59 protein-coding genes (2 of these 59 only partly in view) are annotated in these 56,878 nt (G+C 51.9%); 19 read left to right on the forward strand and 40 right to left on the reverse strand.

Going from position 1 to position 56,878, the window contains the following annotated elements; all coding sequences use genetic code 11:
* The 6 genes from FHT67_RS17745 to FHT67_RS17770 all read right to left on the reverse strand — a co-directional run.
* Positions 1 to 40, reverse strand: partial view of an ABC transporter permease gene (locus tag FHT67_RS17745; RefSeq protein WP_132307854.1) — the 5' portion only. 932 nt of this gene lie to the left of the window's left edge; the window shows 40 of its 972 coding nt (coding positions 1-40); its start codon is at positions 38 to 40; the stop codon falls past the left edge of the window.
* On the reverse strand, positions 37 to 1,008 hold the full coding sequence (locus tag FHT67_RS17750) for an ABC transporter permease (RefSeq protein WP_132307856.1): 972 nt from the start codon (positions 1,006 to 1,008) through the stop codon (positions 37 to 39). Before FHT67_RS17750 ends, FHT67_RS17745 begins: the two co-directional genes overlap by 4 nt.
* Positions 1,009 to 1,219: 211 nt before the next feature.
* Positions 1,220 to 2,962 (reverse strand): ABC transporter substrate-binding protein, encoded by a 1,743-nt coding sequence (locus tag FHT67_RS17755; RefSeq protein ID WP_132307858.1) that lies wholly within the window; start codon positions 2,960 to 2,962, stop codon positions 1,220 to 1,222.
* Between the two features lie 361 nt (positions 2,963 to 3,323).
* Entirely contained in the window at positions 3,324 to 4,280 is a 957-nt protein-coding gene (dnaI, locus tag FHT67_RS17760; RefSeq protein ID WP_167200361.1) for a primosomal protein DnaI, read from the reverse strand.
* Positions 4,281 to 4,303: 23 nt separating this feature from the next.
* Positions 4,304 to 5,824, reverse strand: a complete 1,521-nt coding sequence (locus FHT67_RS17765) for a replication initiation and membrane attachment family protein (protein ID WP_167200364.1) — start codon at positions 5,822 to 5,824, stop codon at positions 4,304 to 4,306.
* A gap of 210 nt (positions 5,825 to 6,034) precedes the next feature.
* Positions 6,035 to 6,322: a YuiB family protein gene (locus tag FHT67_RS17770; protein ID WP_132307864.1), complete on the reverse strand. Its 288-nt coding sequence runs from the start codon at positions 6,320 to 6,322 to the stop codon at positions 6,035 to 6,037.
* 158 nt (positions 6,323 to 6,480) lie between these two features.
* Here FHT67_RS17770 and hemQ point away from each other — a divergent pair, with 158 nt between their 5' ends.
* Positions 6,481 to 7,227: a hydrogen peroxide-dependent heme synthase gene (hemQ, locus tag FHT67_RS17775; RefSeq protein WP_132307866.1), complete on the forward strand. Its 747-nt coding sequence runs from the start codon at positions 6,481 to 6,483 to the stop codon at positions 7,225 to 7,227.
* Positions 7,228 to 7,622: 395 nt separating this feature from the next.
* Here hemQ and FHT67_RS17780 read toward each other — a convergent pair whose 3' ends face one another.
* Together FHT67_RS17780 and FHT67_RS17785 are read right to left on the reverse strand one after the other, a co-directional pair.
* The gene (locus FHT67_RS17780; RefSeq protein WP_132307868.1) at positions 7,623 to 7,883 is read right to left on the reverse strand and encodes a hypothetical protein; all 261 of its coding nucleotides are present in this window, start codon (positions 7,881 to 7,883) and stop codon (positions 7,623 to 7,625) included.
* Entirely contained in the window at positions 7,883 to 9,076 is a 1,194-nt protein-coding gene (locus FHT67_RS17785) for an NAD(P)/FAD-dependent oxidoreductase (RefSeq protein ID WP_167200367.1), read from the reverse strand. The genes FHT67_RS17780 and FHT67_RS17785 overlap by 1 nt, the downstream gene beginning before the upstream one ends.
* Positions 9,077 to 9,432: 356 nt before the next feature.
* Here FHT67_RS17785 and FHT67_RS17790 point away from each other — a divergent pair, with 356 nt between their 5' ends.
* Together FHT67_RS17790 and FHT67_RS17795 are read left to right on the forward strand one after the other, a co-directional pair.
* Entirely contained in the window at positions 9,433 to 10,434 is a 1,002-nt protein-coding gene (locus FHT67_RS17790; protein WP_167200370.1) for an NAD(P)/FAD-dependent oxidoreductase, read from the forward strand.
* A gap of 140 nt (positions 10,435 to 10,574) precedes the next feature.
* Positions 10,575 to 10,835, forward strand: coding sequence for a hypothetical protein (locus tag FHT67_RS17795; RefSeq protein WP_167200373.1), 261 nt, complete (start codon positions 10,575 to 10,577; stop codon positions 10,833 to 10,835).
* Here FHT67_RS17795 and sda read toward each other — a convergent pair.
* The 3 genes from sda to FHT67_RS17810 all read right to left on the reverse strand — a co-directional run bounded on the left by sda (position 10,821) and on the right by FHT67_RS17810 (position 14,237).
* Positions 10,821 to 10,964: a sporulation histidine kinase inhibitor Sda gene (sda, locus tag FHT67_RS17800; protein ID WP_132307876.1), complete on the reverse strand. Its 144-nt coding sequence runs from the start codon at positions 10,962 to 10,964 to the stop codon at positions 10,821 to 10,823. The two genes, FHT67_RS17795 and sda, sit on opposite strands and share 15 nt — an antisense overlap.
* A 330-nt stretch (positions 10,965 to 11,294) precedes the next feature.
* Positions 11,295 to 11,966 carry a YheC/YheD family protein gene (locus tag FHT67_RS17805; protein WP_167200376.1) on the reverse strand — a complete coding sequence of 224 codons (672 nt, stop codon included), beginning with the start codon at positions 11,964 to 11,966 and terminating at the stop codon, positions 11,295 to 11,297.
* Positions 11,967 to 12,077: 111 nt separating this feature from the next.
* Entirely contained in the window at positions 12,078 to 14,237 is a 2,160-nt protein-coding gene (locus FHT67_RS17810) for a DNA topoisomerase III (RefSeq protein ID WP_167200379.1), read from the reverse strand.
* 170 nt (positions 14,238 to 14,407) lie between these two features.
* Between FHT67_RS17810 and FHT67_RS17815 the strand changes: the two genes are divergently transcribed.
* Positions 14,408 to 15,565, forward strand: a complete 1,158-nt coding sequence (locus tag FHT67_RS17815) for a metallophosphoesterase (protein WP_167200382.1) — start codon at positions 14,408 to 14,410, stop codon at positions 15,563 to 15,565.
* Positions 15,566 to 15,652: 87 nt separating this feature from the next.
* Positions 15,653 to 16,597: a hypothetical protein gene (locus tag FHT67_RS17820; protein ID WP_167200385.1), complete on the forward strand. Its 945-nt coding sequence runs from the start codon at positions 15,653 to 15,655 to the stop codon at positions 16,595 to 16,597.
* A 24-nt stretch (positions 16,598 to 16,621) separates the two neighbouring features.
* On the opposite strand, the gene FHT67_RS17825 is transcribed toward FHT67_RS17820, so the two are convergent.
* From FHT67_RS17825 to FHT67_RS17840, 4 genes are all read right to left on the reverse strand, one after another.
* On the reverse strand, positions 16,622 to 18,550 hold the full coding sequence (locus FHT67_RS17825) for an ABC transporter permease (RefSeq protein WP_167200388.1): 1,929 nt from the start codon (positions 18,548 to 18,550) through the stop codon (positions 16,622 to 16,624).
* Entirely contained in the window at positions 18,525 to 19,301 is a 777-nt protein-coding gene (locus FHT67_RS17830; RefSeq protein ID WP_167200391.1) for an ABC transporter ATP-binding protein, read from the reverse strand. The genes FHT67_RS17825 and FHT67_RS17830 overlap by 26 nt, the downstream gene beginning before the upstream one ends.
* A 145-nt stretch (positions 19,302 to 19,446) precedes the next feature.
* Positions 19,447 to 20,505 (reverse strand): sensor histidine kinase, encoded by a 1,059-nt coding sequence (locus tag FHT67_RS17835; protein WP_167200394.1) that lies wholly within the window; start codon positions 20,503 to 20,505, stop codon positions 19,447 to 19,449.
* Positions 20,502 to 21,224 carry a response regulator transcription factor gene (locus FHT67_RS17840; RefSeq protein ID WP_167200397.1) on the reverse strand — a complete coding sequence of 241 codons (723 nt, stop codon included), beginning with the start codon at positions 21,222 to 21,224 and terminating at the stop codon, positions 20,502 to 20,504. Before FHT67_RS17840 ends, FHT67_RS17835 begins: the two co-directional genes overlap by 4 nt.
* 248 nt (positions 21,225 to 21,472) lie before the next feature.
* Here FHT67_RS17840 and FHT67_RS17845 point away from each other — a divergent pair, with 248 nt between their 5' ends.
* From FHT67_RS17845 to pstA, 4 genes are all read left to right on the forward strand, one after another.
* On the forward strand, positions 21,473 to 22,804 hold the full coding sequence (locus tag FHT67_RS17845) for a TolB family protein (protein WP_132307894.1): 1,332 nt from the start codon (positions 21,473 to 21,475) through the stop codon (positions 22,802 to 22,804).
* Positions 22,805 to 22,883: 79 nt separating this feature from the next.
* Positions 22,884 to 23,750: a phosphate ABC transporter substrate-binding protein gene (locus FHT67_RS17850; RefSeq protein ID WP_132307896.1), complete on the forward strand. Its 867-nt coding sequence runs from the start codon at positions 22,884 to 22,886 to the stop codon at positions 23,748 to 23,750.
* Positions 23,751 to 23,837: 87 nt separating this feature from the next.
* Positions 23,838 to 24,788, forward strand: a complete 951-nt coding sequence (pstC, locus tag FHT67_RS17855; RefSeq protein WP_132307898.1) for a phosphate ABC transporter permease subunit PstC — start codon at positions 23,838 to 23,840, stop codon at positions 24,786 to 24,788.
* The gene (gene pstA, locus FHT67_RS17860) at positions 24,785 to 25,690 is read left to right on the forward strand and encodes a phosphate ABC transporter permease PstA (RefSeq protein ID WP_132307900.1); all 906 of its coding nucleotides are present in this window, start codon (positions 24,785 to 24,787) and stop codon (positions 25,688 to 25,690) included. Before pstC ends, pstA begins: the two co-directional genes overlap by 4 nt.
* Before the next feature lie 479 nt (positions 25,691 to 26,169).
* Here pstA and erpA read toward each other — a convergent pair whose 3' ends face one another.
* The gene (gene erpA / locus FHT67_RS17865) at positions 26,170 to 26,526 is read right to left on the reverse strand and encodes an iron-sulfur cluster insertion protein ErpA (protein WP_127495565.1); all 357 of its coding nucleotides are present in this window, start codon (positions 26,524 to 26,526) and stop codon (positions 26,170 to 26,172) included.
* A gap of 297 nt (positions 26,527 to 26,823) precedes the next feature.
* Between erpA and mqnE the strand changes: the two genes are divergently transcribed.
* Together mqnE and FHT67_RS17875 are read left to right on the forward strand one after the other, a co-directional pair.
* Positions 26,824 to 27,927: an aminofutalosine synthase MqnE gene (mqnE, locus tag FHT67_RS17870; RefSeq protein WP_167200400.1), complete on the forward strand. Its 1,104-nt coding sequence runs from the start codon at positions 26,824 to 26,826 to the stop codon at positions 27,925 to 27,927.
* 70 nt (positions 27,928 to 27,997) lie between these two features.
* Positions 27,998 to 29,065, forward strand: coding sequence for an NAD(P)/FAD-dependent oxidoreductase (locus tag FHT67_RS17875; RefSeq protein WP_132307904.1), 1,068 nt, complete (start codon positions 27,998 to 28,000; stop codon positions 29,063 to 29,065).
* Here the strand turns inward: FHT67_RS17875 and FHT67_RS17880 are convergent.
* Positions 29,062 to 29,298, reverse strand: a complete 237-nt coding sequence (locus tag FHT67_RS17880) for a YuzB family protein (RefSeq protein WP_208403340.1) — start codon at positions 29,296 to 29,298, stop codon at positions 29,062 to 29,064. The genes FHT67_RS17875 and FHT67_RS17880 overlap by 4 nt on opposite strands.
* Before the next feature lie 87 nt (positions 29,299 to 29,385).
* Here FHT67_RS17880 and FHT67_RS17885 point away from each other — a divergent pair, with 87 nt between their 5' ends.
* Positions 29,386 to 29,628, forward strand: coding sequence for a NifU family protein (locus FHT67_RS17885; protein WP_015846404.1), 243 nt, complete (start codon positions 29,386 to 29,388; stop codon positions 29,626 to 29,628).
* Between the two features lie 51 nt (positions 29,629 to 29,679).
* Here FHT67_RS17885 and FHT67_RS17890 read toward each other — a convergent pair whose 3' ends face one another.
* The 17 genes from FHT67_RS17890 to FHT67_RS17970 form a co-directional block, all read right to left on the reverse strand.
* The gene (locus FHT67_RS17890; RefSeq protein WP_243867325.1) at positions 29,680 to 30,450 is read right to left on the reverse strand and encodes an SDR family oxidoreductase; all 771 of its coding nucleotides are present in this window, start codon (positions 30,448 to 30,450) and stop codon (positions 29,680 to 29,682) included.
* 33 nt (positions 30,451 to 30,483) lie between these two features.
* Positions 30,484 to 31,191, reverse strand: coding sequence for a Cthe_2314 family HEPN domain-containing protein (locus tag FHT67_RS17895; protein WP_167200404.1), 708 nt, complete (start codon positions 31,189 to 31,191; stop codon positions 30,484 to 30,486).
* Between the two features lie 26 nt (positions 31,192 to 31,217).
* The gene (locus FHT67_RS17900) at positions 31,218 to 32,984 is read right to left on the reverse strand and encodes a UbiD family decarboxylase (protein WP_167200406.1); all 1,767 of its coding nucleotides are present in this window, start codon (positions 32,982 to 32,984) and stop codon (positions 31,218 to 31,220) included.
* Positions 32,981 to 33,913, reverse strand: a complete 933-nt coding sequence (locus tag FHT67_RS17905; RefSeq protein WP_132307914.1) for a COX15/CtaA family protein — start codon at positions 33,911 to 33,913, stop codon at positions 32,981 to 32,983. The genes FHT67_RS17900 and FHT67_RS17905 overlap by 4 nt, the downstream gene beginning before the upstream one ends.
* Before the next feature lie 172 nt (positions 33,914 to 34,085).
* Complete coding sequence (locus tag FHT67_RS17910; protein WP_132307916.1) at positions 34,086 to 34,436, reverse strand: thioredoxin family protein; 351 nt, start codon at positions 34,434 to 34,436, stop codon at positions 34,086 to 34,088.
* 31 nt (positions 34,437 to 34,467) lie between these two features.
* Positions 34,468 to 36,045, reverse strand: a complete 1,578-nt coding sequence (locus tag FHT67_RS17915; protein ID WP_167200409.1) for a copper amine oxidase N-terminal domain-containing protein — start codon at positions 36,043 to 36,045, stop codon at positions 34,468 to 34,470.
* A gap of 107 nt (positions 36,046 to 36,152) precedes the next feature.
* Positions 36,153 to 37,799, reverse strand: coding sequence for a putative polysaccharide biosynthesis protein (locus tag FHT67_RS17920; RefSeq protein ID WP_167200412.1), 1,647 nt, complete (start codon positions 37,797 to 37,799; stop codon positions 36,153 to 36,155).
* A gap of 39 nt (positions 37,800 to 37,838) precedes the next feature.
* Positions 37,839 to 38,564 carry a ThuA domain-containing protein gene (locus FHT67_RS17925; RefSeq protein WP_015846412.1) on the reverse strand — a complete coding sequence of 242 codons (726 nt, stop codon included), beginning with the start codon at positions 38,562 to 38,564 and terminating at the stop codon, positions 37,839 to 37,841.
* 13 nt (positions 38,565 to 38,577) lie between these two features.
* Positions 38,578 to 39,063 carry a DUF456 domain-containing protein gene (locus FHT67_RS17930; protein WP_132307922.1) on the reverse strand — a complete coding sequence of 162 codons (486 nt, stop codon included), beginning with the start codon at positions 39,061 to 39,063 and terminating at the stop codon, positions 38,578 to 38,580.
* 7 nt (positions 39,064 to 39,070) lie between these two features.
* Positions 39,071 to 39,823, reverse strand: coding sequence for a Cof-type HAD-IIB family hydrolase (locus FHT67_RS17935; protein ID WP_132307924.1), 753 nt, complete (start codon positions 39,821 to 39,823; stop codon positions 39,071 to 39,073).
* A 188-nt stretch (positions 39,824 to 40,011) separates the two neighbouring features.
* Entirely contained in the window at positions 40,012 to 40,884 is an 873-nt protein-coding gene (locus tag FHT67_RS17940; RefSeq protein ID WP_167200415.1) for a metal ABC transporter permease, read from the reverse strand.
* A complete protein-coding gene (locus tag FHT67_RS17945; protein WP_132307928.1) occupies positions 40,881 to 41,837 on the reverse strand; it encodes a metal ABC transporter permease in 957 nt (318 codons plus the stop codon). The genes FHT67_RS17940 and FHT67_RS17945 overlap by 4 nt, the downstream gene beginning before the upstream one ends.
* A gap of 10 nt (positions 41,838 to 41,847) precedes the next feature.
* Positions 41,848 to 42,660, reverse strand: coding sequence for a metal ABC transporter ATP-binding protein (locus FHT67_RS17950; protein WP_132307930.1), 813 nt, complete (start codon positions 42,658 to 42,660; stop codon positions 41,848 to 41,850).
* A gap of 23 nt (positions 42,661 to 42,683) precedes the next feature.
* The gene (locus FHT67_RS17955) at positions 42,684 to 43,649 is read right to left on the reverse strand and encodes a metal ABC transporter solute-binding protein, Zn/Mn family (protein WP_167200418.1); all 966 of its coding nucleotides are present in this window, start codon (positions 43,647 to 43,649) and stop codon (positions 42,684 to 42,686) included.
* A 202-nt stretch (positions 43,650 to 43,851) separates the two neighbouring features.
* Positions 43,852 to 45,903 carry a peptidoglycan D,D-transpeptidase FtsI family protein gene (locus FHT67_RS17960; RefSeq protein WP_167200421.1) on the reverse strand — a complete coding sequence of 684 codons (2,052 nt, stop codon included), beginning with the start codon at positions 45,901 to 45,903 and terminating at the stop codon, positions 43,852 to 43,854.
* Positions 45,904 to 45,930: 27 nt separating this feature from the next.
* Positions 45,931 to 47,079: a transglutaminase domain-containing protein gene (locus FHT67_RS17965; RefSeq protein ID WP_167200424.1), complete on the reverse strand. Its 1,149-nt coding sequence runs from the start codon at positions 47,077 to 47,079 to the stop codon at positions 45,931 to 45,933.
* 53 nt (positions 47,080 to 47,132) lie between these two features.
* A complete protein-coding gene (locus tag FHT67_RS17970) occupies positions 47,133 to 47,591 on the reverse strand; it encodes a hypothetical protein (protein ID WP_167200427.1) in 459 nt (152 codons plus the stop codon).
* Between the two features lie 242 nt (positions 47,592 to 47,833).
* Here FHT67_RS17970 and FHT67_RS17975 point away from each other — a divergent pair, with 242 nt between their 5' ends.
* From FHT67_RS17975 to FHT67_RS17985, 3 genes are all read left to right on the forward strand, one after another.
* Entirely contained in the window at positions 47,834 to 48,994 is a 1,161-nt protein-coding gene (locus FHT67_RS17975) for an MFS transporter (RefSeq protein WP_132307938.1), read from the forward strand.
* Positions 48,995 to 49,140: 146 nt separating this feature from the next.
* Positions 49,141 to 49,272 carry a dihydroorotate dehydrogenase gene (locus FHT67_RS17980; protein ID WP_132307940.1) on the forward strand — a complete coding sequence of 44 codons (132 nt, stop codon included), beginning with the start codon at positions 49,141 to 49,143 and terminating at the stop codon, positions 49,270 to 49,272.
* Between the two features lie 143 nt (positions 49,273 to 49,415).
* Positions 49,416 to 49,769: a toprim domain-containing protein gene (locus FHT67_RS17985; RefSeq protein ID WP_132307942.1), complete on the forward strand. Its 354-nt coding sequence runs from the start codon at positions 49,416 to 49,418 to the stop codon at positions 49,767 to 49,769.
* On the opposite strand, the gene FHT67_RS17990 is transcribed toward FHT67_RS17985, so the two are convergent.
* Genes FHT67_RS17990 through cyoE form a run of 3 tightly spaced genes read right to left on the reverse strand, consistent with a single transcriptional unit; the run spans position 49,747 to position 52,246 of the window.
* A complete protein-coding gene (locus FHT67_RS17990) occupies positions 49,747 to 50,685 on the reverse strand; it encodes an AEC family transporter (protein WP_132307944.1) in 939 nt (312 codons plus the stop codon). The two genes, FHT67_RS17985 and FHT67_RS17990, sit on opposite strands and share 23 nt — an antisense overlap.
* 3 nt (positions 50,686 to 50,688) lie before the next feature.
* Complete coding sequence (locus FHT67_RS17995; protein WP_132307946.1) at positions 50,689 to 51,318, reverse strand: SCO family protein; 630 nt, start codon at positions 51,316 to 51,318, stop codon at positions 50,689 to 50,691.
* A gap of 52 nt (positions 51,319 to 51,370) precedes the next feature.
* Positions 51,371 to 52,246 carry a heme o synthase gene (cyoE, locus tag FHT67_RS18000; RefSeq protein ID WP_279513583.1) on the reverse strand — a complete coding sequence of 292 codons (876 nt, stop codon included), beginning with the start codon at positions 52,244 to 52,246 and terminating at the stop codon, positions 51,371 to 51,373.
* Positions 52,247 to 52,767: 521 nt separating this feature from the next.
* On the opposite strand from cyoE, the gene gerQ reads away from it, so the two are divergent.
* On the forward strand, positions 52,768 to 53,247 hold the full coding sequence (gene gerQ / locus FHT67_RS18005) for a spore coat protein GerQ (protein WP_167200734.1): 480 nt from the start codon (positions 52,768 to 52,770) through the stop codon (positions 53,245 to 53,247).
* Positions 53,248 to 53,250: 3 nt separating this feature from the next.
* On the opposite strand, the gene FHT67_RS18010 is transcribed toward gerQ, so the two are convergent.
* A complete protein-coding gene (locus tag FHT67_RS18010) occupies positions 53,251 to 53,583 on the reverse strand; it encodes a hypothetical protein (RefSeq protein ID WP_347880103.1) in 333 nt (110 codons plus the stop codon).
* An 80-nt stretch (positions 53,584 to 53,663) separates the two neighbouring features.
* Between FHT67_RS18010 and FHT67_RS18015 the strand changes: the two genes are divergently transcribed.
* A complete protein-coding gene (locus tag FHT67_RS18015; RefSeq protein WP_132307952.1) occupies positions 53,664 to 54,650 on the forward strand; it encodes a metal-dependent hydrolase in 987 nt (328 codons plus the stop codon).
* A gap of 148 nt (positions 54,651 to 54,798) precedes the next feature.
* Here FHT67_RS18015 and FHT67_RS18020 read toward each other — a convergent pair whose 3' ends face one another.
* Positions 54,799 to 55,020, reverse strand: coding sequence for an alpha/beta-type small acid-soluble spore protein (locus FHT67_RS18020; protein WP_132307954.1), 222 nt, complete (start codon positions 55,018 to 55,020; stop codon positions 54,799 to 54,801).
* Positions 55,021 to 55,150: 130 nt separating this feature from the next.
* On the opposite strand from FHT67_RS18020, the gene FHT67_RS18025 reads away from it, so the two are divergent.
* On the forward strand, positions 55,151 to 55,333 hold the full coding sequence (locus tag FHT67_RS18025) for a DUF5325 family protein (RefSeq protein ID WP_132307956.1): 183 nt from the start codon (positions 55,151 to 55,153) through the stop codon (positions 55,331 to 55,333).
* 29 nt (positions 55,334 to 55,362) lie between these two features.
* Here FHT67_RS18025 and trpS read toward each other — a convergent pair whose 3' ends face one another.
* A complete protein-coding gene (gene trpS / locus FHT67_RS18030; protein WP_132307958.1) occupies positions 55,363 to 56,352 on the reverse strand; it encodes a tryptophan--tRNA ligase in 990 nt (329 codons plus the stop codon).
* A gap of 470 nt (positions 56,353 to 56,822) precedes the next feature.
* Between trpS and FHT67_RS18035 the strand changes: the two genes are divergently transcribed.
* Positions 56,823 to 56,878, forward strand: partial view of a permease gene (locus FHT67_RS18035; protein WP_167200430.1) — the start only. It continues 988 nt past the right edge of the window; the window shows 56 of its 1,044 coding nt (coding positions 1-56); its start codon is at positions 56,823 to 56,825; its stop codon lies off the right edge, out of view.

Genomic DNA, 56,878 nt, shown 5'->3' on the forward strand with positions numbered 1-56,878 from the left:
GCGGGATAACCGCGGAGGTTTGCATATTGGCTTCGCTCATGCCGACCTTCCCCCTCTCTTGCCAAGCTGCACGCGCGGATCAACGACGGCATACAACAAGTCGGCGAGCAAATTACCGAAAATGACAATAACAGCCGTCAAAAGAGTTATTGCCATAAGAACGGAGTATTCGCGCGCAACCGCCATCTGAACGAATAAACGGCCCATTCCCGGCCAATTGAAGACACTCTCGGTTATAGCTGCGCCGGCAACGAGCAGCGGCAGGTCAAGCGCAATAATCGTAATAATCGGAATAAGCGCATTGCGCAGAGCATGTTTGTAGATGACTTTCCCTTCCTGCACTCCTTTTGCCCGTGCCGTACGGATATAATCCTGGTTAAGCACTTCCATCATGCTGGAACGCGAATATTTCACGTAAGCAGCCAGAAAACCGAGAGTAAGAACAGTCACCGGCAAAACAAGATGCAGCATCAAGTCGCCAAATTGACCTTCTTTATCCATGGAATACATATCGGCCAGCGGCAGAAGGTCCAGCTTTATCGAGAAGATCTGCTGAAGAATGATCCCGAACCAAAAGGTCGGCATCGCAAATCCAATATACGAAATAAAGGAAGCCGTTTGATCGGAGAGGCTGTACTCCTTCGTGCTGTTGTAGATCCCCCATGGAATAGCAATGATCAGCGTCAGCAGCCAAGCGACACTCATCAGAATAAACGTGTTTTTAACGGTTGGCCAAATAATCTCGCCAATCGGCACATGATTCTTGAAGGTATAACCCAAGTCGCCCTGCAGCAAATTGCCTAACCAACTTAAATATTGCATGGGAAGAGGCTTATCAAGACCCATATTATGTGCCTGTATTTCCATGGCTTCCGGCGATAAGCCTGGCGCCAGCATGATTTGAAACGGTCCTCCCGGAGCGGCATGGATAAGCCCGAATGTCACGAGCGTAATCAGGAATAGCACCAAGACGGACTGAAGTGTTCGGCGAATAATAAACTCGGTCATTTGCCCATCCTCCTAAAAGAATTGCCACTGCTCTTGTGGCAATTCTACTTCGTAAGCATAAACCTAAGAATTGCCACTGCTCTAGTGACAATTCTACTTCGTAAGCATAAACCTAAGAATTGCCGCGTCTTTTGCGGAATCCTAAACAACATGGTTTACAAGGAAGAAGAGGGCCTAGCCCTCTTCTTCTGCAAACGATTGATTAAGCCGTTTATTCGGCCAGCCACCATTTGATCATGTGGTAGAAGTATCCGGTTTGCTGCGTTGGTACAGGCGCATCCTCTTCCGCGTATTTCACTTTAGGTCCGATGCCTTGAGGGTTACCGTATTGATACAGGAATACGTATGGCAGATCCGTCGAAATCTCAGTCGCAATTTGATTGTAAATTTCTTTCCGTTTGGCTTGATCGACAACGGAGTAGCCATCTACCCACAGCTTGTCGAGTTTATCGTTTTTGTACCAGCCGCTGTTTTGTCCTGCTGGCGGGAAGTATTTGGACGAGAAAATGCTCTCGCCGTCCGGATCCGGATTGCTAAGCGACCAGCCTAGAAGAATGGCAGGGTATTTGCCTGGCGTAATATTCTGGTCAATCCAGGTTGCGAAATCAATAGCCGTCGGTTTTACTTCAATGCCTACGTCCTTCAAGTTCTGTTGAATAATTTGAGCAACCGCCTCGCGGCGGCTGTTACCCGCGTTATATTGCAGCTCGAAGGAGAAACGGTGGCCGTCTTTCTCCAGAATGCCGTCTTTGCCGGCTACCCAACCGTCATCGGCCAGCAGCGCTTTTGCCTTCTCGGCATCGTAATTGTAGTTTACGGCTTTGTCGCCGGGATCCGACCAGGAGCCTGGGAGGAATGGCGCGTTCATCAGCGCCCCGGTGCCTTTCAGAACGTTATCAACCATGCCTTGGCGGTTCAGCGCGTAAGCAATGGCTTGACGGCTCTTCTGCGAAGAGAACGGAATGAATTTATCCGGGAAGTTGTTCGCGTCAAAGTTAAAGCTGATATATTCGTAGGTCGAGGTAGATCCTTTAATGACATTGATTTTGTCGTTTTTCTCAACCGCCTCAAGCTGCGTGATCGGAATGGCCAGCGTTGTATCCACATCGCCTTTGATCAGCGCTTGAACCTCCGTATTTTGGTCGGCGTAAATTTTGTAAACGACCTTTTGAATATTAGGTTTTACTTCGCCCCAATAATTCGGATCGGCTTCCAGGCTTACGTATTGGCCCGCTTTCCACTCCGACCATTTCCAAGGTCCGCTGGTAACCGTCTTGGCAGGGTCTTTGCCGTACGGATTCGCCTGCAAATCCTCAGGCTTCACGTCCTTGAGGATGTGGCTCGGCACCGGATTAAGCATGAGCGAATATTGGAATGGCGCGTAAACTTGCTTCAGCGTAATTTTGACGGTGTAGTCGTCGATTTTCTCGACGCTGCCAACCTTGTCAAACGTGCTGATGCCTGGCGCGCCGGCTTTTGGATTAATGATCGTATTAATAGTAAAGACCAAATCATCTGCGGTAATCGGTTGACCGTCACTCCATTTGGCCGTATTTTTCATTTTTACGGTATAGGTTTTGCTGTCCTCCGAAATTTGCGGAAGTTCAGCGGCGAGAGACCACGGCTGCACGACCAGGTTACCGTCACGGTCAAGATCGTACAATTGGGCGAATAACAAATATTGCATATCTCCGGAAGCCGTATCATTCACAAAAATCGGGTTTACCGACACAATGTCGGAGAATGTGCTTACCGTTAACGTACCGCCTACTTTAGGCGTATTGGGATCCTCTGAAGGTTCTGCGGAAGGAGAAGCCGATTCATCGGCCGTTGTTGCCGAAGGCGAAGGGGAATTGGAGCTGTTATTGGTATTCTTGTTGGAACAGCCTGCAATTAGGATTGCCAGAATACTTAATAGGAACAAAAACTTCATGGATTTCTTTCGGGTAATCATCCTATCTCCTCCTTTAATTTGAACGTAATCGAGTCTATGCTGTCTGTTTGACATCGCTGCCTTTCCATTTGTTCAAATCTTTTAATTTTTCTGATTATTTTGAACGTAAGTATTGCATTCTGTTTACATCGCCTACATAATTTACTAGTAAGGTCTATTAATGGCTCACTCTGAATTTCTGCTCACCGATTCCGACTTCCATAGATGTACATCTTGAACTTTATTTTTCCAAGTATGTAACATTCTCTCACCTCCCCTGAGGAGAGTATACTATAAGTTATTAACGCGGTAAATAGTTAAAGTATGTTCATAAAAAGAGGCTGCACATTTGAACAAATGTGCAGCCTCTTTTTCGTATCACTCATTTGCGTCCCCGCTTATTCTCGCCGGTGACCATAACAACCTGAACGTACGGCTTGATCCGGTTCATGAGGCGTTCCCCTTTATACTGCTCGTCGCCGTCCTTACTGGTAAAGCTGAAGTGCCTCTCCAAGGCATCCAGCTCATAGTTGGAAGTATATAAGGTAGGCTTCCGGTTCATCCGGTAATTCAGAATCGAACCCAGAACATGGTCCCGTACCCACGGATTCAGATTCTCGGCCCCGATATCGTCAAAAATAAGCAGATCGGTTTCCTTCATCATCTCTACCGTCTCGCGAAGCTTAGCCTGGTCATGCATCATCGATTTCAAATCTTCGACGAACTCCGGCATGTAGACGATAGCTCCCGAGTAACCCGTCTTCGCAAGCTCATGAAGCAGATAACACATGAGGAACGTCTTCCCCGTGCCGAACTTGCCGGCCAGGTACAACCCTTCCTTCTGCAGCCCCTCTTCCTTCGTCTTGTCGATATACGCCAGAATCTGATAGGCTGCCTCCGTTCGCTTCGGATCGTTGAACAATATTTCATCGGCCGAATAGCCGTTATTCAGCGCGGTCTCGTCCACATAGAAGCTGCGGATCCGGTTCTTGATCTGTTCTTCGCTGCGACGCGCGAGGAACTTCTTGCAGGATACCTTCCGGTCAATCAATTGAACCTGATCATTTACCGTCTCGCAAGAAAGCAATGTATAATGGCCTTCAAAGTCATTCGGGCAATTGTTTAGTCCCGGGCAGTTCGAACAATTCCGGAATTCTTTCACGTATTGATAGACCCGGTTCATATTCATCCGAATCGCGCGTTCATTCAGCTCAGGGTGCTTGACGAACAGACGCTCAACAAGAGGGTCCGCCATAAGCTCTCCTAGTTTTTGTTCCGCTTGATCGGTCATTGCCTTGCCGCCGGGCCATGCTTTTAACATTTCACCAAGCGATTCCATCCGTTTTCACCCCGCTTTATGGTTTAACCTTTGCCGTCCAGCTTTCTGGCCAGCCTGCGCATTTGCTCCAACTTCTCCGGCGAAATCGCCGTATCGCCCGCTCCTTCATCCTGTACAATCGGAATAGACGGCTTGCGGGACGTCCCCCCGCGCGGACTGTTGCGCGATGCCCCTCTCACGCCCGGAAGACCGGCTGCCGCTCTGGCATTCCGGCGTTCCTTGTCGGCCTCCACCTCAGTCTGCTCTCTAACGTAAAGAACAGCCTTCTCGAATGTATCCACCTGCTTCACCAGCATGTTGGACACAACGGCCTCCACGAATGTTTTCGTTACGCGCTGCGCATCGTTCATGCCTATCACGTAATGAATAAGTACGTTGATTACCGGTGCGGGAAGCTTGTAATTCAGATCGATCCGCTCAAAGGATCTTTCGATCCAGTCCGGTACGGCTCCGGGGAAAAACCGCTGCAAAAACCGCGTATGCGGTTCATTCCGCATGAGCATATTATATTGCTGCACGTCGCATCTGCCCGCCAATTGGCTTGGCACAAGCATGTAATACTCTTCCTGAACCCCAAACTCGACGAGCTCTTCCTCCGTCTCGTTAGGTTGAACGGCTGCTGCCTGTACGCGGGCAAGCGTTCTTTGCCGTTCGCCTTCGCGCTTCTTATCCTGCCGGTACAGCTGGTTCGCGCGCAGCTGAATCTCGTCAACGATCAGCTCGCCATTCGAAGCGAAAATGCCGTCTTCATCCAATAGCCGGCAAATATCCGCGACGGATAGATTGTATTTGTAAGCGACATAATTGACTTGCGCGAGCTGCTCGGAATTGCCGCGCATCCGCTCTACATAACTCCGGTTCGCCGAATTGCGCGGGAAACGAAGGATGATCTCCCCGTAAGGAATGCCTGCCGTCTCAAGCTGTGCCCGAGGCGCAGCCTGACGGGTTGGCGCCACTTCCGTTAAAGCCTGCTCGAGCTCCTGATCCACCGACTGCGTGTTCAGCTGGAACAGCTCATAGAAAGGCACCGAAATATTTTCTTTGGTCAGCTGCTTCTGCGACAGCTCGTCCGGTTCTTGCGCCCCAAACGATTCGCGAAGCGAAATAACCGCGTACTTGCCGATCTTGTCCGTTAGCAGCAGCGTCAAATGCTGATTGCGGAAAAACTCCCCGGGCGTCAGCGGCTGCGACAGCTCGTATTCGTAGATGACGTCTGCCTGATCCGGCAGCCCTATCCGCGAGGTCTGCAGCAGTCCAACCGCCTCCAGGCGCGATGCCTGCTCGATTAAATATTTTCTGCCGCGCTCGTTCATATCCAGTCCAAGTCCAAGGAACAGCTTGCGCTGCGGTTCAATGGCGGAATAACCGGACGTGCCTTCGGCAATGCCATGGTACAGCTGCTGGTATAACGCAATGGCAAAGGCGCCTATCATCGGCTGATAGATAAGCGACAACATTTTATAGTCCAAGCTGCTTAGCGAAAAATCTCGAAAAATGTAGTAACGGTGATGTTCTGTGTATTGCAGTAGATTACCGATGCGCAATTGCATCTCTCCATCTCATTGGTACTTTCTATTATTCTAACATAAAAAGAAGGGCCGGGGACGAATTCAAAACTAGAAATATGAGGTGCAAGGCGGAATAGGCGCCCCTTAACCTTGACGGAGCGCGGCTTAAGGGGACACTAAACCTTTTCTTAGAATTGAAAAACGGCTCCGCGATCCCCTTCGGAATAACGAAAGCCGTTAGATGATTTAGAACATTTTGTAACCGCCGCGGCGCAGCGCGCGAATGGCCCATCCGCTGATATAAGCACCGGCTAAGGCGCCGATAACCGGAATAACATCGACATATGTAAAATCCGTAAAATTCTTCGCAAACGACTCTGAATCATTCCATGTGTACCAGATGCCGAGCGGAAGCAAAACGATGATAAAGACATAAATAGGAAACCAGGTTGTTTTGAGAAGCATGTTAAGTATAAAGCCGATGCCGAACATCATGACCAGGAACAGCACGGTGGCTACAATTAATTGAAGCATGTCCTCTTCTCCTTATGGAAAGTCTCGCTTCTCAGTTTAAATAATGGAAATAAGGAAGTCAATCGGAGATGTCCATTTGTCACAAGTCCGCCATTTGCTCTAGCCGAATTATTTACGATACAATGTTAAAAGCAATGCGACGAGAGGAGAATTTACCCATGAGTGAAGTAGCCATTACGTTAGAAGGCTGGTACGCCCTGCATGATTTCCGTTCGATGGACTGGGCGGCATGGCGACTTGCAAGCGATAAAGAACGGAGTCAGGCGCTCGACGAGCTTCAATCCTTCCTGAAGGAATGGAGCAGCGTTGACGAGAACAAGCAAGGCAGCACGGCGGTTTATTCCATTGTTGGCCAAAAGGCCGATTTCGTGTTTATGCACCTGCGCGAAACGCTGGAAGAGCTGAACGATATCGAAACCGCTTTTAACAAAACGCTGTTCGCCGAGTTCACGCAGCCGGCTCATTCGTACGTGAGCGTTGTCGAGCTTAGCAACTACGTCAATTCGCCTGGCAGCGACCCGATGCAAAATCCGGAGGTTGTGGCACGCTTGAAGCCATCCCTTCCGAAAGCGAGACATATTTGCTTCTATCCGATGAACAAACGCCGTTCGGGCAACGACAACTGGTACATGCTGAGCATGGAGGACCGCCGCGGCATGATGCGCAGCCACGGCATGATCGGACGCAAGTATGCCGGCAAGGTTAAACAGATCATCACCGGCTCCGTCGGCTTCGATGATTGGGAATGGGGCGTTACGCTGTTTGCCGACGATGCGCTTCAGTTCAAAAAGCTCGTATACGAGATGCGCTTTGACGAAGTCAGCGCGCGTTACGGCGACTTTGGCGAGTTCTTCGTAGGGAATCTGCTGACGGACGAGAAGTTTAAGTCGATGCTGTCGCTGTAATAGGTTCAAGCGAGCCTACACAGTCAAATGTTCTTCCGATCGCTGTTGTTCCCGGATTCTTTGATTAAAGGGTTGATAGGTGGTTGGAATCCGTGAACAAAGGCGAGCACTCCGTTTCTCCAGAATCATTTGAGCTGCTACGGCATCGTTAACCTATTTTTTAGATCGATAACGCCACCGGATGATTCCGGTGGCGTTATTTAGGGTGGATAAACGAAACTTACGTAACGCTATTTGTTCCAAAATGGCGGTTTGGGGACTTCTAACAAACCCTGATATCGATAGCGAAGTCGCGGGTCGGATGAACTTCCGGGCACAAAAAAGCTTTCGCCGAGGCGCAATGTCATTAAGTTAGCTTAACTTAATGACATTGTCGCCGGAGCGAAAGCTTTTTATTAATCCTCGTCGTCCTCGTCCAATAGGCCGAGACGTTTTTGCTCGAGATAGAGCTCGGTCGCACGGTCGCGCTCGCGGCCTTTCTCTTTCAGCCGCTCGATCGCGGGCAGAATGAGAATATCCACTTCTTTTTGCACCGTGTACGACAGATCGTAACGCTGCTGGGACTCGAGGAACGAGCCGACCTCCATCAACGCATTGTAGCGGTCGAGCTCATCCCGGGTTAATAATCCGCGGACCTGCACGCTTGCGTGGCGCATTACAGGAACTTCCCTTTGCGCAGCACAAGCGGAATACCGCCGATAATGAACAGATAGCGCAGGTCGATCAACTTTTTCAGCCAAGCAGCCGTACGGCCCTTGTACTTTTTGCCGAATGCGATACCGATCGCTTCGCCTTTGCCCAGCGACGCTACCGTGCCTTTGTTGCTGAAGGCAAAGGCCTTCAAAGGCTGGTTGCGGATCGAAGCAATCAGGTTATGCGCGCATACGACGCCTTGCTGCATGGCGATTTGCGCGGTTGGAGGGTATGGGCGGCCCTCCGGATTAAACATGAGGGAGTTGTCGCCGACGATGTAGATGTTCTCATGGCCGGGAGCGCGCAGGTTTTCGTCCACTTTCACGCGTCCGCGCATCGTTTCAAAGCCTGCATCCTCAATCAGACGGTTGCCGCGGATACCGCCGGTCCAAATAACCGTCTGCGATTTGATTTCTTCGCCTTCGCCAACTACGACGCCTTCCGGCGTGCACTCTTTGATCGCCGTTCCGATGCGGAACGTTACGCCCTTTTTCGTCAATACGTCCATCGCGTACTCGACGAGCTCGGGATCAAAGCCCGGAAGCGCGGTTGGCGCCGCTTCAATATTGTACATTTTCACGAGTGCCGGATCGACATCGAACTGCTTGCACAGCTCGGGGATACGGTCGGACAGCTCGCCAATGAATTCGATGCCGGTAAAGCCCGCCCCGCCTACGATAAAGGTCAGGTAGTCGGTACGGTGCGGTTCACGCTTGAAGCGCGCGAATTGATACTCGATATGCTCGCGGATCAGGCGGACAGAGTTGATGCTTCTAATATTCATTGCATATTCGCCAAGGCCGGGAATGCCAAAGGTTTCCGGCTCGCCGCCAAGACCGATGACCAGATAATCATACGAAAGAGTTCCATCCTCAAGAATAACCTTTTTGTCCTGCGGACGAATCTGCACGACTGTCGATTTCACGAAGTCGATCTTGAATTCGTCAATCAGCTTGGAGATGCTGACGCGCGCATTCTCAGGATTATCCGTTCCCGCAGCGGGCATATGCAAATGCGTTGTAATATAATGATAGTCGTGCTTATTCACCAAAGTGACGTCAGCCTCGTTATAATTAAGCTCCTTTTGCAACCGCAGCGCAGTAAGCACACCACCGTAGCCAGCTCCTAAGATGACAATTTTGGGTATGTTGCTCATCGTATGATCCCATCCATTCCTTAGCTTGTTTATGTGTCTTTTTGTTTGTGAAAAATTACACAATCCGTGCTGGATTTATATTTCTACCCCAGCGAATTGTGTCATTTTTTGGTCCGATTTATCGCTCCGATCGTACGCCTTAAATACATGCGTTTCAGTCTTATTTATCTACTGTTGACTGTCCAAATTCGGGGCCATACATACAATACATCAGAAATATTACATAGTTTTTACTTAAACTTCAAGAGCAAAATATACGAAAAACTTTAGAGCAGCATACAAATTAAATATTTCCTTCTTGGAATTGGCAGGCATATAATAGGAAGCAGATCATCAATATATTGGAGGTGCTTTCCATGTCATCCGTAGAGCAGCCGAATAACCTTGCAGATATTATCATTATTGGCGGCGGGCCTGCAGGCCTGTTTGCAGCCTTTTATGGCGGAATGCGCCAGGCATCCGTTAAAATTATCGAGAGCATGCCTCAGCTTGGCGGTCAGCTAGCAGCCCTTTATCCGGAGAAGTACATATATGACGTGGCCGGGTTTCCAAAAGTTACAGCCCAAGAGCTTGTTGATCGGTTAATTGAGCAAATCGGTCTTTTTCAGCCGGAAGTGTTATTAGAAGAAAAAGTCGTTGAAGTGAACAAACAGAGCGAACGTTTATTTGAAGTCATTACCAATAAAGCCGTACATTATGCAAAAGCCGTTATTATTACAGCCGGCGTTGGCGCATTCGAGCCGCGCAAGCTGGAGCTTCCCGAAGCGGTGCAATACGAGAAGAGCAACCTTCATTATTTCGTCGGGGATCTGAACCGGTTCAAGGGGCAAAAGGTACTGCTCACGGGCGGCGGCGATTCGGCCGTTGACTGGGCGCTGATGCTGGAGCCCATCGCGGAGTCGGTTACGCTTGTACACCGCCGCGACAAGTTCCGCGCGCATGAGCATAGCGTAGAGAATCTGATGAACTCGAAGGTTAACGTGCAGACTCCTAAAGAGATCACCTCCCTCCACGGGGACGGCAGGATCAGCCGCGTAACGCTGACGGATGTCAAAACGAAGGATCAAACCGAGATTGAAGTAGATGCGGTAATCGTCAATTACGGCTTTGTCTCCTCTCTCGGCCCGATTGCCGAATGGGGCATTGAGATTCAAGGCGGCTCCATTGTTGTGGATACGAGAATGGAGACCAGCGTCAGCGGCATTTTTGCCGCGGGAGACATTACGACCTATCCGGGCAAGCTGAAGCTGATTGCCGTTGGATTCGGAGAAGCCCCTACCGCCATTAATAACGCGAAGGTCTATATTGATCCGGACGCGAAGCTATCCCCGGGGCATAGCAGCAACATGAAGCTGTAGCACAAGGCGGAACGGCATGGCACTAACTCGAACTTAAGTTCTTGAATTTCATTGTGCTAAAATAAAAATGACAAGGGTATCCTAACGTTGGCGTTTCATTCAAGTGCAGGCAATCTGCACAAGCCAAGGAGGATACCCTTATGTTTTGTCCTGTATGCAATGGCATGCAGCCGCTGAATGCGGCCTGCTCCAATTGTGGCCAAGCGATGGAAGATTGGGGCCGAATGACAGACTGGATTGGTCCTTATGCACCTTACGTGCCACTTGAGACGGAAATGACTTCATGGAATCAATCGGCCAATAATAAAAACTGCATGCATATCGTATACTGCCCGTCCTGTGAACGGACGGTTGAGGCTGCCGTTACCGAAGTAGAAATGGATTCGTTAAACAGCGTTTGAGGCGGCAGCCTTGTTAAGCTGTCTTCGCTTCATCTCGAGCAGAAGCATTCGGATGAAGTCGTCTTCCAGTTTGTACTGAATAGCGGCAAGGTAGGTGTCTTCCAGCAGCTCGTCTGACAGCAGATCCATACCTGGACACTTCCTTTCTTCCTAAAGTTTCCTGAGCTGTCCCCATCGTAACATGCCCTTTTCCCTACAACAATGGCCCCCATTATACACATCACCTTGTGGACAGGCTGTGCATGAGATGTGAATACAAGTCGAAAAATGAGGATTTAACGCAGTGGGTTATGTGGATACTTTTATACACAGCCTTTTTTTACCAAAACGCGATAAAAAACTTTAATCGAAATTCGTTCCCCCATTAATGGAATATATTGAAATTCCGTGCATAAGCTTGTAGATTCCCCGTGAAAAAAAAACAAACCCAAATGGGTTTTATAAGCGGCCCTATTCTTCTTATCGCGGCCTCGTATTCACTTCAAAGATCCATATCTTGCCGTTCACGTCAATGCCGTAATCGAACCCTAACTGCCCAACGCCCGGAAACCTTTCCTCCAGTATTCGCGTTGACTCTACGGTCAAATCGCGCATTTTCTGCTTCTTCGCTCCCACTAGAGCCGGAGACAAGGATCGGCGAATTCCTTCTGCCGCCGTAACCATCGTGCCGCCTTGGCACAGGTTGGTTACGAACAACCCCGGCTTGGCGATTCTTCCTACCATCGAACGGTATACCCAGCCCGTTTCGGTCTTTACATACTTGACCCTGTAATCAATCGGGCGGCCGCCAACCTTGGCGAGCCGGATACCTTTCTGAATCAGATAAGGGCGATTTTTGCGTTTCTTGTCGAGTGCCGACTTAAGCGCTTCAAAGCTGGCATAAGAATGCGTTGTCGAATGGGAGGTAAAGCTATAGCCTACGCTTGTCTTCGACACCTTAATAACGCCGTGTCCGCCAGTGCCGATAACGGGCTTGATAACAACCGTTTGATGCTTGCCGAGCATGCTTCTTAAGTTGCCGGCATTGTATAGCTTCGTTGGCGGAATATGCGGGGCAATAAAAGGATCGGCGAGAAGAGCCGCCTGCTTTGCCCATTTGTCGGGGACTGGCCGGCCAAGTTGTTCTTCCATGCTATCAATCTCCTTTCCTATTAATAGCATATGAAGGAGGAACGGTTGTCTCTTGGATGATTGTCCGAGCAAAAAAGAGGGAGTGCCGCTTATTGGCACTCCCTCTTCTCGTTAGTCGTTATCTTGTTTTTTCATTGCAGCTTTCAGCGCGTCGGCGAGACTATTGGACAGCGATACATTATCGCTGTACTGCTCAATCATCTTCTTCTGCTGATGCTTGTTGATTCTTCCGCCTTGCTTGTCGCCCAGCATCTCAATAACGTTGCACGGTCTGCACTGCGCGTATTTGCCTGCCTTGCCGTTATGAATTTCCATCTTCTTATGGCATTGCGGACAGCGCTTATTGGATAGCGCAGGCTCCGCCTGGCGGCGGTAGCTGCATTCGCGGTCGGAGCAGACAAGCGATTTGCCCCGCTTGCCCTTCACTTCCATCAACAGCTTGCCGCATTCCGGGCAGCGCGAATGGGTCAAGTTATGCGGCTTGTATTCCTTCGTCTCATTCTTGACCGTCGTAACCCATTTGTCAGCCTGCTCCCGGATCCCCGCCATGAACCGCTTGGCGTCTCCTTTGCCAAGCGCGATAAGCTCAAGCTCCCGCTCCCACTTCGCCGTCAGCTCCGGGCTGCGCAGCTCGTCGACAACCAGCTCGATCAGCTGCTTGCCTTTGCTTGTCGGAACTAGACGGTTCTGGGTCCGCTCAATCGTATCGGTAGACAGCAGCTTCTCGATAATATCCGCGCGGGTAGCCGGCGTACCAAGTCCATGCTTCTCCATCTTCGAGAGCAAAGAGGCCTCCGTATAACGCGCCGGAGGGAGCGTGCGCAGCTCCTTCAGGCGGCTCTGCTTCACCGGAACGGCTTGTCCTTGGACAAGCGACGGCAGCAGCTGCTCCGGCGTACTCTTGTCCTCGCCGCGCCCGTTCTCCTCTTCATCGTCCTCGTCCGCGGCAAATCTGGCGTCGCTGCCGCCGTACAGCTCTTTCCAGCCGATATCCTTCTGGACTTTGCCTTTCGCATACAGCTTGTCTTGGCCAACCGTCAGCACGACGCTTGTCTCGTCATACGTATACGGCGGGTAAAACAACGAAATAAAGCGTCGCACGATCAGATCGTACAGCTTGCGCTCGTCATTGCCGAGAGCCGATAAATTTACGTATTCATCGGTTGGAATAATCGCATGGTGATCGCTGACCTTGCTGTCGTCCACGAAGCGTTTCGTTACGGTCAGCTGACCCCGGAGCAGCTTGCGGGCAAGCGGCGCATACGGCCCCACCGCAACGCTCTCCAAGCGTCCTTTAAGCGTTGGCACGATATCGCTCGACAAATAACGGGAGTCCGTACGCGGGTAAGTAACGAGCTTATGCTGCTCGTACAGCTTCTGCAGGACATTGGACGTCATTTTCGCCGAGAAACCGAGACGTTTGTTCGCTTCCCTCTGCAGCTCGGTCAAATCGAAAGCCTGCGGATGCGGCTCGGACTTCTGGGTTGTCCGAAGCTTGTCGACCTTGGCACTTTTCCCCTGCAGGCGTGAGACTACGGCTTCCGCTTCGCTTCTGTCCCACACTCTGCCGTCATGATTGTCGTTCTGGCGCCACAGCGCCTGGAAGGCTCCGAGATCCGCCGAAACCGTCCAATACGGCTGCGATTGGAATTGGTTAATCTCCTTCTCCCGGTCGATCAGCGCGCCAAGCGTTGGCGTCTGCACGCGGCCTGCCGCAAGCTGGGCATTGTACTTCACCGTAAGCGCCCTCGTGACGTTCAGGCCGATCAGCCAGTCCGCCTCCGCCCGGCAGACGGCCGATGCGTACAAATTGTTGTATTGCTGTCCAGGCTTAAGCGCCTTAAAGCCGTCCTTGATCGCTTTGTCCGTCTGGGACGAAATCCACAGCCGCTTGAAAGGTTTGCGCCAGTGAACCAGCTCCATAATCCACCGGGCTACCAGCTCGCCTTCCCGCCCCGCATCGGTTGCGATGATCAGCTCGCCGATATCCGGGCGCTTGCACAGCTGCGCAACCGCCTTGTATTGATGCGACGTCTCTCGCATCACCTTCAGGTTCATCTTTCCCGGAAGCAGAGGAAGGTCCTCCAGGTTCCAGGTTTTGTATTTCGGATCGTAATCCTCCGGCTCCGCAAGCGTCACCAGATGGCCAAGCGCCCAAGTGACCACGTAATTAGGGCCTTCCATATAGCTTTTATTTTTGCTGCCGCAGCCGAGAACGCGCGCAATTTCTTTTGCGACGCTTGGCTTTTCCGCAAGCACTAACGATTTCATTTCGAATCCCTCTCCCTGCCGTAAAATCATTGTACAAGTATACTAGAAAAACGGCGGCAAGACCATTGCCGGCCGCTCAATCCGCCTTATTTTACCCGGCATTTGCGGTGTGATATAGTAGGTTCACGAGTTTAACGAAACCTATATGCGACAAGTAAGGAGATGTCCAAGTGAAAGCTAGATTTATTCCCGTTATTACCGTCTTCCTCCTTGTATTTGCCCTGGTCAACTGGTACATCGGCTGGAATGGCTGGGTTTACCTGTCCACGCTGTTTGACCTCGAGCATGCCTGGCCGTATGGCATCATTCTCGGTATCCTCTCCTTCGCCTGGCTTATCGGACGGTTTGGACAGCATTCGGCTTCGCCGGTCCGGCAAGTCGCTTATTTCCTGAAATATATGGGCTCCTACTGGTTTGCCGTTATGGAATACGGCCTCCTCATTCTCCCTCTGGCGGATTTAGCCGTCTGGCTGCTGACGCTTGCTTCCGTTTCCTACAAAACAGCCGTTGCGTCCGTCGGCACGGTTACCTTCGTTCTATTGGCCTCGATCCTTGTTCGGGGAGCTTGGAACGCCTGGACTCCGATTGTCCGCCGTTATGAGCTGACCGTTCCGAAGCAGGCCGGCGCTGTCCGGAAGCTCCGGATCGGAGTTGCCTCCGATATCCATCTGGGCACGGTAGTCGGCAACAAGCATCTTGGCCGCCTCATCAGCCACATGGAAGAGATGAAGCCGGATCTGATCCTGCTGCCCGGCGACGTCATTGACGACAGCATTGATCCGTTCATCAAGCGCAATATGGCGGCTACCATGAGCAAACTTAAGGCACCGCTTGGGATCTATGCCGTGCTGGGTAATCACGAATATATCGGCGGACACATTCAAGAGTACATCGCCCAGATGAAGGCGATCGGCATTCGAGTCCTTCTGGATGAAAATATTCTTGTTCAAGACAGCTTCTACATCGTTGGACGCAAAGATCTTGCTGCGCGTCATAGCGATCCGGAAGGCCGCTTACCGATCAGCGAACTGATTGCCGGTCTGGACAAAACCCGTCCGCTAATTATGATGGATCACCAGCCATCCGATCTGGAGCAGGCTTCCGTGAACGGCATAGACTTATCCTTATCCGGTCATACCCACCGCGGGCAAATGGCGCCTAACCATCTGATCACCCGCCGGATCTTCGAGCTCGATTGGGGCTATAAGCTGAAGGGCAATCTGCACGCCATCGTATCCTCCGGCTTCGGCTCTTGGGGGCCGCCGATCCGCCTTGGCAGCCGCTCCGAGATCATTCAGATCGATCTAACGTTTCAGCCGCAGCCTTAGACCTGTGGGCAGGGAATGAAACTTATAAGTCCCCAACCTCGTATAGAGTCGCAACCATCACCCTATTCCAGGAGGGAATTCCTACTTATGACAAATTCTTTGTTTGATCGTTTGACGGAAGCCAAGGAACGCAAATACGAGCTTGAAAGAGCCATCCGCAGACAGAGTCAATTCCGCTCCCGGTTAAACCAACTGGAACGGCAGATCATCCGTCTGGAGCTTGATCTGGAAGCCGAGCAGGCCGACGTCGATAAGCTTACGCGAATGACCTTGACGAATCTGTTTCACACGCTGCTTCGGAGCAAGGACGAACAGCTCGAAATGGAGCGCCAGCAGGCGCTGGCCGCGGCGCTCAAGCTTACGGAGGCCAAGCAGGAGCTGGGCAAGTTGAAAGATGAGATTATGCAAACCGGAATGGTGATTAGCGCCAATCACAGCGCTGAGCAGGATTATAACCGGCTTCTAGCCGAGCAGGAACAATTCCTAAGAAGCATGCCAGACAAAGCCGCCGAGCTAATGGCCATGGAAAGCGAGATTGCAGCCCATCAGGTTACGGTACGCGAGTTGAATGAAGCCTTTACGGCCGGCAGAAGAGTGCTTGCCTCTCTGGAGCCGGCCATCGAAAGCCTCGACAAAGCCATCAACTGGGGCAACTGGGATACGTGGGGCAACGGCGGACTTATTTCTACCCATATTAAACACGAGCATATTGACGATGCCAAGTCCTCTATCGCGGCAGCCAACCATGAGCTGAAGAGCTTCCGGGATGAGCTGGCGGACCTGAAGCGCAGTCTCGATATCCAATTCGATATCAGCGGCCTGCTGAAGTTCGGAGACTATTGGTTCGACGGGCTGATCACGGACTGGATCGTGCAGAAGAGGATCAAGGAGACGCAGGACCGCACCTGCGAAGCCGCGCATGAGGTCAGGACGGTAGTTAAAAAGCTGCAGGCGGAATATACAACCGCAGAGACGGCGCTCAGCGGATTAAAGACAAAACGGATCTCATGGCTGGAACAGCAGCAAGCATGAGAAAAGAAAAAAACGGCCGGCGCGTTAAGCGCTGGCCGTTCCTCTATTCAATCCTTTGGAATAACTCATGCTTGCGAGCAGGAAGTAAATCGTCTGCATAACGACAAAGATGCCGATAATCACAAACGAATACAGCCATACGCTGGATCCCATCAATCCGTCCAGCGCCTTCATCGCGAACAGCGCATGGATGGTGCCAACCAGACAAGGCAGATAGAATATAATGCCAATCTGGGTCACCGTTATTTTCCGAATCTCCTGCCTTGTCATTCCGATCCGTTTCAACGCGTTGAACTGCGCCTGATCCTCCTGCAGCTCCGTAAACATCTTGAAGTAAATCAAGCTGCCCGATGCGATAAAGAACAGCAGACTGATAAACAAGCCGATAAACAGCGTAAGCTGGCTTGTTTCCTTCATATTGGCAAAGTTATCCGCGCGATTGCGATTGACCTGCCCTTCGAGGTCTTCCCGAATTTGCAGCTTCTTAATCGCCGGACCCGCGCTTTCCCAATCCTTCACTTCATAGCCGTACCAGACAAGCTGCTCGTTTTCCGGTACATTTGCAAGAAGCTTCTTATACTCCCCGTCCTCCACAATAATCGTCATCCAGTTGAAATCGGTCTGATTCATGACACTGTCGGAAAGGGTTACCGATACGGCATAATCAATCGCTTTCCCCTGCACAGTGCCCTGAATCCGTTCAATAGGAGGGCTGAACGATCCCGGCAGCGCCGCCGTACCCGGCTTAAGATGAATCGTCTTCTTCCCTTGCGCTTTCGCCAGACGGTTATAATCCGACTCCGAGATCATCATGGTGTCCGGGTTATAATCGATATTGTTCCCGTTGCTCCGCGTCAGCTTAATATGAGTTACGCTGGCTCCGTTCACAATCTTTGCATCGGTAACGGGATGGCCGGCTTCGCGAAGATGCGTCTTCAGCTCTTCCGGATCAATCACCTCATGGCTTTGGAGACCCTTCTCCATCACCGCAACCGCATAAGGATAGAACTGGTAAATCTGCTGTTTCGCGCTTACCTGCATCAAATAAAACGTTCCGGAGGCAGTCAGAATAACCGCGCTCATAATCGAGACCATAAACAGAATCCGCGCGTTATCCTTCAGCTTGTAGCCAAGCTGCGACAGAACCACCATATTCGTACGGTTATAAAAGAACGAATGGCGCCTCTGCAGGAAACGGATCAGCAGCACGCTGAACTGCGTGAACAGGAAATAAGTTCCCACCGTCACCGTTACGAGGATAAGCAGGGCCATATAAAAGAAATTAAAGGGATTCAACACAACCGCCATCGTGTATCCCGCGCCAAGGGATACAAGCGCCAGTGCTACAAGCCAAGGCGAGAACAGCAGCATGCCTTTGGGCTTGCGGCCGGCCTTGAAGAGCTCCACCAGCTCGGCTTTGCCGATCCGGAGGGAAGTAAGAACGGCAATCGCGACAAACAGGACAAAGAACCCAAGACCGGTCATTCCAACCGCCTTCAGCGGAGCGGCAAACGGTATCGGGTCCGTTACCTTCAGAAACACCGACAGGGCCATAAAGAACAGCTTGCTGAACAGCATCCCAAGCCCGATTCCAACGCCGATGGACAGAATAGCCAGGGCAATGCTTTCATAAATAACGAGCTTTCTCAGCTGTGCTTTGGTCATCCCGAATAAGGATAACAAGCCAAACTCCTGCTTGCGCGTTTTAAGGAAAGCCGAGTTGGAATACAGAACAAACAGAAAGGAGAAGATTCCGATAATGTAAAGGCAGAAAAGCATCCCTCTTCTTACCTTTGCCGCCTGTTCAATATGTCCGTTTACGACATCCGGATGAAAAATAAACGATGAATACATATAGAAGATCAGTACGGAAAATACGCAGCTTAGGAAAAAGGCGCTGTACGAACGCCAGTTTCCCTTCATATTGCTAAGCGCGAGCGAACGGAACGTCATCGAAATTACCTCCCAGTACACTCAAAGAATCCAGAATCTGCTGGAAGAACGCCTGGCGGTTCGTACCTCTCCGGATTTCGCTGAACAGCTTGCCGTCCTTAATGAAGACGATGCGTTTGCAATAGCTTGCCGAGAACGGATCATGCGTAACCATCAGAACCGTTGCGCCAAGGCGCTCATTCATATCCTTGAGCGCGTCCATAACATCCTTCGCCGCTTTGGAATCGAGGTTGCCGGTGAGCTCGTCGGCAAGCACCAGCGCAGGCTGGTGAATGATTGCCCGGGCAATAGCGGCGCGCTGCTTCTGTCCGCCGGACACCTCGTACGTCCGCTTGTCCAGGATACTGTCGATATTCAGCATAATCGCCAGCGGCTTCAGCTTCTCTTCGATAACGCGCGGCGCTGCGCCTTCAAGCACAAGCGGTAAAATAATATTTTCCTTAATCGTCATCGTATCAAGCAGGTTAAAGTCCTGAAACACGAAGCCCAGCTCTCTGCGGCGGAACAGCGCCAGCTTCTTGTCGCTCAGCTTGCCAGGCTGTACGCCGTTGATTTCCAGCTCGCCGGATGTCGGACGGTCAATCGTAGCGAGCAGGTTGAGAAGCGTTGTTTTCCCGCTGCCCGAAGGGCCCATGACGCCAACAAACTCTCCCGCTTCAATGTTAAGATCGATATCCTCAAGCGCCCGATAGGACATATTCCCTTTTGAATGATAGATCTTTCCAATCCCTTTCGTACGCAATACACTCATCGTAACAGCCTCCCCAAGACTTGCTCATTTGTTTTGATTATGGACTCAGTATAGCTCCATCCGCCCTTATCAACCCATCGATTTACCTTTCAATTGGAGGCTATGAATCTTACGATTTTGTCATGTTTCGCTCGCATCGGCGAACTTAACGCAACAAATGGATCCCTTCGGGGCGGAACACAACCGTAACCTTCGTACCGGAACCAACCTCTGATTCGGCATACAGCTCGTGACCGAGACGGCCGCATACCTGCTTGGCCAAATAAAGCCCCATCCCCGTTGACTCCTCAACCGAACGGCCATTCTCTCCGGTGAAAAACGGGTCAAAAACCCTTGGCAGATCATGCGCCTCGATTCCGATTCCTTCATCTATAACAGACATCCTGACGGCGCTTAAATCCGGCTCCTGCTCGATGCTGACTATCAGCTTCTTTGAGCCCGGCTTGCGCTTCGAGTATTTGATCGCATTGCCGATCAGCTGATTCAAAATAAACGTCAGCCATTTCTCATCGGTCTCCACAACCGCCTCTCCGTCTATTCTCGGATATATAGCATGCCGTATGCAGAGCTGCTTGTGGGCGTTTATTACGCTGCGGGCCGCTTCGTGAAGCGCCACCGAACGGGGATGCAGATCAAATTCGATTTTGTCGAGCCTCGCCGTATGCAGCATCATATCGAGCCCTCTTGTCATCCTGCCGGTCTCCTCGCGGATGCTTTGCAGTCTTTCGGAATGGGCGGGCGGAACATCCCGCTCCTGCAGCGCTTCCTGGACAAGCAGATCAATGACCGAGACGGGAGTCTTCATATGGTGAACCCATTGCAGAACGAAATGATTATGCTGCTCCTGCTGCCGGCGGTACTGACTGAGATCCGTCAAATAGGCGCCGTATTGCGCAGCCAACAGCTTCTGCACGGCAAGCTGCTCTTTGGTGACGCCGGAGGTTACCACCATCGAAGCATTGAGCTCCGTTCCGTGTTCAATCGCATCCTGAAGCTGCTTGTAATAGCCGCGCTGACGAAGGTAGTCAACGGCCAGTCCAATAATCAGCAGGAAAACCGCAAGCTCGGCGTAATAATAGACAAGCCCCGCGTCCGCTCTCTCGTAACGAAGCTTATCGAGAGAAAACATCGCGCACGCCATGAAGGAGCCTGTCAGGTAGGTTGCGATCAGAACTTTCCGATCCCAAAGATAAGCACGGATCATGCTTTGGCCTCCTGCAGCGCTTCGGCGCTCAGCCGGTAGCCTTGTCCCCGGACCGTCTCAATCGCTTTTAGAATGCCGATCTCTTCGAGCTTCTTGCGCAGCCGGGTGACATTAACGGTTAACGTATTGTCGTCCACAAACTGAACATCATCCCATAATGCCTCAAGCAGCTGCTCCCTTGCCACAATCTCATCGGGCCTCTTCATGAAAGCCTCGGCCAGCAGCCGTTCGTTCTTCGTCAGCTCCGTCCGCTCTCCCTGCCATTCCAGCTCGTTGCGGCTAAGATTAAGGCGCAGTCCCTTCAATTCGATCTCGGCGGATGCCGCCGCCGAAGCGGCCGAAGCCGCGGCATATTCCCCGTATGCCCGGCGCAAAGCTCCCTTTACCTTCGCGAGCAGCAGATCCAGATGAATAGGCTTCGAAAGATAGTCGTCTCCGCCATTTTCAATAGCCATCACCTGATCCATCTCTCCTTCGCGGGCTGAGATAAACAGAATCGGGACGTTAGACCTTGTCCGGATTTGCCTGCACCAATAAAAGCCGTCGAAATACGGCAGATTGATGTCGAGCAGAACCAGATGCGGATCATACGACGCAAACTCCGCCAGCAAATCCTTGAAGTCAGCAGCCCTCTTCGCTTCAAATCCGTATTTCTCCATGGTTGATTTCAGTATTGCTCCTATTTTGTCATCGTCTTCGATGATGAATATCCGATACATGCCGGCATTCCTCCCCATTGTCATTTTAGGATAGCAATTTCGCCAGTCCCATTCAACCTAGGTCTTTCTTCACAAAATCATTACAATTTCTAAATAATGGGATAATATTCCGCTGTTAGACTAGCTATGAAATCGAAATAGTTCCGACGCGGCTTGACGGGGGGAAAAATCAAGGCCATTCATACATACCGGCGTAGTGCCGTCGGACCTAGCAATTATTCGAAAATAAGAAAGGTGACGAACTTCAAATGAAAAAAGCAGTAGTCATTTCCGTGCTCGCTACAGCAATTGGAGCAGCAGCTGTTACACCCGTAATGGCGCAATCGGCCGTACAAACGGCACAAGCGGTTCAAATCGGTTCCATTACCGTTTCCATCAACGGCAACTCTGTCGCAATCCGCACGATTGACGCGCAAGGCGTAACGCTCGCATCCGTTCGCGACCTGGCGAAAGCTCTTGAAGCTTCCCTGAATGTTTCGGGCAGCACAATTACCGTTCAATTGAACCACAATGTCGTTAAGCTGAGCGATGCCGTGACTGTAAACGGCACAGCATTCGTTGAACCGGTAAGCTTCCTTGGCAAACTGGGCGCAGGCTACTCCAACGGCAACATCACTTCGATCAAATTCCTCGAGAATGTCGATCAAGTGACTTGGGTAAACGCTTCGAAGCTGATCGCGTCGATCACTGGCGAGAACGGCCGCGAGGATTATCTGGTTGACGCTGCGACAGGCAAAAATGAACTGCTGCTTACTTCGTCCGATACCTCCGAGCTGATCGTGTCCCCGGACGGTTCGAAAGCCGCTTATTCCGAAGAAGACGGTACGGTTAACGTCATTGATCTGAGCACGAAACAATCGACAAAAGTAAGCACGGATACTTCGATCAAAAACGAAATGGTATTCTCGGCTGACGGCAGCTCGATCTTCTTCTTCCAAGGCGACAAAAACTCCGTTATCTGCAAGCTCAGCCTGGCTGACGGCAGCGTAACAAAAATTCTGGAAGACAAAGTCGACTACAAAGCTAACCTTACGGTATCCGCTGACGGCACTAAAGTGGCTTACTTCCAAATCAAACAGCCTGTTGTTAAAAACGACGCCACGGACGTAAGCAAGGATGACGTCACGATCGACCCAACAGGTACGGAAACGCAAGCTTTCTTCTACGACTCGGCTAAAGGCGACAATAAACCGGTTCAGCTGACGAAGGATGCAAGCGACAAGGCGTTCCTGGAACTGTCCGCTGACGGCTCCAAGGTTTACTACGTAAGCATCGGCGAGGATAACGTTGGCAGCGTTGCCTCGGTAAACACGGCTTCTCTTGAAGCGGCAAACGTCTACAACGCAGAAGACGTGTACCAATTGAACCAAGCTGACGGCAAATTGATCGTCTTGACTGCAAAAGGCGATGCAAACAGCATCAGCGCCATCGATCCTGCAACTGGGACGGCAAGCAAGCTGTACGGCGTATCGGATGCGGTATCCGAGCTGATCGTATCGGGCAAAGGCGATATCGCCGCAATCAGCAACGACCAGCTGGCTGTTCCGGTTAACGGCAATTTCACAACGATTACCCGCTAATCGATCCACAAGCACAACTATTTTAGCTAATGCATACGAAGCGTGAAGGCTTCACATTCATTTAGGAGGAATAATGAAAATGAAACTGAAATGGCTTAAAGCGGCTACGGTAGCCGCTCTTATCGCAACCATCGGCTTTGGCTCCGTTCAAGCCCCTACCAAGACGGAAGCAGCTAGCAAGCTGTCCGGCAAAATCGTCATCAATGGCTCTTCCGCTCTTCTCCCGCTTACTCTTCAAGCGGCTAACGAATTCAAAAAGCTGAATCCGAAGGTTAAAATCTCCGCTTCGGCAGCCGGTTCCATCACGGGTCCTCAATCCGTGCGCAAAGGCATCGCCGATATCGGCGCGGTTGACTGGGATGCTACAAAAGCGGTTCCCGGCTTCGAAGCTTTTACGGGCCAAGTCGCTAACAAAGTAGCGGTTACTCCATTCGCTGCCGTAGTAAACAAAAGCGTTACGGCAACCAACCTGACTACAAAACAGCTGCAAGACATTTTCTCCGGCAAAGTAACGAACTGGAAAGAAGTTGGCGGCAAAGATGCGGATATCATCGTCGTTAACCGCGCATTTGGTTCCGGCACCCGCGTTAACTTCCAACAAAAAGCGCTGAACGGTACGGACTTCATGACAAAAGGCTCCAACTACAAAGAAGTTAAAACAAGCGGCGACATGAAAACAGCCGTTGAGTCGACTCCTGGCGCTATCGGTTACCTCGACTTCGCTTACATCACGACAAAAATGACCGGCGTAAGCATCAACGGTGTTGCTCCTACTGTAGACAACGTGATCAACGGCAAATACAAAGTTTGGGGCTATGGCTACTACATGACGAAAGGCCAACCTACAGGCGTTGTTAAAGAATTCATCAAATACGTGCAAAGCGCCAAGTTCCAAAACGGTTCGCTGAAAAAGCTGAAATTCATCCCGCTTTCCGCAATGAAATAATCCTAGTCAATCGAATATAGGTAACGGCGGCCGTCTTTCGCGAAGCGACAGGCGGCTGCTTGCTACCGAAGGAGCCGATCAATCACTATGTTAGATACTTCATCCACTGCGGGCCAGATCGATCTGGGCGGCAGTCTTTTGACGGGAAGCGGCAAGCCGTTTGACCGCAGGAAACGCCTGTTTGTGATGAACCGCCTGTTCCGTTACGTTTGTATTGCCTGCGCCGGTTTTGTGTGTCTGATCCTTTTCCTTATCCTTGCGCTTATGTTCCGCACCGGCGTATTGACCTTTGGCGACGTATCCTTCTCCGAATTTTTCCTGTCCACGGAATGGAGTCCGGAGACCGAGCAATACGGCGGATTGTTATTCATTTTCGGCACGTTTGCCCTCACTTTGCTGACTTTGATCATTTCCGTTCCGCTCTCGCTCCTGATCGCGGTCTTTCTGTCGACCTTCGTACCGGCATGGCTGAAAAATACGCTTCGTCCGGTCATGGACCTGCTCGTCGGCATTCCGTCGGTTGTTTACGGTTATCTGGGTCTCACTGTTCTTATTCCCCTAATCCGGGACGTTACCGGTACGGGCATGGGCGACGGCTTGCTTGCCGCGTCTCTCGTATTGACCATCATGGTCCTGCCGACGATCAGCCGGATCAGCGATGACTCCATTACCGCCGTACCGAAGAAATACAGCGATGCGTCCTATGCCCTTGGCGCTACCCGTTTCCAAACGGTCGTAAAGGTGCTTATTCCTTCCGCACGCAGCGGTATCCTGTATGCCGTTATTCTTGGCATGGCCCGCGCAATCGGCGAAACCATGGCGGTTGTTATGGTTATCGGCAATACCCCGCAAATCGCGGACAGCCTGCTTAAGCCTACCTCGGTATTAACGAGTAATATCGTTATGCAGATTGCCAACGTTCCGTTCGACTCCACTTGGAACTATGCGCTGTATCTGATGGGCTTCCTGCTGCTTGCCATCTCGCTTCTGATGATCGTAGGCGTACGCTGGCTGCAACGGAGAGGAGTACAATCATGAGCAACGTAAACACCGCAGTAAACGCAACGAATCCTTTCCGCGGCAAAAGAGGAATCAACAGCTTTAATAACCGTCTGTTTACGATTCTGGTCTGGACCGTTGGCATCGCCATCGTTCTCTTTATTCTCGGCCTCCTGTTCCTCATACTGAAGGACGGCCTGCCGAAGCTCTCCTGGAACTTCCTGTTCGGCCTGCCAAGCGAGATTGAAGAAGGCGGCGGTATCGGCCCTGCTCTTCTGAACTCCTTCTATATCCTGTTCCTGTCGCTTGTGATCGCTATTCCGCTGGGGATGGCGGCAGGCATTTATCTCGCCGAATTTGCGCCGGATAACAAGCTGATCTCGTTTGTGAGGATTTGCGTAGAGGGTCTCGCTTCCGTCCCTTCAATCATCTTCGGATTGTTTGGCATCGCCCTGTTCGTGGAAATGTTCCAGCTTGGCCTGACGATTCTCGGCGGTGCTGTCAGCCTGGCGTTCTTGAACCTGCCGGTTCTGACCCGCGTAACGGAGGAGTCCATCCGTGCCGTGCCGAAGGAACTGAAAAATGCTTCCTTTGCGCTGGGGGCTACACATTTACAGACGATCGTTCGCGTCTTGATCCCTGCGGCCATGAACGGAATTATTACCGGGATCTGTCTTGTCGCTGGCCGCGCATTCGGTGAAAGCGCCGTTATTATCCTGACGGCCGGCGTTACGACCTCCGGCGAAATGTGGGATTTCAGCCTCTTCTCGCCGGGCGAGACGCTTGCCGTTCACCTGTGGTATGTCCAGTCCGAGGCTATCGTTCCGGACGCCCAGGATATCGCCCAGAAGTCGGCGGCGGTACTCGTGTTCTTCGTTCTGCTCATCAACCTGGTGTTCCGTATTCCTCTTTGGATGAATTCTCGTAAGATGCAGAGGTAAGCGGAGGTCACTACCTAAGTAAATGCTCCTTCGACCGCTGTTGCTCGCGATTTCTTTGATTATATTTTAAGGTAGGAATCCCCGAGCAAAGGCGGGCACTTCGTTTCTCAAGAGCATTCACTTCCTCCGTTCCTCGGCCGACTTCTTTTTTTTAACAAAAAACCGGCGTCCGCTAAATGGGACGCCGGTTTGGTTTAGGCTAGACAGGTTGTGTTAGCAACCTGTCTAATTGGTCACAAAAGGCTGGCTGAGCCTGGCCTTTTGCGAACGCTTTTGTTTGGGTGCTGTGCGCCGTACAGGCGGAGCAAAAGAATGTTCTGGAGAAACGGAGTGCTCGCTTTTGTTCCCGGAATCGTACCTTGTACGGTTCATTCATAGATTCCGGGAACAATGGCGATTGGAAGAACATTCTTTTGCGGAGCCTGCATACTGGCGAATCCCCAACAAAAAAGCTGAGCACAGGCGTGCTCAGCCCAATATCAGCAGTCGCTATCCGGCTTGCCAGCCGCCGCAGCGGTACGGAAGCTCGAGCCGCAGCCGCAAGTAGCGGTTGCGTTCGGGTTCTCGATCGTAAAGCCGCCGCCCATGGCCGACTCTTTCCAATCGATGATAAGACCGTATAGGTACTTCAAGCTTTCGTCGTCTACGACCACTTTCAGGTCCGCGACTTCCATCGACTTGTCGTTCTCGTTCTCTTCATCGTCGAAGCCCATGCCGTAGGAGAAGCCCGTGCAGCCGCCTTCCTTCACGCCAATGCGCAGGAACAGCCCGGGAGTGCCTTCCTCCTCAAGCATTTCTTTAATTTTGTCAGATGCCGATTCACTAATCGTGATCATGCTTCTTCCCTCCTCTATATAAATAAAAATAAATGTACCGTTATAGTTACAGTATACTCCTCTTCCTCCGCTTCCTCAAGAGATGAGAGCCTTCCTATTGGAACGAGTTGAAGACTTTAGGTGTTGCCGCCTTTTGCGTACGGGTTTATAATAATGGAAGCTTTCTTAATCGGATGAGCAAGTTATTTTTTTCACAAAGGCATAGCCTGAATTTATTCCACTCTTCCTTGAACGGTAAATGGCAGCATGCCGCAGCACCACACCTAACTAACTTTTGAGAAAAAGGAGGTTGCCAAGATGAACATCGCCATTCCATCTGATAATAAGCAAATGCAGTCGATTATCGACAAAGTCCGAAACGGGGAACGCCTTACGCTTGAAGACGGTGTATTCCTGTATCAATCGGATGATCTGCTTACGATTGGGCAACTAGCTAATGAAGTTAACCTTCGCAAGAACGGGAAAAAAGTTTATTTTATCGAAAACATGAGCTTGTACTTTACGAACGTCTGCGAAGCGCATTGCGCATTCTGCAATTTCCGCAAAGACGAAGGCGCTCCGGGCGCTTACACCTTATCCGGTCAAGAAATGATTGAATACGTAGAGCAGCACTTCCATCCCGGTGTACGAGAATTCCATATTGTAGGCGGGCATAACCCGCATGTTCCGTTCCAATATTACGTCGATTCCCTGAAGGCCTTAAACGAGCGCTTCCCCGAAGTAACGCTTAAAGCCTACACCGCTGCGGAAATCGACTTTTTCTCGCGTATTAGCGGCTTAAGCTACAAGGAAGTACTGGAAGAGCTTATGAAGGTCGGCCTCAAATCGCTGACCGGCGGGGGCGCAGAAATATTATCCGATCATTACCGCAAAAAAATGCGCGTCGATAAAGCCGACGTCAGCCAATATTTAGAGGTGCACCGCACCGCTCATAATCTTGGCATGCGCACGCATACGACCATGCTGTACGGCTCGATCGAATCGCATGAGGACCGCATCCGTCACATGATACAGATCCGCGAGCTTCAAGACGAAACGAACGGATTCCAGGTATTCATTCCTTTGTCGATGCAGCCGATTAATCCGAAAGCAGGCATCCGCCGCCGCAACTCGGCCTTCGAGGATTTGAAGACGATCGCGATCAGCCGCCTGATGCTGGACAACATTCAGCATATTAAAGCTTACTTCATCAACATCGGCACGCAGCTGACCCAGGTCGCGCTGACGATGGGCGCATCCGACGCTCACGGCACCATTGTAAAAGAAAAAATCAGCCATGCGGCGGGCGCTCTTACGCCGGAAGGCATTACGCGCGAGGACCTCTTATGGCTCATTAAAGGAGCCGGACGTATCCCAGTGGAGAGAGATACGTTCTATAACGAAATTAAAGTATATGAGTAATCACGCGGCTAGACGCACATATTAGGCACACACAAGTCATTCATCATTTTGGAGTTGGGTAGGGAATCATATGAGAAAATTTGTTATTTTGGGCGGCGGTTACGGCGGCCAGGCTATCGCGGCGGACGTGATCGAGAAACAGCTGCCAATCGACGTGGAAGTCATCCTCGTAGACCGCATGCCTTATCAAGGCCTTAAAACAGAGTATTACGCGCTTGCGGCCGGAACGGTTTCGGATATGGAGATCCGCGTGAAATTCCCGCAGGATCCGCGTCTGACAACCCGATTTGGGGAAGTTGTAGATATTGACCTGGATAAAAAGCTTGTTTACCTGGAAGGTCAGGATCCAATCGATTACGAATGGCTCGTAATTGGACTTGGCTGTACGGATAATTACCACGGCATCGAAGGCGCGGAAGAGTTCTCGACCAGCATTCAAACCCTTTCGAATGCGCGCAAAACTTACCAGCTGCTGAACGATGTGAAGCCTTATGGCCAAGTATCGATCATTGGCGGCGGTCTTAGCGGCGTAGAAGTGGCTGCGGAGCTGCGCGAAGCGCGATCCGACCTGAACATCCGCATCATTGACCGCGGACCAAGCGTCATGTCGGCCTTCCCTGGACCGCTGCAGAAGTTTGTGGCTTCCTGGTTCAGAGAGCATGAAGTGGAGATGCTCAGCCACATATCGTTATGCCGGCTTGAGCAAGGCGCTCTGCATGACTCGAACTCGAATCAAACGATTCTAACCGACGTTACGGTATGGACAGCCGGCATTCAGCCGATCGAAATCGTACAGCGCATGAATCTGCCGAAGGACAAACAAGGCCGGCTTATCATCAATGAATACCATCAGCTGCCGGACTATACCGATGTCTTTGTATGCGGCGACTGCGCATCGCTGCCGTTCTCCCCTAGCGGGCAAGCGGCCGGCGCGCAAGGCAAACAAATTGCGGAAGTTATTCATGCCATCTGGAACAACAAAACGCCTAAGCTTGGCAAACTCAAGCTGAAGGGCGTTATGGGTTCCCTTGGCAAGAAGAGCGGCTTTGGCCTCATGGGCAACACGCCTATGATGGGTAAAATTCCGCGTTTGATCAAGAGCGGCATACTCTGGAAATCGAAACGCCACTTCGGTTAATTTTGCTTGGCGCTGATGGTTTCACGAATACGGCGGTCTAGATCCTCTATGGATTCGGCAGCGATAATCCTGCCGTCAACTAACGCGAATGGCTTCAAATAACATTCTCCGCAGTTGCCGAGACAGCCGTATTCGACCACCTTCAGCCGTTCGTCTTGTTCAAGCTGCTTCATAATGCTTTCCGTTCCGTGATGCATGTTGCCGTTGCAGAACTCGATAAGCGGTTTTGACAATTTTTTGATCACCTGGCCTTAACGGTTGATATCCATTTTCATTCCTCGCACTTTGTACTATAATAGGGGAGAAAGGAGATGATTGCAATGAGTCAAGCACAAGATACAATGTACGACGAAGTATTGGACGTACTGGATAAATTGCGTCCGTTCCTGCAACGCGACGGCGGTGACGTTGAACTGGTAGACGTAGAGGACGGCATCGTTAAACTTCGTCTGATGGGTGCATGCGGAAGCTGCCCAAGTTCGACAATTACACTGAAAGCCGGTATCGAGCGCGCGCTGCTCGAGGAAGTTGAAGGCGTACAGGAAGTTGTTCAGGTATTCTAAAATGCAAGAGTCTTGCCCGCTTCAAGCTGGCAAGACTCTTTTTTTTGTTCCTTATAACCCGATAATATTCGATCGAATCGCATCAAATCCGCCGGTTACGTTAATGATGCTGCCGGTCAAATAATCCGATCTCGACTGGCAAAGGAAGCCAATCACTCTCGCGATATCTTCCCCGGTTCCCGGTCTTCCGACCGGCGACTCGAATTCCTTCTCGCAAGCCGCCTCGTCAATCGTCCGTTCCTTGTTCAAGCCCCGGATATCGCCGGGCGCAATCATGTTGACGGTAATGCCGGAAGGCGCCTCTTCGACCGCGAGCGACTTGGTGAAGGAGACGAGACCCGTCTTCGCCGCGGCGTAAACGGCCCTATGAGGCCACGCTCTGGCTTCGTCCGCGTGTCCGAAGCCCAGATGGATAATGCGCCCCCAGCCCCTCTTGCGCATGCCCGGAAGCAGCTTATGGTCCAGCAGCATCACGCCAAGCAAATTGCCATTTAACAATTGAATGATAGCGTCTTCATTATAATCCGCAAACAAGCGCCGCTCGCGTATAAACGGGCCCGCGTTGTTCACTAGGATATCGATGCCGCCATTCCAGGCTTCCGCTTCGGCTGCCAGCTGCGCTACCCCTGCCGGAACGGATATATCGCCTTGCATGGCGGTTGCTCTTACGCCAAGCCGCTCAATCTCGCGCTGAAGCTCCAGCGCCTCCTGCCTGCTCCCCAGATAGTTTAACACGATGCTGCAGCCAAGACTTGCGAGCTGCAATGCAGTCCGTTTGCCAAGCCCTTTGGCGCTTCCGGTTACAAGCGCCGTTCTGCCCATCAGCTCCACGCGCATTCCTCCCCGCGATTTAGCCTACCTGGTTCGTATTAGTCCGCAAGCATAGTCAAAGGTTAGGCGTAATGATCCTGTCACCATTTGCAGTCCATGCTGGAGATCGTCCGATTGTGCCTCGATATTTTCTAACTGCACTTCCTGTCCGTACATTTTATGAGCTTGCGCAAGATCATCCTGCATCTCCGTATTCATGTAATGAATTTCGGTGTTGCGGCGCTTCCGCAGCCGTCCCATCGGTTCCTTCAGACTCTCCTTGATGTCGTTCAGCTTCCAAGTCAAATCCGGATGCGCCTTCTTGTCGCGCATATTGCGCAGAACCGTAAAGTAGGAGAAATGCGGCTTTATCTTTTCCGTTTTCAAATCAAGGATGTCATTAAGAAAGATGCTCAGCTTATCCAGCAAGGCAAAAATGCGGATAAACGCGTTTTTGTCAAAATAAACGTAGCGCTGGTAATTGAGCCCTTCCTCCTCCGACATCTGGCTGACGGAAGGGGACTTGATCTTCTCCTTAAACCGCCTGGCCGCGTAGCAGCTTTGCTCGATTTCGTTCAAGGAAGCGACTAAGCCCTTCGTCCACACTTCGTACGTACGGAGCTTGTGGTCGTTGTCCTTGCCCGCTTCGATCTTCTCATGAAGAATGGCGATATACTGATTCATCAGCTGTAACGTTTCCGCAAGGCGGCCTTGCGGCTCTCTTTCCGGTTCATCAAATAGAAAACGCAGCATCGGCCATCCCCGCCTCTCTTCGCAACTTAGGATTTGAAGTACTCGTTCCATCTGCTGTCAACCAGCTTGGTAATATCCTCGCGCGCGAACAGCTCTGCCGGATAGCCCGGCTTCATTCTCGCATCGATAACGATCGGCAGCTTGTAGCCAAAATGATGACGGCGAATTTCGGCATTCGCGTAAATATCATCCGCCGGATTAAACCGCGTGAACACCGTCCACAAGAAGGACGTTTGCCCATGCGCAACGTTTGCATCGTCCGCAAGAATAACAAGCGGCCATTCCGTACCGCGCTCCGACAGCCTTGTCAAGAGACGCTCTGCAAGCTGCGGCTCTGCTTCATAGGATGCGCCGGATACAACGAGACATCCGCGGCAATATACCTGAGCGTTCGTAATTTCATCGATAACGCCCTCTTCATAGCTGGAAGGCAGCTCTCTGACCGGCTTGCCGACGCCAAGCATAACCGCTTTGCTGCCGTGGTTGAATTTACCGCTCGTATAATCCAGCGTATCATGGGAGGTTTCATCGAATACAAACAGATCCGTCTGCGGCTGGAACCGCTCAAGCACGGTCTCAAGCAATACGTCAAACTTAGACAGGTCAATCGGCTGATCAGTCAGCATCAGGAATTTGGTCAAGGTCAGCTGGCCTTGGCCCAAAATACTGAAGGCTGTCGACAGCGCCTCGCGGGAATAGGATTCCCGGACAACGGCTGCGGCAAGCGCGTGTACGCCGGCTTCCGCGTATGCCCAGAGCTCATGCACGCCCGGCATAACCATTGGGAAGGCCGGTGCCAGAAGGCGCTGCAAGTATTCGCCCAGATAGTAATCCTCCTGACGGGGCTTGCCCACAATCGTCGCCGGATAAATCGCATCCTTGCGGTGCCAGACATGATTGACGTTAAAGACCGGGAAATCATGGATAAGCGAGTAATAACCGAAGTGATCGCCAAACGGACCTTCCGGACGGCGGAGATGCGGCGGCACTTGTCCGCTGATGACAAACTCGGCTTCCGCCGGAATGCGGTGCTTGCCGTGCGGGTCGGATACAACCGGCAGCTTGCCGCCTAGGATAAGCGAAGCCATTAAGAGCTCCGGCAAATGCTCCGGAAGCGGCGCAATCGCGGAAGCGATCAAGGCCGGCGGTCCGCCGAGAAAGACGGATACCGGCAGCGCTTCGTTCCGCTGTTCGGCTTCATGATAGTGGAAGCCGCCGCCTTTATGTATTTGCCAGTGCATGCCGGTCGTTGAATCGTCAAAGATTTGCATGCGGTACATCCCTAGATTATGCGCTTTGCGTGATTTTAAGCTCTCCGTATAGACAAGAGGCAACGTAATAAACGGACCGCCGTCCTCCTGCCAGCTTGTTACGCGCGGCAGACCGGCCAGCGGATTCTGACGCTTCAACACTTGCAGAATGGGCGCCGTGCCGCTTGGCACTTCCTTCATGCCTACCTTCATCATGTCCCAGATCAGCTTTTTCTCGCCCCATATCGCTTTTGGCGTTGGCGGCATAATACGGTCCGCAGCGCCAACGATTTGCTTCATGATTTCTTCCGGGCGTGTACCAAACGCGAGGTCAACACGGCGGCTTGTCCCGAACATATTCGTCAGAACGGGAAAAGGACTGCCCTTCACGTTGGTGAAAAGCAGTGCCGGTCCTTCCTCTTCGATAACGCGGCGGTGAATTTCCGCCAGCTCCAAATAAGGATCTACTTGCGCGTCGATAACAAGCAGATCTTTCTCTTTTTTTAATACCTCTACAAATTCACGCAGGTTTTGAAAACTCAAGCGTTCTCCCGTCCTTCCCGCAGCCGCCAGGAACGTATCAGCATATCACACAATATCCCAAACAAGCCCGTTATAATTAAATTATGAAGCAGGTTCGTAAACAGGAACCAGTCATCGTTGCCGATTGTCTCCGTCAGCAGCGCACCGCTCAGAATTTGAGCGATAACGAGAACGAGAGCCCAGCCGGCGGATTTCGTAAGACCTTTGCCTTTGCCGCTGATTTTGCGGACATGGATATATAGACCAATTAGAGCAAGACCAAAAATAAGTGCACCTAAACGATGGATAAAAACAGCTGCCGTCGCGCCTTGAAGCTCAGGCACCACCTCGCCGTTGCATAACGGCCAGCCCAGGCATCCCCCTGCTGACTCGGTATGGCGGATAAACGCGCCGAGATAAACAACGATGTAACAGAAGATGGTTACGGCCAGCATCCGGGGATAAATCGCGCGGGGCACCGTAAATTCCGCGGGCCTGCCGTCTTTTGCGCGATACGACCATACAACGAGCAGCAAGGTAAAGGCAAATGCAATTAAGGAAATGCCGAAATGAATAGCCATAACGGCGTCGGACTGATACCATACGACAGCAGCCGCGCCCATAAGCGCTTGAATGACCGTGAACAGCAGAGCGCCGCTTGCATAGATAAGCGGCTCTTTATAATCCGCGTTGTTTTTCCGGAACAGCAGGTATATGGCAATAAAGGCTGCCACGACGAGCAGTCCTTCAAATCCGGTAATCAGACGATGGGAAAATTCGATTGCGGTTTCCATTGTATACGCAGGAATAAATTTACCGTTGCAAAGCGGCCAATCATCACCGCATCCGCGTCCGGATCCGGTATTCGTAACTAATGCTCCGGCAAGAAGAACAAAAAGCATTCCGATGCACGATGCGAGAGCAAGCGCGCGAAAACGGCCGGTAACCATAATAAAATCACCTTATTTCGGGTTTTGTTGTCACCTCATTATAGCCATTATAGGGGTCAAAAGCCATGTTGAAAATGTGACACTTCCTAGGGTGTGACAGTTCCGTGGCAATGATGCGCGGGCATAAAAAAGTGCGGCTCGGAAGGAGTTCCTGAAGCCGCACGATTGCCATTTATTCATCTTGGGGTAATGCGTCTGCCACCTGCACCGCCCGGTCCAGAAACTGTTCGATTTCCTCCCGCGTCTTGCGCAGCTTGTTCACGTAACGGATCAGCTCTTTGCCGTTACGGAAAGCAATAAAGCTTGGAATGCCAAGAATGTTCAGCTCGGAGCAAAGATCGGGCAATTCGTCCCGGTCGATTTCATGGAACGAGATCTTGCCGCTGTATTGCTGCTCTACGTCCGGCATAAACGGATCGATGTAGTGACAGTCCGGGCACCATGTCGTTTTGAAGACGACCACCGTAACCCCGTCGCCTTGGACGGCTTCCCGGAAGGCTGCGTCCGTTGTCAGTTTGTTCATCGTTGTCATCCTCCCTGCTCTTGCAAATAAATTAATGTACGGCACGCTCGATGACAAAGGTATCGCTGCCCCAGCTGTCATCCCAACGAACTTTCGCTCCAAGCGCGTTCGCGAAATCGCGTCCCGCTACGTACAGGGTGCCGTCAACGGTTTTGGCTACGAACGACCAAGTCGCTGGTTTGCCGTTTACCGTTACGCGGTCAGAGCCTTCCTTCAGGACGATCGTCGTATTGGTCGCCTCGTCATAGACTGTAACATTCTTCGTCTTTTTATCATATTTCACCGAAGCGCCAAGCTGTTCGGCAGTGATGCGCAACGGAATAATGGTTACGTATTTAGGAGTAACAATGGCCGGGTTAAAACGAGAATCGACGGACAGCTCGACCGTCTGCTCTCCAAGGCCCAGCTTATCAAGCAGCGAGTAAGCAGCCGATTGTTTGTCGAACATGCGTAGGAACTGATAGCCCTGCATGGTATCCAGCTGATCGGAATGGATAGCTTGTGCAGGGATTACCGGCGTATCAGCCTCTACCTTGCCGTTAACGTTCCACAGCTCGCTCTCCATACGCAGCGAGAGACCGTCAAGCGGGAACAAGGCTTGATCGCTAGGTTTCAGCGTAACGTCAATAACCTGTTTGCGGATATCCATCTTGCTGTCCACGTAAAGCTCCGCTTTAATCGAGGAGTCATCGTTGAAGATCGCTTTAAGATCCTCTCCGCCCTCTTCTTCCATCGCCTTCAGCTCTTCCTGAAGCGAAACAAGTGTAGCTTCAAGCTCGTCCGTCATTTCCTTCATCATGTCATCCGTGGTTGGCATATCCAGTCCGGTTTGCTCGAGTGGATTCATGCCGATTTCTTCCCAGAACTCCGGATGGCTGCTCATGATCGCCACGATTTCTTTCACGAACGTTTCAAGGCCTTCGCGGTCGCTTGCGAGAACGTCCACGTATTTCTTGATCCATGCCCAGATCTCGGTGCCGCTCATCTCCGCCTTCACATGGAACAGGGATGTGTTAACGCCATTGATAGGCTCTTGAACCGCATTCACCGAGATTTTGTCCGGATTAGGCAGATTGTCGATAAAGAAGGACGTTGCGCTGTCCATCATTTCTTTGCCGATTGCCGTTACCGATTCATCATCCGAGCCTGCAGCCGTTTCGTCAAGCTTAGCCGTACCCAGCATTGAGCCTATGCCGGCTCCCGTCACGTCAAGCACGATTGGAAGCTTCGCGCCTTCCACCTCGATAACCGCGGTGGTATCCGATTGCTTGATCGAGAAGCCAATGCTGACATTATCGCCGAAAATCAGTTTGCCCGCATAGGACGCGTGGCTTGCATCCTGAACCTTTACGTTATCCAACTGTAGCTTCATGTTCGAGAATAATTTCATGAGAGCGATATCTTCTTCAGGCATTCCTTCATACGCTTCTTCGTTCATGAGAAGCTTCAGTTCTACCGACTGCTTGCTTTCCGCAGAGGTCACTTTGAGCGTATTTTTCAATACGGTGTTAAAGTCCACGCCCTGAATCGCCTGACAGCCCGCAACGATGACAAGCGTCAGCGCCAAAATCAGGATGAGCCCCCTCTTGAATCTTTTCAGACTTTTCAATTTACAAATCTCCCTTCACAGCCAGTAGTAGATAGATTAATAGACCTATAACTCTATCTATTGTACCCGAGGTTCAGGGAGGTTGTAAATGTATGGAAATTAAAGAATTAATGTCGTTCTTTCTGCGCCTGCGTGCGTCCCAGCACCTTCAGGAGCAGAACAAACAGCTTACGCAGCGGCCCCGGGAAGGACTTCGCATCCTCCATTGTAACGACGCGGAGCAGCACAAGCAGGAACAGGTATAGGACTCCGATCACGGCGCCGGCCGCGACGGCGGAGACCAGATACGTCAGCTTATCCGGCCAGCTGCCAAGCAGATGCCGGATTCCCACCTCGGTTCCCCATCCTGCCGCCACGGATACAACGATGGTTACCAGGTAAGAAGGCCACCGGCTGCCAAGCACCGTGAACTTCACTTCCCTGCGGATCGCCTCGATATTCATCCATGTCATAACGACAAAGCAGACGCTTGTCGCCATAATAACGCCGTATACGCCATAAATCGGGGCAAGCGCGTAGCTGCACAGGATTTTCAGCCCGATTCCCACAAAAGTATTCATCATCGGGATACGGGCTTTTCCAAGCCCGAACAGAATCGAGTTGCTTGTCATCATCGTAATCTGGAAGATCGTGCCCGCCGTCAGAGCGGCAACGATGCCGTAACCTCTAGGTCCCGTGAAGATAAGTCCCGTAACCGAATACGATGCGGCTGCGAGCGTTAAGGCTGCCGGTACGCCGGTGAACAAGACAATCCGCATAACGAGGGAGGTCTGGCGCTCCACCTCAGCCATATTCCGCAAGGAATAGGCCGATGAAATTACCGGAATGATCGACGTGCTGAGCGCGATGGCCAGAATCGGCGGAATACCCGCAACCGTCTGAGCCTTGAAGCTGAGATCTCGCAATACGAGCAGCGCGTCATGATAGCCGTAATACGATTCCGTTAGACGGACGAATAAGGACGAGTCGAACGTATAAATAATTTGCACGGTCATCGCCGTAATGACAATCGGAATGGACATCGTGAAGATCTCGCGGTAAATGGACCGGAAAGGAATCTTGGCTGCGGCCTTGACCGCTTCGATATCCACCGCCGGCCGGTCTGCGAGGTCGCCCCGGCGCAGCTTTGCCGCATAATACAGCATGACAAGCAAAGCGCCCACGCCGCCAATCACGTTGCCGAACGATGCGGCGGCTGCGCCCCATTTTTCGCCCCAGTCGATCGAGACCACATAATAAGCGAGCGCCACGCCTACGATAACGCGCAGGATTTGCTCCACGATCTGCGACATGCCGCCCGCCATCATGAACTGACGGCCTTGGAAGTAACCACGCATCATCGCGATAATCGGGAAAATTAGCAGCGTTGGCGCAACCGCGCGGATCGCTACTTCCGCGCCTGGCGTCTTGGCGATATGCACGGCATAATACGGAGCCGCAATGTACAAAGCAATCGTCAGGATGATGCCGGTTACGACGCCAAAGAGCAGCGCGGCCTGATAGACCCGTTTCGCTTCATGCTCGCGGCCGAGCGCGTAACGCTCCGATACCATCTTGCTGATGGCGCTCGGAAGACCGCCGGTGGCCACGACTAGCAGCGTCAAGTACACGTTGTTCGCGACAGCGAAATAAAGCCCGCCGTTCTCGGTAAGGATATGGTCCAGCGGAACCCGCTGAAAAATCCCTAAAAACCGGGCAATCAGCGCGGCTGCCGCCAGAATTAACGTACCTTTTATAAGAGAATCTTTTTTCATGTTGTCCTTCTCTTTCTATAATGACTTGCCTGAAGCAGGTTAAGCCTCGCCTTTGATTGGCTCGAGCGGCTGATGGTTGCCGCGAACGGGCTTGCCTGCCTGGGATGGAGCTGCCCACTTCACGCCGTTCTGGATAATTTGCAGCACCTGCGGATGATAGTAGGTCGGATGCGTCTCATGACCCGGACGGAAGTAGAAAATCTTGCCTTGTCCGCGGAAGAAGGTGCAGCCGCTGCGAAACACTTCTCCGCCTTCGAACCAGCTTACGAAGACCAGCTCGTCCGGAGCCGGAATGTCGAAATGCTCGCCGTACATCTCCTCATGGTCGATCGTTACGTATTCCGGAATGCCCGCAGCGATCGGATGGGCCGGATTAACGGTCCAGATCCGTTCTTTCTCGCCGGCTTCGCGCCATTTCAGGTCGCAGCCCGTACCCATCAGCTTTTTGAAAATTTTCGAGAAATGGCCGGAGTGAAGGACAATCAGTCCCATGCCGTCCATTACGCGTTGATGTACCCGCTCCACGATCGCATCGTCTACGCGGTCATGGCCCATATGTCCCCACCAGATCAGAACGTCGGTGTTGTTCAGCTTTTCTTCCGTAAGGCCATGCTCCGGTTCTTCCAGCGTTGCGGTTTGAACCTCGATGCCCTCCGAGCGGATCCCCTCGGCAAGCGCGTTATGAATGCCGCTTGGATACACCGCTTTTACCTCTTCATGCTCCTTCTCGTGCAGAAACTCGTTCCATACCGTTACTTTTACCATTTGCTCCATCTCCTTAGTTGGCCATTAACCAAATAATAAATAACGCAATCATTGCTGCCTGAAGAATGATTTTGACAACGACGCTGGTCAATAACCCGACCAATGAGCCGATGCCGACCTTAAACGATTTCTCGATATTGGAGCCCACCGCGAGTTCCCCGATAACGGCCCCGGCGAACGGCCCAATAATAAGGCCAAAGGCAGGAATAACGAATGGACCTAGTATAAGCCCAATCGTACTGCCGATGATAGAGGCCTTGGAACCCCCGAACCGGTGAACCCCCCACGCGCTGACCGCATGGTCGGCTATAACCAGAACGATGAGGATTAAGGTCTGCACCGTCCAGAACACCCAGCCAAACGGCTGGAACGAGAAGAAAAAGCCATAAACGAAGAAAGCGCCGTATATCGCGAAAACTCCCGGCAGAATCGGCCAGACGGCCCCGGCCATCCCGACTACGAATAAAATGACAACCAGCGACCAGCCTAAAATATCCACTTAGGCATCAACCTTTCAATACATATTGTTTGATGATCTCGGCAACGCCGTTCTCGTTGTTGGTGAGCGTCACCGCGTCAGCCGCATCCTTGACCGCCTGCTGCGCGTTACCCATCGCTACGCCAAGTCCCGCTTCGCGGATCGCCGCAATATCGTTCAAACTGTCTCCCGCCGCAACAACCTGCGACATCTCGATGCCAAGCATGACGCATAATTCGCGCAGCGCGCTGGCCTTCGTGATTCCTTTCGGATTAAGCTCGAGGTTCTCAGTGGAGGAATTCGTAATCTCAAGCGCATCCCACTCGGTAATTTCCTCGAGAATGCGATTGCGGACAACATCATCCTCCGTGTAATAACCAAACTTCAGCCAATGATGGTCCTCATACGTCGTTGACGGGTCGATCCACTTCTCAAGGTTGTAAATGCCCGTTGTCGAGTAAGCCCAGAACCAGGTTCCCGCATGCCTCAGCGCGAGCTCATGCAGCAGCTTGACGTATACCGGGCTCAGCAAGGTGCGTTTGTGCAGCACATGCGGCTTTTGCCAAATCTCGCTGCCGTTGGCCGTAATCATCGGAGTCTCCAGCTTCAGCTGCTCCGCAAACGGAAGCGCCCCGCGGAAGCCCCGGCCCGTGGAAAAGCTGACCGTAATGCCGGCATCCAGCGCCCGTTGAATCCATTCCGCGTTCTCCTCGCTGATCTCGCTCTGGTCATTTAGCAGCGTGCCATCCATGTCGAGTGCGACTAATTTGTAATTCCCCATGCTCGGTATCCTCCTGCCTGTTTCTACTATGCAATATTTTAGCACAGATTAGGGAGATTCCAAATGAAGCGTTTGATATTGTTTTAAACGTTGGGACAAGCCCGAAGGGTTCAACGAATTGGATCGTTAGTCCATAAAAAAATCCCCTTCCTCGGTTGCCGAAAGAAAGGGGAGCAATGCTTAATTTATTAAGCCGCAAGCTTGCGAAGGCGGAGCTTCTTGGCTACGATGCCATGCGAAGGCGAGAACAGGAAGGCCAGCGCGAACAGCACGGCTGCCGCGCATACGATGCAGCCTGCAATGGAAGCATCTAGCATGACGGCGGCACCGTAACCGCCAAAGACGCTTAGCATGCCGACGCCTACGCTGAGTACGATCATCCGGCCCAGCCGGTCGGTCAGCAGATAGGCGGTTGCCGCCGGGATGATCAGCATCCCGACAACGAGAATGGCCCCTACGCTTTCGAACGAGCTGACGGTAGCCATCGACACCATTCCCATCAAGAGGTAATGGAACAGCGCTACCGGAATGCCGCAGGCCGCGGCCAGCGCCGGGTCGAAGGAGCAAAGCTTGAACTGCTTATAGAACAAGCCGATTACCGTCACAATTACGATCAGCGTTACGCCAAGCAGCCATACCGCTTTGGGTCCAAGATCCACGCCGTTTACGATCCAGGTGTTCCAGTGCACATAAGCGATTTCGCCGTAAAGAATCGCATCCTGGTCCAGATGGACCTGCCGCGCGAACAGGCTGACCAGGAGGACTCCAATCGCGAACAGAGCGGTAAATACGACTCCGATCGAGGCGTCTGCCTGTACGCCTTTGTTCTGAAAGAGCTGAATGAGGAAGACGGCAAACAAGCCGCAGGCCATAGCGGCAACCATCATAAGCAGCGAATCCCGCGAGCCGCTTAGCAGGAAAGCGATAACGATACCCGGCATGACGGAATGGCTGATGGCGTCGCCGATCATGGCCATTTTGCGCAAAACAAGAAAAGCGCCCAATATCCCGCTGCAGCTTGCCACCAGCATCCCGGTTAACAGAATCCAGAAGTCGCTCATAACGACGCCTCCTTGTTCAAGCGATCATCCACGGAAGCAGTCGCCGCCTGCTCCTCATAGCCATAGCCAAGCGACCGCTTCATTCTTTGCTGCACCATTCTCCGGACAAGAATCCCCCGCTTGGTGCCGAACAATAGCGATAGCGCAAACAGCAGGGTTGCCGCAAGCACCGTAAGCGGACCGGTCGGCAGGCTGTCTCCCGTCGAGCTGACGATCGCTCCCGAAGCCCCGCTAATCGCGCCGAACAGGCCGGATACGACCACCATGACGCCAAGCCGGTCCGTCCAATACCTGGCGGATACCGCCGGCGTAATGATCAAGGAAGCAACCAGAATGACTCCCACAGCTTGGATGCCTACGACTACCGCTACAACCATAAGGAACATAAGCAGCTGTTCCAGCAGCGCGACGGGATAGCCGATTCCTTTCGCGAACCCAGGGTCAAAAGACACCAGCTTGAACTGTTTGAATAAGAAGTAACAGATCGTCACCAGCAGGAGACTCACGATCGACAGAGTTAGAACATCCGAGCCTACCATTGAAGCCGCCTGGCCGAACAAAAATTTATCGAGCCCCGCCTGATTGCCGTAGCCGCCATGCTGGACAAGGGTCAACAAGACAATGCCAAGGCCGAAGAAAGAGGATAATACGATACCCATCGCCGCATCGTGCTTAATGCGCGAATGCCGCGTAATCCAGCCGATCCCGAAGGTTGCCGCAACCCCGGCAAGGCCCGCTCCGATCAGAAAGTACAAGATGGACTTGGTACCGGTCAGCATAAAAGCAATACAGATACCCGGAAGGGCGGCATGCGCGAGCGTATCGCCCATCAGGCTTTGCTTCCGCAGGTAGGAGAAGCAGCCGATAATGCCGCTGCTCAGCCCCAGAAGCGTGCAGCTGATCAGAATCCACTGCATGTTCGGATCCTGGAGAAGCGTCCATAACGTATTCATATCCGTTCACTCACCCTTTCGCGCTGTCCGTCTTCGCCAGGCTGTTTCTGTCCAGGAACGCTAGTCGGCCGCCATACGTGCGCTGCAGCAATTCCTGATTAAACACCTCTTTTGTCTTGCCGTACGCAACGAGCTCTACATTCAGCAAAAGGACGGAATCAAAATATTCTTCTACCGTCGCAAGGTCATGATGGACGACAATAACGGTCTTTCCCTGCCGCTTCAGCTCCTGCAGCAGCGTAATGATAGCCTTCTCCGTAGCGGCATCCACACCGGCGAACGGTTCATCCATAAAGTACAGGCTTGCATCCTGGGCTAGCGCGCGGGCGAGAAATACCCGCTGCTGCTGCCCGCCGGACAGCTGGCTGATCTGGCGGGAGGCAAAGTCCGCCATGCCAACCTTGGCCAGACATTCCATTGCAATCGCACGCTCCTTCGCACCCGGGCGTCCGAATAAGCCAAGATGTCCGTACCTGCCCATCATAACGACATCCAGCGCATTGGTCGGGAAATCCCAATCGACGGATTCGCGCTGCGGCACATAGCCAACCAGCTTGCGCTGCTGTTTATAAGGCTTGCCGTATACGAGCACCTCTCCGCCAAGTCGGGGAATAAGACCAAGCGCAGCCTTCATCATCGTTGATTTGCCGGCGCCGTTAGGGCCGATAACTCCAATCAGCTCCCCTTCCGTTACGGTGAAGGAGACGCCGCGCAATACCGGCTTTTTCTGATAGGCCGCGCTAAGCCCTCTTATCGTTAATGGAGGTGCGGCATCCTCCCGCTCCCTTACGGATAATGCAGGCTGTACTTGTGCTTCTGACATGAACAACACTCCCTTTCCTTCGTTTATCTCAACGCCTGAACAACGGTGTCCACGTTATGTCTGACCATCCCGATGTACGTTCCTTCCACGGTACCGGCTTCCCCCATCGCATCGGAGAAAAGCTCGCCGCCAATCGTTACCTCGTGTCCCATCGAACGCGCGCCTTGGATGACGGACTCAATCGCTTTCTTTGGCACGCTGGACTCGATAAAGACCGCTTTGATCTTGTTCTCCACCAAAAAATCGCGCAAGGAGCTGACATCCTTCGAGCCATACTCCGACATGGTGTTCATTCCTTGCAGCCCCGTGACCTCAAGTCCATATTCGTCGCCAAAATAACCAAACGCGTCATGGGCGGTCACGAGTATCCTTCTCTCCTCCGGAATCGATTGAATTTGCTCGGTAACGTAACGGTCCAGCTCCTCCAGCTTCCCGATATATGCAGCAGCCCGTGCTTGGTACCCCTCCGCATGAACCGGATCCTTTTCCGCGAGACTGTCCCGGATCACCTCCGCCGCCGAAATCCACATTTTCACGTTAAACCAGATATGAGGGTCATGCGCTTGGCTGCCTCCGCCCGGGAACGACCGCAGCTCCGATTCCGGTATGCGAGACGAGATCGCTACGGTAGGCTTACGCTTCTCCAGCTTCTCGAACATCTCCGCCATTTTCCCTTCCAGATGCAGCCCGTTATAAAAAATAATGTCCGCCCGGTCAAGCTTCTTCACGTCGCCATAGGACGCCTTATACAAATGCGGGTCAACGCCCGAGCCCATCAGTCCGGTAACCACGACATCCTCTCCGCCTATTTCCCGGGCCGCGTCGGCAATCATGCCGGTTGTAGCCGTTACCTTCAATTTTCCCTTGCCCGCATATCCGTCGTGCTCCCCGATCCCGCAGGCCGTTACCAGTAAAGCACTTACCGCCAAAAATAACAGGGTCATTATAAACCGCTTTATCGCGGAGTTTGGCTTTTTCGAAAACCGCATACCCTTTCCCCCATCCTTGAGTTTTACCCGTGTTTTGACTGGACGAACATTAGTTAGCTCAACGCCTCTTTGTTTATACTATTCAAAAGTGTTTCACTGATGCAACATTTCTTACGAAATTTGTCTATATAAAGTTTCAAAAAAAAGCTGCTCCCGAAGATTCTTTTTCGAATCTCCGGAAACAGCTTCACAGCGCTTCTTATTATTGGGCTGTACCCGTTGTACCGTTAGTACCGGTATTTGCCGTATTGTTCGCTTGGTCCTTCAGCTTGCCCGGCGTGCCGTTCAAGCCAACCTCGTAATCGTAAGCATCGAAAATTTTCCGTGCGATTGGAGCCGCGCCCCAGCCGCCAAACTCGCCGTCCGGAATAACAACCGCTACGGCCAGCTTCGGATTTTCCCTTGGCGCATAAGCGATAAATACCGCATTATCCGCACGGCGGCCGGCTACGTCAGACTGTGCCGTACCTGTTTTCCTCTCGTACGTGTACGTTACGCCATCAAAGCCTTGAACGTTAACCCGTGACATGCCGTCCTCGATTTCGTTCCAATAAGCTTCGGGGAACTCGACCGTGTTCAGTACTTCCGGCTTAAACGTCTGAACCACATTGCCGTCCGCGTCTTTAATCTGGTTGACGAATTGCGGCTTCATCCGCTTGCCGTGGTTTGCGAGCATGGACGCGTATTGCACGAGCTGCAGCGGCGTGTAACGCGCTTGCTGGCCAAACGCCGCCCGCACAAGAGCGGACTGGGAACTGGCCGTTTGCTGCTCGTGGTAGTAGTCGATCGTGCCTTTGGATTCGCCTCTTAGACCGCTGCCGGTCAAGACGCCAAGCCCAAATTGCTTCATGTAATTATCCCACACGTCGACGCCTTTTTTGCCGTATTTCTCATAAAGATTGTTGCCTACCATCTTCGCCATAAACGGGTTGGAGGAATGGGCAATCGCCGATGCCGGGTCCAGCAAGCCGTAAGCATGGTTCGAGGCGTTGCCGATCCGTACTTCATGGCCTTTGGCGCCAAAGAAGTAAGCGCCGTTATCGTAATACGTGCTTGTCGTCGTAAACAGCTTCTCATTCAAACCGATCAGAATGGACAGCGGCTTCATCGTCGAGCCGGGAGGTACCAAGGACGACGGATGCTGATTCCGTTCTTTTTCGGTTTCGTAATGAGGGAATACCTCTCTAATCGTCCCGTTGTTTAGAACAGAAGAGAAGTTTTTATAGTCTTCGTTGCTGATCTTGCCGCCCGCCCAAATATTCGGGTCGTAATCCGGCATGCTCGCCATTGCGACGACTTTACCGGTGTTTACTTCCATCGCGACGGCGAAGCCGATCTTCGCGTATTCGGCACGCTCTGCTTTATTGGTCGACGTGCTGATTTTCTTAATCTGGTCGACAATTGCCTGCTCCGTCGTTAATTGCACGTTGCGGTTGATCGTCAGGTACAGGTCATCGCCCTTTTTCGGGTTGGTAATCTGTACGGGACCTATGATCCGCTCAGCGTTATTAACCGGATAAGTTTTCAGACCGTTTTTGCCGCGCAAAATATCCTGGTACATATATTCAAGGCCGTCAAAACCAACGTCCTCGTCATCCAGATATTGAAGCTGCGGATCCTCTTCGTTCCCTTTATCCTTGTAGAAATCGAGCGTATCGCGGACGCCTCTGAATTTTTTCAAATAGCCGACCAATTGCACAGCTACCGAATCATTCGTATAATTGCGCACGCTTTCCTCAACGATATCGATCCCTTTGAATTCCGACTTGTGTTCGCTAAAGTAAGCGATCTCCTGCTCCGTTAAGCCGGTTTTTATCCGCCGAGGGGTAGAAATCGTGTTCCGCCGGAAATCCAAGTCCATCTGACGGATAATATCCTCGACCGTCATTTGTTTTTCAGGAGTCTTATCGCCTTTATCTTTAAAAACGGCAGCCAGCTTTGCCGCTATGGCTTCCGCGTCCCCGTCCTTGAAATCGGGCGAAATCGTGAAATAGAGCGATTGCGTTGATGTCGAATAGGCAATCGGATTGCCGGACGAATCGTAAATATTGCCGCGGATCGGAGCGATTTTCACGCTTCTGGTGCTCTTCTGGCTGCCTTGCGCACTCAGCTTCGGGCCTTCGACGAACTGCAAGATAGCAAGCTGAATAATAAGAACGCTAAATAGTCCAAATACGATAAAGAAGAAAAAGTTCAAACGAAACGAGAAATGACGCCGATTCGTTATTTCCCGTTTCTGCGGATCATCATGCAACCTGTTCACCTCTTGTCCAATTCTAACTTAAACGGCCCGGATATGAGTCTTGTCGAAATCAACCGGGTTAAACCAATCGCCGGAGGATGCCCATGTCGCATCAAGCGGAATCCAGGCACTGCCTACCTTCACTTCGTTCCAGGCATGCGGCCCGGAGCCTCCGCGCCCGTCAAGCCCCGTGCCGGTAACGACCTTCACGTCCAGGCCCGACGCACGCGCCATCACGGCGTACAGCCTGGCTACGTCGATGCATACGCCTTTGCGCGTTGCAAACGTCTCCTCCGGATTCTGTTCCTTCCATACTCCGTTGTCTACATAATTATTAGCCTTGTCCCAGTCATATGCGATTCGGCTGCCGAGCCAGTCATACAAAGCCCTTGCCTTTTCTTCCTCGCTTTTCTTGTCCTTCGTAATCTGCAGGGCTGCCTGCTCAATATCCGACGGGATATTGTAATCGATTATCTCGTATTTGCGCTGCAGCACATTCTGGAACTCTTCCTGCACGGCTTCCGCCAGAACGGGCCCGCGTCCGGCCAGCATATCTCCGGCAACCGGCTCAAGAACATCCGATGCCTTCATGTATAACGGAGATTGCTGAATCAATCCGGACCAGAGGCCGTTAGGAGCCAGCGAGACATAAATAAACAAAGCGGCTACGAATACGAATGCCCGCCCCGCTCCGTGAACCGTGCCGAAAACCGCACCAGCCGCGCGGCTTGCCGCTCCTCCACCCGGAAGACGCTCCATGCTCTCGTGTCTGCCGCGCTGCTGTCTGCCGGCAAACAAAGTCTCCAGCAGCGGCGCAAGAAAGGAAGCGGCCAGCCGTAGCAGCAAATACGAGAGCAAAAACAGGATGCCGTACCGGAGCAGGGCGAAATCGCGCAGGCTTGTTATAAACGTATACCAAGCTTGGGAGGTTGCACCCATTTCCTTCTGCGGCACGGTTACATGCCCGCTGAGCCAATCCGCTGCGAGCGGAGACAAGCTGCCCGCGATTTTCCCGGCCAGCACAAGACACACGATTAACAGAATGCCGTCCCATACAAAAAAGAAAAGGCGCCTCGCTGAACCCGACGCGCCTCTTCTCATTCCTTGCAGCAGCGAAACCAGCAGAAGGAGAAGAACGATAAGCGAGACCGGTTCCCAGGCCGTCCCTGCGCGAATCCATTCCATCATCTTTTGCCCCTCCTTGCCTCTACCTGCATTGCGTTGTTGTATTTGTTCTCTATCTATACTTTACCATTGGCCTTCGCTTGATAGATAAGCGCCTGAATGGTTGAATCTATTTTCATCGTACCAACCGATTTGCCGCGGAATTTTACGTTCACTTCACCGGAGCCGGGAACACCTGTCAATTCCAGATTCTCGGTTTTCACGGTAAAGGTTCCGTCGGAATTCGAGGTAAACGTTGCTTTATCCACTTCTCCCGCCATGGCCGATACGGCTTCCTGCTTCAGGCTGTCGATCGCCTGCGTGCCAATCGATTTCACGTCATCCAGCGTATATCCGCTGTAAGCGACAATACCGACAACAATGACGAGCACCAGTGCCCATTTCACGAAGGTCTTAACGACTCGGATAATAAAGAGCAGTACAACCAGAGCAATGACAAGCACCAGCCAATGATCCTGCAGGAACGTGCTCCATGCATCCCAATCGTAGCCGGAAAAATCAAAGTAATTTTTCAACAAACAATCCCTCCCAAAAAGAATTATCTACACAAGCAGGCGGGATTTTGCTTACACTGTGGTAATTTCTCAGTTCGTAAGCATTAGCCCTATTATAACTCGCGCAATGTCCTATTATCAAACATTATAACCCACCCAGAATATGCCGTAAACGTAAGGCTCATATCCGCGCCGAAAGACATATCCTGTCCATCTTTCACGTACAAGTAAATTAAGAGGATATGCAAGGAGGAACATGGCCGTTGAAAACCGCAATCTGGCTTTATCTATTTCTGTTCGTCGCTTTCTTTGATCTGCATGCGCAGTACCCGATCCTTACGCCCTTCGCCATCTCACTTGGCGCGGCACCCTCCTTCATCGGACTGATGATGGGCATGTACTCCATCACCCACCTGCCGGGCAATATTATGGCCGGATACGGGGTTGACCGGTTCGGAAGCAGATTGTTTATCGTATTCAGCCTGATGGGCGCGGGCGTTGTGCTGTTGTTTCAATCCAAAGTAACCGATCCGTGGCAGCTGCTGGTGCTCCGCTCGATCAGCGGATTCGTGCTGGCCTTTCTGTCTCCCGCCTGTCTTGCCCTGCTGGCCCGTATCTCAAGCGACGTAACCAAGCAAGGCAAGTTTATGGCCGGCAACGGACTGGTGCATACGCTGGCCACGGTTGTCTCTCCGGCAGCCGGCGCGTATCTGGTTGCCAGAATCGGGTTCACAACCGCTTTTTATCTACTCGGCTGGGTGCTCATTATTACCGCGGTCTGCGCCTTGTTTTTCATCCGGGATATTAAGGCCGCGCCTGCCGCCCAGGTTGAGCCCGCGCCAAGCAGTGCGAAGCCTGTTCTGAACGAAGGGACTCCCATCCCTTGGCTGGTGTTCCTTCTGCCGGTTGCCATGAGCTGCGCGCAAGGCATCCTCTCGTTCGAGCTGCCGCTGATGGCGACGTCCTCGGAGGGCATGATGGAGACCGGCATTCTGTTCTCCGTCGTCAGCATCGGCGCGTTGATTACGCTCAGCATGCTTTTCTTAAATAAGCTTTCATCTTATTACCGGACCTTGTGGGGGGCGCTTGGACTAGCTCTCGTTTACTTTACGATCGCTGCCCAACCCCCGCTGCCCTTCTTTATGCTACTGCTATTTGTCGGAATGGCCAAGGGCATCGTTCTTCCGGCTATCTCAACCCTGCTTATCGAGCTTAGCGGCGGCGCCAAGTACGGCCGTACCTTCTCGGTTCTTTCCATCGCCTACTCGGTTGGCGCCTTCCTTGGACCAATGCTTGCCGGCCATCTGCGGGACAATCTGTCCCCTTACTATCTTGCCTTTCTTGGACTGATGATTGGCGTCTGCGTATTGCCCTTTCACCGCAGAAAAACTACGCTCACACCCATTTTTCCCAAGTCTAGGTGAATGCACAAGGCCATTCGCTCACCCGGGCATATAATGCACTATGTCAGGTGGCCACGAAGGACGGATGTTCCGGAAGGACGGCTGCTCCGGAAGGAACATTACCCGGTCGACATGACGTTGAAGCTTGCTAGAGAGGGGTGACTTAGATGTCTGAAATTCATGTTTCACCTTTAAACGATCATCGCGGTGGCGGCTTTAACAATGTGGGGTCCATCCTCGTATTGTTCATCCTGCTCGTTATCATCGTTTGCACGATTTGCGGCGGCGGATTATACTAAGAAACTCTTTTATGAATATGAAAAGGGACGGAGCCCAACTGGCACCGTCCCTTTTTCCATTAACAATCTTTTTCTTGCCCGCGGCCGGCGAATATCGCTACACTACATGTAAGATGCTACAGAATAAAAGGCTGGTGACTGCTATGGATATCGCCATTATTGTAGAAGGAAAAAACGACAGAAGCCGTATTCGCCGCGTGCTCGATGAATCCGTCCCCATCTTCTGCACCTTTGGTACGCCGGGTACCGTACAGCTGGAGAAGCTGCGCAAGCAGGTTGGGGACAAGGACGTCTATATTTTCACCGACAACGATTCATCGGGCAAGCGCATCCGCGGCATCCTCCGCGATTTGTTCCCTGACGCCGAGCATATCTACACCCGCCGGGGTTACCCTGGAGTCGAGCATACCCCGGAGGATTATCTGATCGAGCAATTGGAGAAGGCCGGTCTGGAGGCATTCATCCAATATCCCGTTAAATATGAAGAAGAAAAATAACGAAGGCCACCGTAATAATGCTGATCACGGTTGAGAGGAATACGGCCTGCGAGGCGAATTCCGGCTCGTTGTCGAACTCGACCGCGAGAAGCACGCTGCTCAGCGAGGTCGGCACGGATGACGATACGATAAGCGCCGCCGCCATCATATGGTCGATCGTCATAAAGAATCCAAGCACCCACACGACCAGCGCGGCCAAAGCCGGACCTCCTATCAGCCTCAAGCCGTTCGAAAGCAGAACGTTTTTGATCAGAACCGGGTTAAGCTCCCACTTCATATTGCCAAGCTGTACGCCCAGCGTAACCAGAGCCGTACCGATAAAGGCGTTGGACAAATACGTAATAGGCGTCTCGACGGATAGCGGCAGCTGCACCTGAAGACCGTGAAGCAGAAAGGCAATCGGAATGACGTAAATAATCGGCTGCGACAGTATGGTACGAAGCGTAGAGCGGAAGCTCATCCTATGCGCATTGACGCTATAAATGCCGAATGTATTTGGAAGCAGAGACTGCGTAACCATTACGATAATCTGAATCGACAGCGTATAAGGGTTCGCCGAGAAAGCAAGCTGATTAAGCGGAATCCCGTAATTGGCGCTGTTATAGAACAGGACGCTGTTGCGCATCGCCCCGCGCATGCCCCCCTCCAGCCCGCGCAGCCGGACGGTTGCCTCTACGCACGAAGCCTGCAGGGTCATAAACAGAATAACGAACAATAAGACCTGGCCGATCAAAGCGGCGGAGATATCCGTTGTGTACAGCAAATTAAAAATAACAGACGGAGAAAATACATAAAAGTTCAGCTTCGACAAGGTTTTGATATCCAAAGAAAAAAGCCGCTGCATTGTGAAGCCGACAGCTATCATCAATGTGAGCGGCAGGACATTGCTCCATAATATATGCCAAAATATGTCCATCGCTTATTCCTTCGCGAGCTGCTTCAAATCCGACACCAAGCTCTCGGGCGTAAGTGATTCATCGCTGCCGTTAATCCATTTGCGTATTTGGCCCTTCTTGTCAACGAGCGTGATGACATTCATATGGATGAATGACTTGGTTGCCTCATCCTTCTTCACGCTGACGCCAAAATCTCTTGCCAGCTTGATCGCGGCTTCCTCGTCATCGCCGCGCAGAAAGTCCCAGCCCCCTTCATCCAGCTGCGCAAAGTTGCGGGTTGCGAAGTCCCGAATGACATCAGGCGTATCATGAGCCGGATCGAAAGTAATCGAGATCAGCTCAGCTTTCGTGCCGAGAAGCCCTGCTTCACGGAGTTGGTCCTCTGCCTCGGAGATCATAAACGTTGTTGGAGGGCATACATCCGGACAGCTTGCCCAATAGAAGTAGACCAGCCTCGCTTTGCCATTTGTGGAATCCAGCGAAACCTCATTGCCGTTAATATCTTTCAATGCAAATGACGGAGCAGCCATTTGGACGGGCATTTTACTGCCGCCGCTCGACTGCGAGTAGTTCGTAATGAATAAATAAATGCCCATTGCCAAGCAGAGCGCCAGTACAGCGAATTTGAAGCTGTGCTTTTTGAGAAATGCCATTTCGGTTCTCGTCCTCCCTAATAGGAATCATCCAAAGCAATAGCTGAACAGATTACTTCACGGTATTTGCCATCATGACAATAAAGACAACCATTAAATAGTTAACGGAAATAAGGAAGTTGACCTTCGCCCATTTCTCGGTATTTTCCGCTTTAATGCCCTGGATCGTGTGAACAGCCCAAACAACCCCGGCGATCACAGACAGGATCAGGAATACAATGCCCGTGTATCCGTAGGTGTATAGCAGTACACAGGTTGGAATCAGAAGGACGACATACGGAATCATTTGCAGCTTGGTCCGTTTAATGCCTTTCACAACCGGAAGCAGCGGAAATCCGGCCGTACGGTATTCCTCAACCCGGCGGATGGCAAGCGACCAGAAATGCGCCGGCTGCCACAGGAACAAGAAGGCAAACAGCAGCCATGCTCCCATATCCACTTCGTTCGTTACGGCGCAATAACCCAGCACCGGAGGCATTGCCCCGGAAATACCGCCGATCGACGTGCTCCAGGTGGACGTGCGTTTCAACCAGATTGTATAAATGAAGATATAAACAAACCAGCCCAAAAAGCCAAGCCAGCCCGTAACCGGATTTACCAGAACAAACAATATCGCAAGGCCGATTATGCCAAGAACGATGCCGTATCCGAGCACAAAGCCAGGCTGAAGGCGACCCATCGGCAACGCGCGTTCTTTCGTGCGCTCCATCTTTTTATCCAGCTCTCGGTCCCAATAATTATTAATGACGCAACCCGAACCTATCGTAATCGCTGAGCCAATAACGACCCACAGCAATGTCAGCCAGTCAATATCCCATTTGGAAGCGACCCAAAAACCGCCAATTGCGGCAAATACATTAAGCCGGAGCAGCCGTGGTTTGGTCAATGCAATTAAATCTTTCAACACGAAGCGAGCCTCCCGAGTTATGCAACAAGGCACGCAAGCACGCGCGCCTATACATTTTCATTGATGAATCGTTCTTAATCATACAGAAAAATAGATGCCATGACAACGTTCGGAGCTATTGTTCATCAATTCGCCATTCAAATTGTGACAATAAATGTGGAACCCTTTTGACCGCTCTTCAATACTATAGGTATGTAGTCAAGTGCCCAGCTCTGTATAGGGTAAAGGGAAGCAAAGAGCCCGAACATACGGCAGTCATCAGCATCAGAATCCCGGAGGCTTTGAGGCTACGCAATAGCAAGGTTTCTTCTGTGCAGAGCGCACGCGACAAGGAATAATCCGAACAAAGCAAGCGTCCACGAGTGTAAGGATCAGTCAACAAATTTCAAAGATTGAAAGCGAGGATCAACAGCATGTCTTACGGTTATGGTTACAAAAATGCAGTAAGTCCGGCCAGCACGGGCGGTTACGGTGGAGTCAGCCCTTTTGCAGGCGGCGGTTTCGGCGGCGGCTTCCCGAATGCCGTATCTCCTGCCGCAACTATGCCTAACATGGCAATGCCAATGCCTATGCCTGCTATGCCAGGTATGACAGGTATGCAAGGTATGCCAGCTGTGCAAGGTATGCAAGGTATGCCAGCTATGCAAGGAACGCTTGGAGTGCAATCGCCTCCGCAGGTGCCTAGCGGTTCGTTCATTACGCCAACCGGCGGAAACATTGTAACAGTGGGTGTGGAAGAATCTTATGTAGAGAACATTTTGCGTCTAAACCGCGGCAAAATGGCTACCTTTTACATGACATACGAAAACAACCGCGAATGGAACGCCAAAGTATTCCGCGGCATTATCGAAGCAGCTGGCCGCGACCATATCATTATTAGCGATCCTTCCACAGGCATGCGTTACCTGCTGCTCACTTTGAACCTGGATTATGTAACTTTCGAAGGCGAAATCGCGTACGAATACCCGTTCCAAGGCGGAACAATCACGAATACGACTCCGCTGACAAGCCGCGAAGGCTAAGTGCTACCCTGCATTTAAGCCTGCCCCCGCCGGCTTGAATGTCCATACATGCATTTTGTCCGCACCGCCGGGAATCCATTCGGCAACCCGGTACCAAGAAGAACGCTCATCGCAGCGTTCTTTTTTTATGGCTTCGGCTTCCTCTTCGGTTGCAGCCGTCCAGATCTCGACAAACAGGTTGATTTGATCCGTACCCTCATATATTTGGACGTTCTGTCCCGATTCCTTCATTAATGCATGTACATAGGCTAAATAAGCATCCCTTTCGTTTGCCGCGATTTTATATTCAGCGAAACAAATATACATCGTTGTCGATAACCCCTTTCTTTTTACCACTGATAAAGTAAAGCTCCTCCGTTGATACTACAGCTAATTGAGTTAAAGTCCCCGCAATAATGATAAGGAGGTCTCTAGACATGGATACAGGAACGCATCTTGTCATGGGTATCGGACTTGCCGGACTGGCCTGCATCGATCCCGTTGTCGCCAATAACCCATCCATCTTCGCCGCGGTCTTGGTCGGAACCGTCATCGGCTCGCAGGCCCCGGACTTTGACACCTTTCTAAGGCTGAAAGGAAATGCCAGCTATATCCGGAATCACCGCGGCATCTCCCATTCCTTGCCGGCTATTGCCATCTGGACGATTCTGATTACGGGATTGATTCAGCTCGTTTACCGCGGCAGCCTCCCTTGGCTGCATGTCGGCTCATGGGTGCTGTTAGCCGTCTGCCTTCACGTATTCACCGATTTGTTTAACGCTTACGGAACCCAAGCCATGCGGCCGTTCACGGAGAAATGGATCTCCTGGAACATCATCCATATCTTTGATCCGGTTATCTTCACTACCCATGTGATTGCGATATTGTTTTGGGCGTTTGGTCTTGCGAGTCCCGTTGCCGTCTTTCCGGTTTTGTACGTGCTTACCATCATCTATTATACATGGCGGACGCTCGCTCACAGAAGCACGCTTCGCAGGCTTCAATCCCTGGACCCCGAACCGGACGGAACGCAAGCGTACGTAGCCATTCCAACGATCTCGCTGTCGCATTGGAATATCGTCAAGCGCGCAACGGACGGCAGCTTTGTTATCGGGGACCTTCGCGGCAACAAGCTCAGATGGCTGGACAATGTCCGCTGCTCCGACCATCCAGCCGTTGCCAAATCCAGGAATGACAACGCGATTCGAAGCTTTTTGTATTTCACCAAATTTGCCTGCGCCGAAGTAAAGGAGCATCCTTGGGGCTATGAAGTCCGCTGGTCGGATGTCCGGTACCGGCACCGCAAGCAATATCCGTTTGTAGCCGTGCTCCTCATGAACAAGGAATATGAAACGGTTGGCTCTTATGTCGGCTGGTTAAGCGACGACCGCTTAATGAAGCGGCTTCGCATGAACTCTTATTAACAATCCGACTTGACGAAGGAAAGCCCCTGACGCACAATAAGAAGGGGCTTTTTTTCGTGTTCACGCTGGCTGGCGCGCATGGAAAAAGCTCAAGGTTTTACCCTTGAGCTTCGTGGCTTCCTCTGAAGCGTTGTGTATTTATAAACGATTAGCGGAAGCTGCCGCCGGACAATTGTTGTTCAGCGATTTGGACAAGTTTCTTAGTAATGTAACCACCCAACGCGCCTGTTTCGCGCGATGTAACGTTACCGTAGTAACCGTCTGCCGGAATTTGTACGCCAAGCTCCGAAGCTGCTTCCATTTTCATTTGGTTAAGAGCTTGTTGTGCTTGTGGTACCACCAATTGATTGCTCGATCTGTTGCTAGCCATGCTGATAATCTCCCTTCAGTTAAGAGCTGTGATGTTTTGCAAGCTTGCAAGCTTATTATGAGCATGTTGACGCAAAATATGCTAAGCTCGAAAAAATAATATTAAGCATCCGTAAAGGAGAGTTTCCGCCTTGTCTAAACCGCTATCCCTGTTCTTCGCCGTCGTCTCTGTTCTGCTTATGTGCGCTACCGCGATTTCGATATCTTTTAACGCTTGGCTGGCCATTCTGTTTGCTATTCTGACTCTGTGCATGATTGGCGGAGGTTTTGTGGTGAAAGCAAGAATCCGGCGCCGCAACGAAAATAAAGGCTGACGCTAATAGCGCCAGCCTTTTATTTTTTATTAATTTCGCGGGGCAAGAAAGCCCATCTTTTCTTTGACCCCGGCAAGCGTGCGGTCCGCAAGCTCCGATGCGCGCTGCGCGCCTTGCTTCAGGATCGCGTGAATCTCGCCGGATTCGCGGATCTCCTTGTACTTCTGCTGCAGCGGTTCAAGGACGTTTACGACATGCTCGGCCAGATCCTTCTTGAACGGACCGTAGCCTTGGCCTTCGTAACGGGCTTCTACCTCGGCGATGGTCATGTTCGCGCAATGCGAGTAGATGCTGATCAGGTTGCTGATCTCCGGTTTGTTCGCCGGATCATATTTCACCTCGCGGCCGGAATCCGTTGTGGCGCGGCTGATTTTTTTGCGGATGACGCTCGGCTCGTCGAGAAGGGCAATATAGCTGCCGGCATTCGGATTGCTCTTGCTCATCTTCTTGCTCGCGTCGTCAAGCGACATGATTCTTGCGCCAACCGTCGGGATGTAAGGTTCGGGAACCGTGAAATATTCTCCGAACCTTGAATTGAAGCGGTTCGCGAGGTCGCGGGTAAGCTCCAGATGCTGCTTTTGATCGTCGCCTACCGGCACAAGGTCCGCATTGTACACAAGAATGTCCGCGGCCATCAGCGAAGGATAAACGAACAAGCCCGCGCCAACCGAATCCTTGCCGGCCGATTTGTCCTTGAATTGCGTCATGCGCTCAAGCTCGCCCATACCGGTCAGAGTCGTCATAATCCAGCCCAGCTCGGCATGCGCGCGCACATGGGATTGCACGAAGATGTTTGCTTTAGCCGGGTCAAGGCCCGCAGCAATAAACAAAGCCGCAACCGATTCGATCTGCTCGCGCAGCATAGCCGGCTCCTGTGGCACGGTAATCGCGTGAAGATCCACGACCATAAAGAAGCATTCTTCCGTTTCCTGCAGCTTTACAAAGTTTTGCATGGCGCCGATATAATTGCCCAGCGTAAGCTGTCCGCTCGGCTGAATGCCAGAAAGTACCTTTTTCATAAAATGCTCGTCCCCTCTTCTGCTAATCAGTTTCTAGTGCGTATTCGAACGCAAAAAATCCCCCGCCGCAAGGGACGAGGGACCGTGGTGCCACCCTAATTTACTCATTGCCGCCCGCTGATATCCGATACGCATCGGGGCGGGTTAAAGACAATAAGCCTTCATTGTTCCGTAACGGGGAACGGCCGGATAAGCATAGACAGCACTTCAGAAGTCTGCGTTCCGCTCTCGGCTCCAGGATCCATTCAGCAATCAGGCTTGCACTGGCTTGCACCGTCCGCCAGCTCTCTGTAACGCATTAATCCCTGCTGCTTACTTGTTCCCTTCATCGCATTTCGTACCCTGATTATAGCGCAAGTCTCTACCGGCATGTCAAGCCCGGCACGCAAAAGTTGTCCTATCCCGGTCAAGCCCCGCATAAGCTGGTTAGTAACGTAAACATTTCTTGGTAATCAAAGAGAGGTTGGCTCATGCTGAACATGTTATTCCGGTTTGGGACCCCGCTGCTCGGGATCGGATGTCTTGT

This window comes from Paenibacillus sp. BK720, from assembly GCF_011761545.1.
Classification (GTDB): Bacteria; Bacillota; Bacilli; order Paenibacillales; family Paenibacillaceae; genus Pristimantibacillus.

Coding starts and splice junctions, on each gene's coding strand:
- FHT67_RS17750 (WP_132307856.1), bottom strand. CDS start 1,008: ATGACCGAGTTTATTATTCGCCGAACACTTCAGTCCGTCTTGGTGCTA.
- FHT67_RS17755 (WP_132307858.1), bottom strand. CDS start 2,962: ATGATTACCCGAAAGAAATCCATGAAGTTTTTGTTCCTATTAAGTATT.
- dnaI (WP_167200361.1), bottom strand. CDS start 4,280: ATGGAATCGCTTGGTGAAATGTTAAAAGCATGGCCCGGCGGCAAGGCA.
- FHT67_RS17770 (WP_132307864.1), bottom strand. CDS start 6,322: ATGCTTCAATTAATTGTAGCCACCGTGCTGTTCCTGGTCATGATGTTC.
- hemQ (WP_132307866.1), top strand. CDS start 6,481: ATGAGTGAAGTAGCCATTACGTTAGAAGGCTGGTACGCCCTGCATGAT.
- FHT67_RS17780 (WP_132307868.1), bottom strand. CDS start 7,883: ATGCGCCACGCAAGCGTGCAGGTCCGCGGATTATTAACCCGGGATGAG.
- FHT67_RS17785 (WP_167200367.1), bottom strand. CDS start 9,076: ATGAGCAACATACCCAAAATTGTCATCTTAGGAGCTGGCTACGGTGGT.
- FHT67_RS17790 (WP_167200370.1), top strand. CDS start 9,433: ATGTCATCCGTAGAGCAGCCGAATAACCTTGCAGATATTATCATTATT.
- FHT67_RS17795 (WP_167200373.1), top strand. CDS start 10,575: ATGTTTTGTCCTGTATGCAATGGCATGCAGCCGCTGAATGCGGCCTGC.
- sda (WP_132307876.1), bottom strand. CDS start 10,964: ATGGATCTGCTGTCAGACGAGCTGCTGGAAGACACCTACCTTGCCGCT.
- FHT67_RS17805 (WP_167200376.1), bottom strand. CDS start 11,966: ATGGAAGAACAACTTGGCCGGCCAGTCCCCGACAAATGGGCAAAGCAG.
- FHT67_RS17810 (WP_167200379.1), bottom strand. CDS start 14,237: ATGAAATCGTTAGTGCTTGCGGAAAAGCCAAGCGTCGCAAAAGAAATT.
- FHT67_RS17820 (WP_167200385.1), top strand. CDS start 15,653: ATGACAAATTCTTTGTTTGATCGTTTGACGGAAGCCAAGGAACGCAAA.
- FHT67_RS17825 (WP_167200388.1), bottom strand. CDS start 18,550: ATGACGTTCCGTTCGCTCGCGCTTAGCAATATGAAGGGAAACTGGCGT.
- FHT67_RS17830 (WP_167200391.1), bottom strand. CDS start 19,301: ATGAGTGTATTGCGTACGAAAGGGATTGGAAAGATCTATCATTCAAAA.
- FHT67_RS17835 (WP_167200394.1), bottom strand. CDS start 20,505: ATGATCCGTGCTTATCTTTGGGATCGGAAAGTTCTGATCGCAACCTAC.
- FHT67_RS17840 (WP_167200397.1), bottom strand. CDS start 21,224: ATGTATCGGATATTCATCATCGAAGACGATGACAAAATAGGAGCAATA.
- FHT67_RS17845 (WP_132307894.1), top strand. CDS start 21,473: ATGAAAAAAGCAGTAGTCATTTCCGTGCTCGCTACAGCAATTGGAGCA.
- FHT67_RS17850 (WP_132307896.1), top strand. CDS start 22,884: ATGAAACTGAAATGGCTTAAAGCGGCTACGGTAGCCGCTCTTATCGCA.
- pstC (WP_132307898.1), top strand. CDS start 23,838: ATGTTAGATACTTCATCCACTGCGGGCCAGATCGATCTGGGCGGCAGT.
- pstA (WP_132307900.1), top strand. CDS start 24,785: ATGAGCAACGTAAACACCGCAGTAAACGCAACGAATCCTTTCCGCGGC.
- erpA (WP_127495565.1), bottom strand. CDS start 26,526: ATGATCACGATTAGTGAATCGGCATCTGACAAAATTAAAGAAATGCTT.
- mqnE (WP_167200400.1), top strand. CDS start 26,824: ATGAACATCGCCATTCCATCTGATAATAAGCAAATGCAGTCGATTATC.
- FHT67_RS17875 (WP_132307904.1), top strand. CDS start 27,998: ATGAGAAAATTTGTTATTTTGGGCGGCGGTTACGGCGGCCAGGCTATC.
- FHT67_RS17885 (WP_015846404.1), top strand. CDS start 29,386: ATGAGTCAAGCACAAGATACAATGTACGACGAAGTATTGGACGTACTG.
- FHT67_RS17890 (WP_243867325.1), bottom strand. CDS start 30,450: ATGGGCAGAACGGCGCTTGTAACCGGAAGCGCCAAAGGGCTTGGCAAA.
- FHT67_RS17895 (WP_167200404.1), bottom strand. CDS start 31,191: ATGCTGCGTTTTCTATTTGATGAACCGGAAAGAGAGCCGCAAGGCCGC.
- FHT67_RS17905 (WP_132307914.1), bottom strand. CDS start 33,913: ATGGTTACCGGCCGTTTTCGCGCGCTTGCTCTCGCATCGTGCATCGGA.
- FHT67_RS17910 (WP_132307916.1), bottom strand. CDS start 34,436: ATGAACAAACTGACAACGGACGCAGCCTTCCGGGAAGCCGTCCAAGGC.
- FHT67_RS17920 (WP_167200412.1), bottom strand. CDS start 37,799: ATGAAAAAAGATTCTCTTATAAAAGGTACGTTAATTCTGGCGGCAGCC.
- FHT67_RS17925 (WP_015846412.1), bottom strand. CDS start 38,564: ATGGTAAAAGTAACGGTATGGAACGAGTTTCTGCACGAGAAGGAGCAT.
- FHT67_RS17935 (WP_132307924.1), bottom strand. CDS start 39,823: ATGGGGAATTACAAATTAGTCGCACTCGACATGGATGGCACGCTGCTA.
- FHT67_RS17940 (WP_167200415.1), bottom strand. CDS start 40,884: ATGAGCGACTTCTGGATTCTGTTAACCGGGATGCTGGTGGCAAGCTGC.
- FHT67_RS17945 (WP_132307928.1), bottom strand. CDS start 41,837: ATGAATACGTTATGGACGCTTCTCCAGGATCCGAACATGCAGTGGATT.
- FHT67_RS17950 (WP_132307930.1), bottom strand. CDS start 42,660: ATGTCAGAAGCACAAGTACAGCCTGCATTATCCGTAAGGGAGCGGGAG.
- FHT67_RS17955 (WP_167200418.1), bottom strand. CDS start 43,649: ATGCGGTTTTCGAAAAAGCCAAACTCCGCGATAAAGCGGTTTATAATG.
- FHT67_RS17965 (WP_167200424.1), bottom strand. CDS start 47,079: ATGATGGAATGGATTCGCGCAGGGACGGCCTGGGAACCGGTCTCGCTT.
- FHT67_RS17980 (WP_132307940.1), top strand. CDS start 49,141: ATGTCTGAAATTCATGTTTCACCTTTAAACGATCATCGCGGTGGCGGC.
- FHT67_RS17985 (WP_132307942.1), top strand. CDS start 49,416: ATGGATATCGCCATTATTGTAGAAGGAAAAAACGACAGAAGCCGTATT.
- FHT67_RS17990 (WP_132307944.1), bottom strand. CDS start 50,685: ATGGACATATTTTGGCATATATTATGGAGCAATGTCCTGCCGCTCACA.
- FHT67_RS17995 (WP_132307946.1), bottom strand. CDS start 51,318: ATGGCATTTCTCAAAAAGCACAGCTTCAAATTCGCTGTACTGGCGCTC.
- gerQ (WP_167200734.1), top strand. CDS start 52,768: ATGCCTAACATGGCAATGCCAATGCCTATGCCTGCTATGCCAGGTATG.
- FHT67_RS18015 (WP_132307952.1), top strand. CDS start 53,664: ATGGATACAGGAACGCATCTTGTCATGGGTATCGGACTTGCCGGACTG.
- FHT67_RS18020 (WP_132307954.1), bottom strand. CDS start 55,020: ATGGCTAGCAACAGATCGAGCAATCAATTGGTGGTACCACAAGCACAA.
- trpS (WP_132307958.1), bottom strand. CDS start 56,352: ATGAAAAAGGTACTTTCTGGCATTCAGCCGAGCGGACAGCTTACGCTG.